Source organism: Nocardioides sp. NPDC127503 (assembly GCF_040302165.1).
Taxonomy (GTDB): domain Bacteria; phylum Actinomycetota; class Actinomycetes; order Propionibacteriales; family Nocardioidaceae; genus Nocardioides.
Window position 1 is genome coordinate 1 of record NZ_JBEORH010000010.1, and the last position, 55,624, is coordinate 55,624.

Here is a 55,624-nt window from a genome sequence, read left to right on the forward strand (position 1 = left end):
GGGGGGCGCCGGGACGTGCCTCCCCGGCCCCCAACACTTGACGATTCGATCTACGTAACTGACGTCTCGGCCGACCTAGGTGACGCCTCGGCCGACGCGAGCGCCTTCTCGGCGATGCTCAGGCGTGCAGGGTGACCGGCTTGAAGGAGGGCCGGGTCGCCTCGTACGTGGCGATGTCGTCGTCGTGGGACAGCGTGATGCCGATGTCGTCGAGGCCCTCGAGGAGGCGCCAGCGGGTGTAGTCGTCGATGTCGAAGGAGTCCTCGATGACGTCGACACCCTCGCCGGCACGGACGGTGCGCGACTCCAGGTCGACGGTGATCTGGGCGCCGGGGTTGTCGTCGAGGTAGTCCCACAGCTTCTGGACGACCTTCTCGTCGACCTTCGCCGCGAGCAGGCCGGCCTTGCCGGAGTTGCCGCGGAAGATGTCGCCGAAGCGGCTCGAGATGACGACGCGGAAGCCGTAGTCCATCAGCGCCCAGACGGCGTGCTCACGCGAGGAGCCGGTGCCGAAGTCGGGGCCGGCGACGAGGACGGAGGCCCCGGCGTACGCCTCGTTGTTGAGGACGAAGGTCGGGTCGTTGCGCCAGGCGGCGAAGAGGCCGTCCTCGAAGCCGGTGCGGGTGACGCGCTTGAGGTAGACCGCCGGGATGATCTGGTCGGTGTCGACGTTGCTGCGGCGCAGCGGTACGCCGGCGCCGGTGTGCGTGGTGAACTTGTCCATGGTTCTCAGGCCTCCACGAGAGTCAGGTCGGCGGGCGAGGAGAGGGTGCCGCGTACGGCGGTGGCGGCAGCCACCTCCGGCGAGACCAGGTGGGTGCGACCGCCCTTGCCCTGGCGACCCTCGAAGTTGCGGTTGGACGTGGAGGCCGAGCGCTCGCCGGGGGCGAGGGTGTCGGGGTTCATGCCCAGGCACATCGAGCAGCCCGCGCCGCGCCACTCGGCGCCGGCGTCGAGGAAGATCTTGTGCAGACCCTCCTCCTCCGCCTGGAGGCGCACCTTGGCCGAGCCCGGGACGACCAGGAAGCGGGTGCCGTCGGCAACCTTGTGGCCCTGGATGATGTCGGCGGCCGTACGCAGGTCCTCCATGCGCCCGTTGGTGCAGGAGCCGAGGAAGACGGTGTCGATGTGCACCTCGCGCATCGGGGTGCCGGCCTCGAGACCCATGTAGGTCAGGGCCTTCTCGGCCGCGATCTTCTCGTCGGCGTCCTCGAAGTCGTCGGGGTTCGGGACGGCGGCGCCCAGCGGGACGCCCTGGCCCGGGTTGGTGCCCCAGGTGACGAACGGGGTGACCTCGGCGGCGTCGAGGACGATCTCCTTGTCGAAGACGGCGTCCTCGTCGGTGACCAGGGACTTCCAGTGCGCGACGGCCTGGTCCCAGTCGGCGCCCTTCGGGGCCTCGGGCTTGTCCTTGATGTAGGCGAAGGTCGTCTCGTCGGGGGCGATCAGGCCGGCCTTGGCGCCCCACTCGATCGACATGTTGCAGATCGTCATCCGGGCCTCCATGGAGAGTTCGCGGATGGCCTCGCCGCGATACTCCACGATGTAGCCCTGGCCACCGCCGGTGCCGGTCTTGGAGATCAGGGTGAGGATCAGGTCCTTGGCGCTGACACCGTCGGGCAGGGCGCCGTTGACCGTGACAGCCATGGTCTTCGGCTTGTCCTGCATCAGGGTCTGCGTCGCGAGCACGTGCTCGACCTCGGAGGTGCCGATGCCGAAGGCGATCGCGCCGAACGCGCCGTGCGTGGAGGTGTGCGAGTCACCGCACACGATGGTCATGCCCGGCTGGGTGAGCCCCAACTGCGGCCCGACCACGTGCACGATCCCCTGCTCGGCGTCACCGAGCGGGTGGAGACGTACGCCGAACTCCTCGGCGTTCTTCCGCAGCGTCTCGACCTGAGTCCGGCTGACCGGGTCGGCGATCGGCTTGTCCCAGTCGAGGGTCGGTACGTTGTGGTCCTCGGTGGCGATGGTGAGGTCCGGGCGGCGCACCTTGCGGTTGGACAGACGCAGGCCCTCGAAGGCCTGCGGACTCGTCACCTCGTGGATGAGGTGAAGGTCGATGTAAAGGAGATCGGGCTCTCCCGCGGTCGACCGGACGACATGCTCGTCCCACACCTTCTCCGACAAGGTCCTGCCCATGACACGTTCTCCATCTGGCATCTTTGGTCTGTAGTGGCCGGTGGCGGTTCGAGCGTTGAATCGCAATGTCAGATCCGCCACTTCCAGTCTGCTTCTCCGAGCGTAACGTTGCATCTCAGGTTCTGAGAAGTTAGTCTTGCGATATGGACAGTTCCAGCGGTGTGGGTGTGCTCGACAAGGCCGCCCTTGTGCTCACAGCTCTCGAATCCGGCCCGGCGACCCTTGCGGGTCTGGTGGCCGGGACGGGTCTCGCCCGTCCGACCGCACACCGTCTGGCGGTCGCCCTCGAGCACCACCGACTGGTCGCCCGCGACATGCAGGGCCGCTTCGTACTCGGCCCACGCCTCGCCGAGCTCTCCGCCGCCGCCGGCGAGGACCGGCTGCTGGCCACCGCCGGGCCCGTCCTCGCGCGTCTGCGCGACATCACCGGTGAGTCGGCGCAGCTGTGGCGGCGCCAGGGCGACTTCCGTGTCTGTGTTGCTGCCGCCGAGCGCCCCTCCGGTCTGCGCGACACCATCCCCGTCGGCTCGCAGCTGACGATGCGTGCCGGGTCGGCCGCTCAAATACTGATTGCGTGGGAGGACCCCGAGCGCCTCCACCGCGGCCTGCAGAACGCCGCCTTCTCCGCCGCCGCCCTCTCCGGCATCCGCCGCCGCGGCTGGGCGCAGTCGATCGGCGAGCGCGAGGCCGGCGTCGCGTCGGTGTCCGCGCCCGTCCGCTCCCCCGGCGGCAAGGTCATCGCCGCCGTCTCCGTCTCCGGCCCCCTCGAGCGCCTCACTCGCCAGCCCGGCAAGATGCACGCGCCCGCCGTCCTCGCCGCCGCCGACCGGCTCTCGGAGTCGCTGCGGCGGGCGGCTGCGGAGTAGAGCGCCGGATGCTCACCGAGGTAACTCGGTGAGCACGCGCTTCCTTCGCGGAGTTCCACGAGGGAAGCGTCACCTGACCGAGGTAACTCGGTGAGCATTCAGCCGCAGATGTCCCGCACCGCATCACGTACGGCCCTGAAGTCCTCCGCACGCGTCTGATCCTCGGACGAGGCGACGATCACGGCCACGCGGTAGTCGTCGAAGAGCCGGGGTTCGGCGTCCTCGAGGTCTCCGGTGACCAGCACGACGACTCCGGCGGCGGTGCTCTCGGCGAACCGCACCGACCAGGTCGGCTGCTGGAGCCCGCCGACGCGTTCGATCGTGTCCTTCGCCTCGTCGCTCGACACGTCCTGGTCACACCTGGCCCGGCCGTTGACCAGCAGCGCGTTCTCGGCCTCGCTCCGGCTCTCCCCGGTCGCGGGCTCTGAAGGCTCTGCGGGTTCCGCGGACTCCGCGCCGCATCCAGCAAGAGCGGCGAGGAGCGCGGCGGCCACCAGCGACGTACGCCAGAAGTGAAGAGTCGGCCGCCGCAACTGCAGTCTCGGCATCAGAAGAGGACGCCGCTCTCCAGGCCCAGCAGCGTCGTCTTGCGGTCCAGGCCACCGGCGTAGCCGGTCAGGGAGCCGTCCGCGCCGACGACGCGGTGGCACGGGATGACGATCGGGATCGGGTTCCGGCCGTTGGCGAGCCCGACGGCGCGGGCGCCGTGGCCGGTCAGCGACAGCCGGCCGGCGATCTGGCCGTAGGAGGCGGTCGTGCCGTACTCGATCTGCTGCAGCTGCTCCCAGACACGCGTCTGGAACGCGGTGCCCAAGGGTGCCAGCGGGAGGTCGAAGCTCGTCCGGTCACCCTTGAAGTACTCAGCGAGCTGCCGGGCACACTCCAGCAACAGCGGATCCGAGTCGGACCGATCCCCGAGCACCCGGCCCTTGGCATAGTCGGCCGGCATGAAGTCGATCGCGGTGATCGCGCCATCGTGCGCGACCAGCCGGAGCTCGCCGACGGGCGAGTCGATGAGAGTCCACATCACAGTTTCTCCAAGGCAGTCAGTGAGGTCCACAGGTAGAGCAGGGCGTACGAGCGCCACGGCCGCCATGCGGCGACATCCGCCGCGGGCGCACCGAGCACTTCCAGCGCTCGTTTGATGCCGACATCGGTCGGCAGGAAGACATCGGGATGGCCGAGAGCACGCAGCGCGACGTAGTCGGCGGTCCAGGGACCGACCCCGGGCAGCCCGATCAGCTGCTCGTGCACGACGTCGCGGTCGGTGCCGCGGTCCAGCTGGAGCTCGCCTGAGGCGAGCGCCGCGGCCAGACCGGTGACCGCACGCCCACGCGAGCGCGGCATCGGCATGCCGGCCGGGTCGGCGGCGGCCAACGAGTCCGCGGACGGGAACAGATGGGTGAGGCCGTCGATGTCGGTCGCGATCGGGCGGCCGTGCTCGGCGACGATCCCCGCCAGTACGGTGCGTGCACCGGCCACCGAGACCTGCTGCCCCACGATCGTACGCAGCGCCAGCTCGCCCCCGTCGACGGTGCCGGGCACCCGCAGCCCCGGCAGCGCCCGGGCCAGCGGACCGATCACCTCGTCGTCGACGAAGACGTCGCCGACCGCACGCGGGTCGCAGTCGGCGTCGACCAGCCGGCGGGCGCGCTCGACGGCGGCGGTGGTGTCGCGTAGGTCGGCGAGCTTGAAGGTCGCGTGGACGAAACCGGTCTCGCCCTCGGGGATGTCGGCGAGCTCGAGACGCAGCGTGCCCGGCCCGTTGGGCAGGTCGAGCGTCCGGGCGAACCACCGCCGCCCGCCATCGACCCCGGCGACCTCGACACCCGGCACCAGGTGGTCGCGCAGGAAGGAGTGCAGCGCACGACCGGCGAACGGGGTGCGGACAGCGAGGCGTAGCGCGATCGTCCCGTCGGCCCGGCGCCGCGACCCGCGGCGTCCGCGGAGCTCGGTCGGCGAGGCCGCATAGACCTCGCGAACGGTGTCGTTGAACTGACGTACGCTCGAGAAGCCGGCCGCGAAGGCGATGTCCGCGAAGCCGAGCTCGGTGGTCTCGACCAGCGTCCGGGCGGTCTGCGCGCGACGCGCTCTGGCCAGCGCCAACGGACCGGCGCCGAGCTCGGTGGTCAGCAGCCGGGTCAGGTGGCGCGGCGAGTAGCCGACCCGGCGAGCCAGTCCCTCGACGCCTTCCCGGTCGACGACGCCGTCGGCGATCAGCCGCATCGCACGCCCGGCCAGGGTCGCGGCCACGTCCCACTCCGGGCTGCCCGGGGTGGCATCGGGGCGGCAGCGCTTGCAGGCCCGATAGCCGGCCGCCTGAGCCGCCGCTGCGGTGCGGTGGAAGGAGACGTTGACCAGCGCCGGGGTGCGGGCCGGGCACGAGGGCCGGCAGTAGATCCCGGTCGAGGCCACCGCCGTGTAGAAGATGCCGTCGAAGCGCCGGTCGCGCGATCGAACAGCGCGGTAGCACGATTCGAAGTCGAGTCCTGTCACGCTTGTCGTCCCATCCATGTCCACCATGTTGCCGCGTTCGGAAAGAAATTACGCGCGGTTTTCGGACAGTGCCTTCCTCATGGTTTCACAATGCCGTTACCTGAAGCAGCAACCTCTCGGCTCACTGGCGCGTACAACCTGTGTGGGCTGCACACGCAGTCGGTCTGCTCAGGCGGACCAGCGAGGGAGGGTGATGAGGACCGAAACGAGGTCGGGGACACGTACGGTCGTGCTCACCGTCGTGGTCACGATGCTGTTCCTGGCGGTCGGCACAGGGATCGGCACTTGGGCGTTCTACGGCCATCTCAACCGCAACCTCGGCTCCGGTGGCGACATCCACCACCTGGTCGACGAGCCGAAGAGCGAGGACGAAGGGCCCAAGCAGCCGCTCAACATCTTGATCCTGGGCACCGACGGACGTGACTGCAAAGGCTGCTCGATCGACGGCGAGGGTGGCTCCGGCGGCTCCGACAGCACGATCCTGCTGCACGTCTCCGCCGACCGGACCTCGGCCTACGGCGTCTCGATCCCCCGCGACGCGCTCGTCGACCGACCGGAGTGCACCGCCCCGGACGGCACCACGATCCCCGAGGCGAGCGGCGTGATGTGGAACGAGGCCTACTCCCTGGGCGGCCCGATCTGCACCGCCCGCCAGACCGAGCTGCTCACCGGAATCCCGATCGACCACTACCTCGCGCTCGACTTCGCCGGGTTCCGCGGGATGGTCGACGCCGTCGGCGGCGTCACGATCTGCATCCCGGAGGCGATCGACGACGAGGAGCACAACATCTTCCTGCCCGCCGGCACCCACAACCTGCGCGGCAAGCAGGCCCTCGACTACGTACGCAACCGCTCCTCCACCCCCAACGCCGACCTGGGCCGGATGCGGCGTCAGCAGTACTTCCTCACCGCCCTCGCCACCAAGGTCCTCTCCGCCGGCACCCTGACCCGCCCGCGCCGGCTGGCCGCGTTCGCGACCGAGCTCTCCAAGAGCATCACCACCGACATCGGCTCCGTCGCGGGGCTGGCCGACCTGGCCGGCGAGATGCGCAAACTGGATCCGTCGAGCATCGAGTTCGAGACCGTGCCCAACCGTGCTTTCCCCTCCGGCGACCCCAACTGGGGCCGTCTCGAGATCCTCCCGGAGTCCGACCAGCTGTGGGACCGGATGCTCGAGGACCGTCCGCTCCACGACTCGACAGCCTCCGCCACCCCTTCGCCGACGACCTCTGCCACACCGGCGAATCCCGAGGTCAGCGCCTCACCGGAGGAGGTCCCGGCAGACTCCGTGAGCCCCGAGCAGCAGGAGAAGGATGCCGCCGACAACGGCCTGTGCTCACCCGCCTGAATGTGATGTGATCCACTCTGGTCATGACCTACACCACGGTTCCCGTCGGGGTCGGTGCCCTCACCTTCGATCAGGTAGTCGCCGTCGCCCGTCACAACGCTCCCATCACCCTCACCGACGAGTCGCTGACCGCGATGGCCACGAGCCGCGAGCTCATCGAGTCGCTGGCTCATGACACCCGGCCCCACTACGGCATCTCGACCGGTTTCGGCGCCCTGGCCAACACCTCGATCCCGCCCGAGCACCGCGCCCAGCTGCAGGCCTCGCTGGTCCGTTCGCACGCGGCCTCCTCGGGTGCCGAGATCGAGAAGGAGGTCGTACGCGGCCTCATGCTGCTGCGTCTCTCGACCCTCGCCACGGGGCGGACCGGCGTGCGCCCCGAGGTCGCCCAGACCTACGCCGCGCTCCTGAACGCCCAGGTCACCCCGGTGATCGGCGAGTACGGCTCGCTCGGCTGCTCCGGCGACCTGGCTCCGCTGGCGCACTGTGCGCTCGCGGCGATGGGCGAAGGAGACGTACGCAACGCCGACGGCGACCTCGTCTCCGGCGCCGACGCGCTGGCAGCCGCCGGGATCACCCCGGTGCAGCTGCGCGAGAAGGAGGGGCTGGCGCTGATCAACGGCACCGACGGGATGCTGGCGATGCTCGTCCTGGCGCTCGCCGACCTCGACGACCTGGTGGCCACCGCCGACATCGCCGGAGCGCTCAGCATCGAGGGGCTCCAGGGCACCGACAGCGTCTTCGCCGAGGACCTCCAGGCCCTGCGCCCGCACGCCGGCCAGGCGACCTCGGCGGCCAACATCCGCGCCGTCCTTGCAGGCAGCGGCATCGTCGCCGACCACCGCGGCACCGGGTTCACCCGGGTGCAGGACGCCTACTCGCTGCGCTGCGCGCCTCAGGTCCACGGCGCGGTGCGCGACACCATGGCCCACGCCGCCCGGGTGGCCGAGACCGAGCTCGCCAGCGCGGTCGACAACCCGGTGGTCACGCTCGACGGCCGGGTCGAGTCCAACGGCAACTTCCACGGCGCGCCGATCGGCTACGTACTCGACTTCCTGGCGATCGCCACCGCCGACCTCGCCTCGATCTCCGAGCGCCGCACCGACCGCTTCCTCGACAAGTCCCGCAACCACGGGCTGCCGCCGTTCCTGGCTCACGACCCCGGGGTCGACTCCGGTCACATGATCGCGCAGTACACGCAGGCCGGGATCGTCTCCGACCTCAAGCGCCTCGCCGTCCCGGCGTCGGTCGACTCCATCCCCACCTCCGCGATGCAGGAGGACCACGTCTCGATGGGCTGGAACGCCGCCCGCAAGCTCCGTCGCGCGATCTCCGGGGCGCAGCAGGTCGTCGCCATCGAGATCCTCACCGCCGCCCGCGCGATCGACATGCGCGCACCCGAGCGTCCCGGCCCGGTGGGCGCCGCGCTGGTCGAGGAGATCCGCAATCTGGTCCCCGCCCCCGGCCCGGACCGCTTCCTGTCTCCGGACATCAAGTCGGTCGTCGGCCTCGTCGCCGACGGCACCCTTCTTTCGCGTGCGCGCTCGCTCGCTTCAGTGATGTGATGAGCGACATGAGCGAACCACGCACTGTCCGCGCACCACACGGCCCCGAGATCACCGCCAAGAACTGGCAGACCGAGGCCGCCAAGCGCATGCTGATGAACAACCTCGACCCGGAGGTGGCCGAGCGTCCCGACGACCTGGTCGTCTACGGCGGCACCGGCCGCGCCGCGCGCTCCTGGGAGGCGTACGACGCCATCGTCCGCACCCTCGACGAGCTCGAGGCCGACGAGACCCTGCTGGTGCAGTCCGGCAAGCCGGTCGGCGTCTTCCGCACCCACGAGTGGGCGCCCCGGGTCCTGATCGCCAACTCCAACCTCGTCGGCGACTGGGCGACGTGGCCCGAGTTCCGTCGGCTGGAGTCGCTCGGCCTGACCATGTACGGCCAGATGACCGCCGGCTCATGGATCTACATCGGCACCCAGGGCATCCTGCAGGGCACCTACGAGTGCTTCGCCGCCATCGCCCGCAAGCGGTTCGGTGGCACTCTGGCTGGCACCGTGACGCTGACCGGCGGCGCCGGCGGCATGGGTGGCGCCCAGCCGCTCGCGGTCACCCTCAACGAGGGCGTCGTGATCGTCGTCGACGTCGACGCGGCCCGCCTCCAGCGCCGTGTCGACCACGGCTACATGGACACCGTCGCGTCGTCGCTCGACGACGCGCTCGCCCAGGCCGAGGAGGCCAAGAAGTCGCGTACGCCGCGCTCCATCGGCCTCGTCGGCAACTGTGCCGCGGTCTTCCCGGAGATCCTGGCGCGCGAGGTCGAGATCGACATCGTCACCGACCAGACCTCGGCCCACGACCCGCTCTCCTACCTCCCGCTGGAATACACGGTCGAGGAGTGGGCCACGCGGGCCGCGGAGGACCCAGACGACTTCACCGAGAAGGCGCAGGCCTCGATGGCCAGGCACGTCGAGGCGATGGTCGGCTTCATGGCTCGTGATGCCGAGGTGTTCGACTACGGCAACTCGCTGCGCGAGGGCGCCCGTCTGGGCGGCTTCGCGAACGCGTTCGCCTTCCCCGGCTTCGTCCCCGCCTACATCCGACCGCTCTTCGAGGAGGGCCTCGGCCCGTTCCGCTGGGCGGCGCTCTCGGGTGACCCCGAGGACATCGCCAAGACCGACCGAGCAATCGTCGACCTCTTCCCCGAGAACGAGGGCCTCAAGCGCTGGATCACCCAGGCGGGCGAGAAGGTGCACTTCGAGGGCCTGCCGGCGCGGATCTGCTGGCTGGGCTACAAGGAGCGCCACCTCGCCGGGCTGAAGTTCAACGAGATGGTCGCCTCCGGGGAGCTCTCCGCGCCGGTCGTCATCGGTCGCGACCACCTCGACTCCGGCTCCGTAGCCTCGCCCTACCGCGAGACCGAGGCGATGAAAGACGGGTCCGACGCGATCGCCGACTGGCCGCTGCTCAACGCGCTGCTCAACACCGCCTCCGGCGCGAGCTGGGTGAGCATCCACCACGGCGGCGGCGTCGGCATCGGCCGCTCCATCCACGCCGGCCAGGTCTGCGTCGCCGACGGCACCCCGCTCGCCGCGGAGAAGATCGAGCGGGTGCTCACCAACGACCCCGGCACCGGCGTCATGCGCCACGTCGACGCCGGCTACGAGCACGCGCGCGATGTCGCTCGCGAGCGGGGACTCAACGTCCCGATGCTCGACGCCTGACAACGGAGCGATTGTGTTGGTCTCGACACGACCAGCGGTGACCCCGCTGGTCGAGCCGCCGGAGCCGCTAGGCGGAGGCGTGTCGAGACCAACACGGTTCCTCTTCTGAACGACCTGAACCAAGGACCTGAATGACACTCGACGTCGTCACCCTGCTCAACGAGATCGCCGGGATCGGCCGCGATCCCGTACGCGGCGGCTACTCCCGGCATGTCTACGAGCCCGCCGAGCTGGAGCTGCGGGAGTGGTTCCGGCGTACGTCCGCTGGGCTCGGCCTCGAGGTCGAGACCGACCGCAACGGCAACATCTGGGCTCACTGGGGCCCGAGCGGGGACGGGGCGATCGCGATCGGCTCCCACCTCGACTCGGTGCCGGGCGGGGGCGCCTACGACGGTCCGCTCGGCGTCGCCTCCTCCCTGGCCGCGATCTCGGCGCTGATGGAGGAGGGCTTCGTGCCTGCTCGGCCGGTGACGATCGCCGCGTTCGGCGAGGAGGAGGGCTCGCGGTTCGGTATCGCGTGCCTGGGCTCGAAGCTGATGACCGGTGCGCTTCCCGGCGCGACGGTGGCCGCGCTCACCGACGACGCCGGGGTGACGTACGCCGAGGCCTGCCGTGCCGACGGCATCGACCCGGCCGGGCTGGGCCGCGACGACGAGCGGCTGGCGAGCCTGGCGGCGTTCGTCGAGCTCCACGTGGAGCAGGGCATCGGGCTCGCCGATCTGGACGCACCGGTCGCGGTGGCCTCCTCGATCCTGGCCCATGGCCGCTGGAAGCTGGTCTTCTCCGGTGAGGGCAACCACGCCGGCGCGACCCGGATGCGCGACCGGCGCGACCCGGTCGCCGCGATGGCCGCCGCGGTCCTGGCCGCCCAGCGCATCGCGTCGGCCCACGACGGGGCCGACTCCGCCCGGGCCACGATCGGCCGCCTCACGCCCATCCCCGGCGGCACCAACGTCATCGCCTCCCGGGTGGATGCCTGGCTCGATGTACGCGGCGACACCGACCCGCAGACCCGAGCCCTCCTCGAGGAGATCCTGACGGCCTCGCACGCGGCCGCCGAGGAGCACGGCTGCACCCTGGAAGTGACCGAGGAGTCGTACGTCTCGGCGGTCCATTTCGATCCTGACCTGCAACAACGCCTGGTCGGCGCGCTGGGCGGAGTACCGGTGCTCGCCACCGGCGCCGGACACGACGCCGGCATCTTGGCCGCCGAGATCCCCACCGCGATGCTCTTCACCCGCAACCCCACCGGCGTCTCCCACTCCCCGCACGAGACCGCCACCGACGAGGACTGCCGCGCCGGGGCGAGGGCGCTGACCGAGGCCGTCCGGCTGCTGGCGAGCGAGCCCCGCGGATGACCCGGATCCATGCCGAGCGGGCGCTGGTCGAGGACCGCGAGCTGACCAACGTCGTGATCGAGGTCGCCGAGGGCCGGATCACCGCGATCACCTCAGGCGAGTGCCCGGAGTCCGCCGACCTCCGCCTCGGCACCGTGCTCGCCGGCTCCGGCAACGCCCACTCCCACGCGTTCCACCGCGCGCTGCGCGGCCGTACGCACGACCAGGGAGGTGACTTCTGGCGCTGGCGCGAGCAGATGTACGCCGTCGCCGACCGCCTCACCCCCGACTCCTACGAGCGCCTGGCCGAGGCCGTCTTCGCCGAGATGCTGGTGACCGGCTGGACCACCGTCGCCGAGTTCCACTACGTCCACCACCGTCCCGACGGGACGCCCTACGAGGACCCCAACGCGTTCGGCACCGCTCTCACCAGGGCCGCGAGCGCCGTCGGCATCCGGCTGACCCTCCTCGACACCCTCTACCTGTCCAGCGCCCCGGGCAAGCCGCTCCTCCCCGAGCAGAGCCGCTTCGGAGACGGCACCGCCGAGGCCTGGCTCGAGCGTTGGCAGCGGCTCCATCGGACGCACGCCGTCGGCGCGGCCATCCACTCGATCCGCGCCGTCTCCCCCGACGACATCGCGCTCGTCGCCGAGCGGCTGCCCGCCGAGGTGCCCCTCCACGTCCACGTCTCCGAGCAGCCCGCGGAGAACGAGCAGTCGCTCGCGGCGTACGGACGGACGCCCGTCCAGGTCCTCGCCGACGCCGGTGCCCTCTCGCCGCGCACCTGGCTGGTCCACGCCACGCATCTGACCGATGCCGACATCGCCCTCATCGCGGACAGCGGCGCCGGGGTGGTGATGTGCCCAACCACCGAGGCCGACCTCGGCGACGGCATCGGACCCGCCCGCGACCTGGCCGACGCAGGCGTACGCATCGCGCTCGGCTCCGACCAGAACGCCGTCATCGACCCCTGGCTCGAGGTGCGCGGCCTGGAGGCCGGCGAACGGCTCCGCAGCCGGCAGCGCGGACGCTTCTCCCCCGCCGATCTCGAGTCCGCCCGCACGAGCGCCGGCTACGCCGCCTCCGGCCTCCCGGGCGGCCTCCGGACCGGAGCCTGCGCCGATCTGGTGGAGCTCGAACCCGATTCCGTACGCACCGCCGGAGCCGCCCTCGACCAGCTCGCCCTGGTGGCGACCGCCAGCGACGTACGTCGCGTCGTGGTCGGCGGGCGCGTGGTGGCCGAGGACGGTCGCCTGGCCGACGGTCGCGACCCGGCCGCCATGTTCACGCAAGCGCTGAAGGAGCTCGGATGAGCCATTTGCTGACCAACATCGGCGAGTTGACCACGCACACCGAGGAGCACGGCACCCTCCATGACGCCGCCATGGTGATCGAGGACGGCCGCATCGCCTGGATCGGCCCAGCCGACCAGGCCCCGGCCGCCGACACTCGGGACGACCTCGGCGGTCGCGCGGTGCTCCCGGGCTGGGTCGACTCCCACACCCACCTGGTCTCGATGGGCGACCGCGCCGAGGAGTTCATCGACCGGATGGCCGGCCGGCCCTACGAGGCCGGCGGGATCATGCGTACCGTCGAAGCCACCCGAGCCGCCACCGACGACGACCTCCGCGCCCGGGCCCGATGGCTGCGCGAGGAGGCCTACCGCGGCGGCACCACGACGATCGAGGCCAAGACCGGCTACGGCCTCGACGTCGAGACCGAGCAGCGGCTGGCGCGGATCAGCGCCGAGCATGCCGAGGTGGTCACCTACCTCGGCGCTCACGTCGTCCCCGCGGGCGTCGACCGTCGCGCCTACATCGATCTGGTGACCGGCCCGATGCTGGCGGCCGTCGCGCCCTACGCGACCTACATCGACGTCTTCTGCGAGCAGGGCGCCTTCGACGTCGAGGAGTCCCGCGAGATTCTCGAAGCCGGCCGAGCCGCGGGCCTCGGCGTCAAACTCCACGGCAACCAGCTCGGCGAGTCCGGCGGCGTACGGCTGGCTGTCGAGATGGGCGCGACGAGCGTCGACCATTGCAACCACCTGAGCTCGACGGACGTCGACGCGCTCGCCGGGTCGGACACCGTCGCCACCCTCCTTCCGGCCTGCGACCTCTCCACCCGCGAGCCCTTTCCCCCGGCGCGCGAGCTGGTCGACGCCGGCGCCACGATTGCGATCGCCTCCAACTGCAACCCCGGCTCGTCGTTCACGACCTCGATGGGGTTCTGCGTGGCCACCGCCGTCCTCCAACAGCGCCTGACATTCGAGGAGGCGCTCTGGGCAGCGACGGTCGGCGGCGCCACCGCGCTCGGCCTCGATCACTCGGCCGGGCGGATCAGCGAAGGCGGCAGCGCCGATCTGCAGGCGCTCGATGCCCCCTCCGCCAAGCATCTGGCCTACCGCCCCGGGGTTCCCCTCACCCACAGGGTCTGGAGCAGGGGCAACCCGGTTTGACTCACCCGCGCCGCTTGCCGATCACGACCAGGTAGTGGCAGGGCTCGTCGGTCGGGTTGACGAAGACGCAGTCGGCAGGCGGCCCCAGCTGCAGGCAGTCACCCGCGTCGAGCTCGTGGACGAGGTCCCCCTCGATGAACCGCAGGTGTCCCGAGAGCACCCAGATCTGCTGCTCCTTGAAGTGGTATGCCGAGGCGGGCGAGGCCACCGACGCACCGGCCGGAAACTCCACCTCGACCAGCTCCAGGATCCCGCGCGCGGGCGGGGATACGGCGCGGCGTACGTAACCGGTCTCGGGGTCCGTCCACTCGGTCTGCTCCGAGCGCCGGGCCACGCGGACAGCGTCCCCCTCGGCCCGCGCGATCAGCTCCGACAGGGTCAGCTCCAGCGCCCCGGAGAGCCGGGTGAGCAGGACCGCGGTCGGCTGCGCCTCTCCCCGCTCGATCTTCGAGATCATCGCCCTGGACACCCCGGACGCGTCAGCAAGGCCCGCGACGGTCATCCCGAGTGACTCCCGCGCCGACCTGATGTTGGACGCCAGGGCTTCACCAAACTTGTCACTATCGTCAGCCACGTGACTACTATAGGAGACATGCCTCCCTCCTGGACCATCCGCCACGCAACGCCTGCGGATGCTGCCGCCTGCGCGGCCATCTACGAGCCGTACGTCCGCGACACCGTCATCTCCTTCGAGACCGAGGCGCCAACGGTCGAGGAGATGGCGCGCCGCATCGAGTCGTCCCTGGCCGAGCACGCCTGGCTCGTCCTCGAGACCGAGGGCGAGGCCGGCCCGGAGGTGCTCGGCTATGCGTACGCCACCCAGCACCGCACCCGCGCCGCCTACCGCTGGGCCTGCGACGTGTCGATCTACCTCGACCGGGACCGGCGCGGCAACGGCGCCGGCAAGGCCCTGTACGCAGCCCTGTTCCCATACCTGAAGGAGCGCGGCTTCCACCGCGCGCTCGCCGGCATCGCCATCCCGAACGACGCCAGCCTCGGGATCCATCGTTCCTTCGGCTTCACCGAGGTGGGGACGTACAGAAGGATCGGCTGGAAGTTCGACGCCTGGCACGACGTCACCTGGATGCAGCTCGACTTGGACCCGGAGAACCAAGAAGCCCCGAGTCAGTGACTCGGGGCTTCCCGTGCGTTGTACCCCCGACCGGATTTGAACCGGCGTTACCGCCGTGAGAGGGCGACGTCCTAGGCCGCTAGACGACGGGGGCTTGCACCTCCTGCGATGACCTTTCGGCCTCGCGGGCAGGAGAAACATTACCGGATGACCTGGCGATCCCCCACATCGGGACCCCCTCCGACAGCGGCCCCATTCGCACCTGCAGCGGAAATAGCGAAGAGCCCCGAGTCAGTGACTCGGGGCTCTCCCTGCGTTGTACCCCCGACCGGATTTGAACCGGCGTTACCGCCGTGAGAGGGCGACGTCCTAGGCCGCTAGACGACGGGGGCTTGCAGCGGGTGAAACCTTAGCGAACCGCTTTGGTGACTCCCAAATCCTCCGGAGAGGATCCGCTGGGCTACTAGGACTCGAACCTAGAATAACTGGACCAGAACCAGTCGTGTTGCCAATTACACCATAGCCCATCGTCTTGGTCGACTTAGCCTCAGAGGCCGCCAACAAGAGCGATCTGGCCCTCGGGATTTCTCCCTCGAACCGAGAGGAAACATTACCGGCGAGGCCCCCAGGCTACGAAATCGGCACGCCCGCTGGGCCAGATCCCGGGCTCCTCGTCGTGGTCGAGAGGCCCGCGGATCGCGCAGCCCAGACGGTCAGCGCCAGGAAGACGCCCGACTGGACCAGGGTGACCGGGATCCGCCACCACGACCCCTCGGTGGTGTTGAGCACCGTCGAGATGTCGCCGAAGGCCACGGCCATGCCGAGGCTGACGAAGTTGTTGAGGACATGCATTGCGATGCCCGCCTCGATACCGCCGGTGGCGATGACGCAGATGCCGGCGACGATGCCGAAGGCGAAGCGGTCCAGGAACAGCGGCAGGTCCTGGGACCCGTGGGCGAAGGCGAACAGCAGCGCGGTGATCGTCACCGAGACCGTACGCGCGCCCAGCATCCCGCCGAAGAGCGAACCGAAGGTCTGGAAGATGTAGCCGCGGAAGAGGTACTCCTCCCCCGCCGCCTGCAGCGGGGTGAGCAGCACGATGACGAGCACGAAGTCGCGCATCGTGCTGGTGTAGGGGTTGAGCGTGCTGGGGCCGAGGTCGTCGCCGGGGATCGGCAGCCGGGAGGCGATGATGACGGTGACCACCATCGTGATCGCCGCGATCCCGAGGCACTGCAGCAGCCACGGCCAGCGGATCCGCCGCTCGACCGAGGCCAGCCACCCGGGCCGCAGCCCGTGCAGCGCCCAGCACAGCAGCATCGCCGCCGGGATCGCCCCGGCCAGCGAGAGCAACAGGAACGCCAGCGACTCCGGGGTGACGTTCTCCACGTCGGAGACGTTGGCCATCCCGGTGGCAACGTTGTCTCCGGTGAGCAGGAAGAAGAGCTCGAACCCGGCCAGCACCACCGCCGGCGAGACGAAGAAGACACACAGTCCGATCAGGATGAGTCCGATCAGGGGTCGCCCCCAGCCACTGCGCCCACTGCGCTGCACCTGGTAGTACGCCAATCCCGAGGGCGGCTCCATGACCGTGCTCATCCTGCCCGTCCTGCCACGTTCAGCTCCTCCCGAGAACCGCCTTCAGGCGCCCCAGCGTACGCTCCCGACCGAGCAGCTCCATGGATTCGAACAGTGGCGGGCTGATCCGCTTGCCGGTCACCGCGACCCGGACCGGGCCGTACGCCTTGCGCGGCTTGAGCCCGAGACCGTCGATCAGGGCCGCGGTCAGCGCGTCCTGGATCTCGGCCGTCGACCAGGTGTGGAGCCCCGCAAGGGCGTCGCGCGAGGCCCGGACGACACCCAGGCCTTCCTCGTCGAGCAGCTTGGCGGCGTCCTCCTCGTCGAGCGCGAAGTCGGTCTCCGCGACGAAGAGGAACCGCAGCATGTCGGAGGCCTCGCCGAGCTTGTTGATCCGCTCGGCGACCAGCGGCATCGCGGCCTCGAGCATCTGCGCGTCGGCATCGTTGACCGGGTCGCTGATGATCCCGTCGGCCTTGAGGAAGGGAATCACCCGGTGGGTGATGTCCTCGACCGGCAGCAGCCGCATGTGGGAGGCGTTGATCGCCTCCGCCTTCTTGACGTCGAAGCGGGCGGGGTTCTTGACCACGTCGTGGATCTCGAAGGCCTCGACCATCTCCTCCATGGTGAAGATGTCGCGGTCGGCCGCGATCGCCCAGCCCAGCAGCGCCACGTAGTTGAGCAGCCCCTCGGGCAGGAACCCCTCCTCGCGGTACTTCAGCGCGTGCGCCTCCGGGTCGCGCTTGGAGAGCTTCTTGTTGCCCTGGCCCATGACGTAGGGCAGGTGACCGAACTCCGGAGCACGATCGGCCAGGCCGACCTCGACGAACGCGTCGAAGAGCGCGATCTGGCGCGGCGTACTGCTCAGCAGGTCCTCACCGCGGAAGACGTGGGTGATGTTCATGGTGGCGTCGTCGACCGGCGCCGTGAGCGTGTAGAGCGGGTCGCCGTTGGCACGCGCGAGCGCGTAGTCGGGGACATGCTTGGTCTCGAAGGTCACCTCGCCGCGGACGAGGTCGTTGAAGGTGATCGAGCCGTCGGGCATGCGGAAGCGCGGGACCGAGGAGCGGCCCTCCGCCTCGTACGCCTTGATCTGGTCCTCGCTCAGGTCGCGGCAGTGGTTGTCGTAGCCCTGGGCCGGGGCCTCGCCCTTGATCCCCTCGGCCTTGGCGGCCTTGTAGGCGGCCAGGCGCTCCTCGTAGCGGGCGGTGGTCTCCTCGCCGGTGCAGTAGCACTCATAGACGTGGGAGGAGGCGCGCAGCCGGCCGAGCGCGTCGGCGTAGATCTCCGAGCGCTCCGACTGGCGGTAGGGGCCATAGGGGCCGCCGACCTCGACGCCCTCGTCCCAGTCGAGGCCGAGCCAGCGCATCAGGTCGATGAGCCCGTCGTAGGACTCCTGGGTGTTGCGCGCCTTGTCGGTGTCCTCGATGCGGAAGACGAAGGTGCCGCCGTGGTGGCGGGCGAAGGCCCAGTTGAACAGGGCGGTACGGACCAGGCCGACGTGGGGCGAGCCGGTCGGCGAGGGCGCCATCCGGACTCGGTAGTCCTTCGGCTCGAGTTTGTTGTTCAACGCTGTGCCACCTTGTTGGTCAGAGCTCCGAGCCCCTCGACGAAGATCTCGATCTCGTCGCCGGGCTCCATGGGGCCGACACCCTCGGGGGTGCCGGTGAGGATCACATCGCCCGGCAGCAGCGTCATGACGCTGCTGATGTGGGCGATCAGCTTCGGGATGTCGTGGACGAGGTCCTTCGTGGAACCGTCCTGGACGACGTCCCCGTTGAGGAAGGTCTGGATGCGTACGCCGGCAGCGAGCTGCTCCGGCTCGACGTCGGTCTCGATCCAGGGACCGAGCGGGCAGAAGGTGTCGTAGCCCTTCGCCTGCGAGAAGTGGTTGAGCCGCCGCTGCACGTCACGCGCGGTGACGTCGTTGGCGACCGTCATCCCGTAGATGACGTCCTTCACCTTCTCCACCGGGACGTCGCGGCAGATCCGGCCGATCACGATCGCGAGCTCGCCCTCGAAGTGGAGGTCCTCGACGTTGCTCGGTCGCTGGATCGCGTCACCGGGGCCGCAGACCGCGGTGTTGGGCTTGATGAAGAAGAGCGGCTCCTGCGGGACCTCGTTGCCGAGCTCGGCCGCGTGCTTGGCGTAGTTGCGGGCGACCGCGACCACCTTGCTGCGCGGGATCACCGGCGCGAGCAGCTTGACGTCTTCGAACTTGTGGACCTGGTCGGTGATGTTGACACCCGAGAACAGCGGGTCGCCCTGGAGCGCGACGACGGTCGCGTCCTCGCTGAGCTGGCCGTAGCCGTCGAGGTCCCCCATGACGACGCCGAACTGGGGCTCGCCACCCTTGGTCGTGAATCTGGCGATGCGCACGTGCTGAGCCTATCCGGACCCGTCGCCACGATTCACTTCACTATGCGCCGCCTTCGTAGGCTTGTACGTCGTGGAGGTGCTGTCGCGTTCGGAGTGGACCGCTCGCGCGGCCGCTCACCGCTCGCGCCTAGCGCCCTATGTCGAGCCGCATCTCGCCCGCCGCGGCGCCCGGGTCAAGCACCCGGTCAACGACTTCCTCTTCACCTACTACTCCTACCGGCCAGCCCAGCTGCTGCGCTGGCACCCGGGGTTCGGGGTTCGACTGTCGGACGCTGCGGAGTACTCCTCGTTGCGCGGCTACACCTCCGGAACCGTCTCCTCCGAGTTCCTCGCCGACAAGCGCCTGCTCGTCGAGACCCTCCTGAAGCTGCTGCGGGCCACCGCCTCCCGAGAGGCCAACTTCGGCTGCTTCGGCCTCCACGAATGGGCGATGGTCTACCGGCTGACCCCGGAACAGGTACGCCACGCCGACTGGCCACTGCGCCTCGGAACCACCGGCACCGACCGCGTGGTCGAGTCCCACCGCATCGCGTGCAGCCACTTCGACGCGTACCGCTTCTTCACCCCGCCCGCAGCGCCGCTCAACACCCTCTCGCCGCGATCCGACGACCGCGTGGCCTTCGAACAGCCGGGCTGCCTGCACGGCAACATGGACCTCTACAAGCACGCCTTCCGACTCTCGCCGCTGGTCTCCTCCGACCTGGTCGCCGACTGCTTCGAGCTCGCCTGGGACATCCGCACAATGGACATGAAGGCCGCTCCCTACGATCTGGCCGAGCTCGACCTCGACCCGATCCGCATCGAGACCGCCGCCGGAAAGCAGGAGTACGCCGCCGCCCAACGCGCCTTCGCCGAGCGGGCCGCCCCGCTTCGCGAGCGGCTCATCAGCGAGTGCGAGCGGCTCCTCGAGGCGTAACGGACGTCACACGCGGTGCGGGGCTGCTCCCGCCGTGACCTCGAAGGACGGGTTACGTTAAGCCCACAATGGCCATCCTCCCCCACCCCCGAAAAGCTGCCGCCTCGATCGCCACCACGGTCGGCGCCGCCGCGGGGAACGTCGCGCACTCGCTGCTCTACGGCGGGCTCGCCGACATTCGGCCGATGCCGCGTACGTTGATCGACGACGGCAACCGACGCGAGCTCTACCACTACCGGCCCGTGGCGGGGACGACTCCGGAGGGCGACCCGGTGCTGCTGGTGACGCCGCTGGCTGCGCCGGCGATCTGCTACGACCTGCGGCGCGGCTGCTCGGTCGTCGAGCACCTGGTGGAGACCAACCGGCCGACCTATCTGGTCGAGTACGGCGAGGTGAACTTCGCCGACCGCAGCCTCGGCATCGAGCACTGGATCGCGCACGTCGTGCCGGAGGCGATCCGGTCGGTCTCCGAGCACGCGGGCGGGCGGCCGGTGCACGTGGTCGGCTGGTCGTTGGGCGGGATCTTTACGATGCTCGCCGCCGCCGACGCCCCCGACCTCCCGATCGCCTCGCTGGCGGTGCTCGGTTCGCCCTGCGACGTACGTCAGGTGCCGTTGATCGCGCCGCTGCGGCCGCTGCTCAACCTGCCGCCGGGCAACCTGGTCACCACGGCCTACCAGGCCTTCGGTGGTGCTCCGAAGCCGCTGGTCAGGTGGGCTTTTCAGATCTCCTCGGTCGACAAGATGTTCACCAAGCCGGTCGCGAAGCTGTCCAACCTGGCCGACCGTGAGTTCCTCGCCCAGCTCGAGGCGGTCGACCGGTTCACCGACAACATCATCGCCTACCCGGGGCGTACGTTCGGGCAGCTCTACCACCACTTCTTCCGCACCAACGCGCTGTTCAGCGGGCAGATCGACATCAGCGACGATCACTCCGTCTACCTGCGCGACGTCAAGCAGCCCACGCTCGTTGTCGCCGGCGCCAACGACGGCATCGGTCCCGTCGCCTCGGTCCGGCCGTTGGTCGATCTGCTCACCGGCGCCGAGGAGCTCCGCTTCGAGATCGTCCCCGGCGGCCATCTCGGCCTGCTCACCGGCCGCGCCGCCCGGGACAGCACCTGGCCCCTCCTCGACGAGTGGTTCACCCAGCACGACTGAGCCGGACCGTCGCAGTGTCGGTGGCTGGTGGCAGGGTGTGCGCCATGTCGAACCCACCCGCCGAGGCGACCGACGAGCACTTCCGCAACGAGGACTGGTACGCCGCCGACCTCACCGGGGCTCGGTTCGTCGACTGTGTCTTCACCGATGTCGACCTGACCGAGGCGACGACGTCGGCGGCGATCTTCGAGAACTGCACGTTCCACGGCGGCCGGTTCAACGCCTCGACCCATGTCGGCTCGGCGTTCGTCGGCTGTGACTTCCGGCGTACGAACTTCTTCGACTCGACGTTCGAGGGCTGCAAGCTCAGCGGGAGCGAGTTCTCGGGGTGCACCCTGCGGCCGCTGAAGGTGACCGGCGGCATCTGGCGCGGTGTCTCGCTGCGCGGCGCGAACCTCGCCCGGCTCGACCTGTCCGGGCTGGATCTACGCGATGCCGACCTCTCGCTGGCCGACCTCACCGACGTGGTGCTGCGAGACACTCAGCTCGACGGAGCGACGCTCCAGGAGACGACGCTGCACGGTGCCGATCTCCGCGGCGCCGGCCTCGACCGCGTCGACCTCACCGCCGCGTCGCTGCGCGGCACGAAGCTGGACCTCGCGGGCGCCGTGATGCTCGCTGAGCAGCACGGTGCGGAGGTCGACGCAGTCTGACCCCTCAGCGGTCGGCTGAGGCCTCTCGGACGGCCTTGGCCATCGAGATGCCGGCGGCGATCAGGCCGAGGCCGGTGACGAAGTCGTCGGTGTCGCGTACGTCGTCTTCGATGGCGCCCGCGGCAGCGGCCTGGAGATGGGTCTGCTCGTCGACGGCGTGGCCGTAGACGAAGTGGAGCAGGGTGCGGGCGGCGACGGGGGCGAGATCGCCAAGGCCGCCGTCGTTCAGCGCCGCGACGAGGTCGTCGTGGGGCTGGGTCGCGCCCAGCCCGAAGGCCCAGACCGTGGCGACGACCTCGGCGCCATCGCGGTAGGCCAGCAGCGAGTCGCGCAGATCGGTGCAGATGCCGGTGACACGTACGTCCCAGGCTCCCGACGGCTCGTGCCGCCCACGGAGCAGGATCTCGTCGGCCACCGCGGCCAGCAGGGACTGCTTGTTGGCGAAGTGGTGGTAGAGCGCGCTGGGGCGTACGCCGAGCTCGGTGCCGAGGCGGCGCATCGTCAGATCGGCGAGACCGTAGTCGTCGAGGACCTCCAGCGCGCGGGCGACGACGTCCTCACGGCGGTATCGCATGTTGCTCCCAGGGGCCGGGTAGTGGGACGAAGTGGACGAAGACGTACGTCGACCTTAACCTGAACACCGTTCACCTGACCAAGGTTCAGGTCTGAGTACGCAGGAGCGAGTATGACCGAGTCCCCCACGAGCGCGACGTCGACCCCGGAGGCCGACGAGTCGAAGCCCGCCCGTTTCACGACCACCGACATCGCGCTGATCGCGGCGTTCACCGGGCTGATCTGCGCCTCCACCCTGGTCGGCGACATCCCGACCGGCACCGCCGTGCCGATCACCCTGCAGACCTTCGCGGTCGCGCTCTCGGGGGCGCTGCTCGGTCCCGTACGCGGGTTCCTGGCCGTCGCCCTCTACCTGCTGCTGGGCGGCATCGGGCTGCCGGTCTACGCCGACCACACCTCCGGCTTCGCGAAGTTCGCCGGGATCTCCGGCGGCTACCTGATCTCGTTCCCGCTGATGGCGGCGCTGGTCGGCTTCCTGGTCAAGTACGTCGCCGGGCCCGCCCGCACTCGGGCCGTCGTCGTGTTCCTGTGCTCGATCGCCGGCTCGATCCTGATCGTCCACCCCCTCGGCATCGCGGGGATGATGATCTACTCCGGCGAGCCGCTGAGCACCGTGTGGAAGTGGGACCTGCCGTTCTGGTTCGGCGACCTGGTCAAGACCGGGCTCGTGGCGATCGTCGCTGCCGAGGTGCACCGAGCCTTCCCGAACCTGCTGCGCCGATGATCGAGCTCGACGCCGCCGCGGTCGCTCTCCCCGAGGACGAGGGCGGCCGGGTGCTGCTCTCCCCCACCTCGCTGACGCTCACCGAGCGCCGGGTCGCGATCATCGGCGGCAACGGCTCCGGGAAGTCGACGCTCGCCCGGCTGCTGAACGGCCTGGTGTCCCCGACCTCGGGCCGCGTCCTGGTCGACGGCCTCGACGTCGCCCGCAAGGGCAAGGAGGTACGCCGCCGCGTCGGCTTCTGCTTCACCGACCCGGCCGCGCAGCTGGTCATGCCGACCTGCGTCGAAGACGTCGAGCTGTCGCTTCGGCGACTGGTGCGCTCGCCGTCGTCGCGGCGGACTCGGGCTCTCGAGGTTCTGGGGCGGTTCGGGCTGGAGGGGCTGGCCACGCAGTCGGTCCACACGTTGTCGGGTGGGCAGCGGCAGCTGCTCGCCCTGGCCGGGGTGCTCGCCGCTGAGCCGTCGATCGTCGTCGCCGACGAACCGACCACGTTGCTCGACCTGGCCAACACCCGCCTGGTCGCCGACGCGCTCTTCAGGCTCACACAGCAGCTCGTCCTGGTCACCCACGACCTCGACCTCGCCGCGCGGTGCGACCGCGCGCTGGTCGTTGCGGACGGGGCGGTCACCTTCGACGGACCGGCCCCAGAGGCCGTCGCTCACTACACCCAGTCGGTCAGCGCGTGAGCTATCTCCTCGGCGCCTACCTGCCCGGCGACAGCCTCCTGCATCGCGCCCCCGCCGGCGCGAAGCTGCTCGGGCTGCTGGTGTTCAGCACCCTGCTCGTGGTGCTCCACGGGCTGGTCGCCACCGGTGTGCTCTTTGCGATCGCGGTGGCGGTCACGCTCATCGCCCGACTGCCGATGCGGCAGGTGGGGCGGGCGGCCCGCGGCGTACTCCTCATCGCGCTCGTCCTCTCCGCCCTCCAGGGCTACGCCCACGGATGGCCGCGGGCGGTCGAGGCCGGCGTCGACCTGCTCTCCCTCGCGCTCGGCGGCCTCATCCTCACCGCCACCACCGAGGTCAACGCGATGCTCGACCTGTTCACCCGGCTCATCACCCCGCTGAAGCCGATCGGCGTCAACCCGGACGGGGTCGCGCTCGTGATCGGCCTGGCCATCACCAGCATCCCGGCGAGCATCGCCCTGCTCCTCGAGACCCGCGACGCGGCTCGCGCTCGCGGGATCCGGCACCCGAGGGCGTACCTCTCCCCCTTCGTCATCCGCGTCGTCGCCCGCGCCCACGAGACCGGCGACGCCCTCAAGGCCCGCGGCCTCGGCGACTGACCCAGCCGAAGCGTCACCCCGGTCGGCCGAGAAGTCACCGCCGTCGGCCGAGTTGGCATGCGAGTGCCAACTCGGCCGACCCAAGCGACGCCTCGGCCGACGCGGGTGACGCCTCGGCGATCACCAGCCGGGCGGGAGGCGGTGATCCCAGAGGGCGGCGTCTTCGATCTGAGCAGAGAGGGAGAGCAGGAGGGGCTCCTCGGCGGGGCGGGCGGCGAGCATGACGCCGACCGGGAGACCGGAGGGGGTCCAGTGGAGGGGCAGCGAGATGGCGGGCATGCCGGTGACGTTCCAGGCGGAGGTCCACGGAGTGAACTCCTTCTGTGCCTGGAAGTCGGCGGCGGGGTCGGCGTCGTCACGGATCGCGCCGACCAGAGGCGGCGGGGTGGCCAGGGTCGGGGTGAGGACGGCGTCGTAGGGCGCCAGCGCCTCGAGTGCCATGGCGGCGTACCGGCGCAGCTCGGCGATCGCCAGCCCGAACTCCGGACCGCTGAACGCCTCTCCCCGCTCGGTGAGCCAGCGGGTCAGGGGCCGGATCTGGGATCGCTGGTCGGGGGTGAGGTTCACGACCGCCATTGCGGTCCCGACGGCCCAGACCGTCTCGAAGACCGCGACCGCCTCGACCGGCAGCGGCCGCGGGATGTCGACGATCTCGTGGCCCAGCGACTCCAGCAGCGACGAGGCGTTCTCCCAGGCGGCGACGCACTCGGGGTCGACCGAGGCGGCCGGGGCGATCAGCGGCTCGATTAACCGGGCGATGCGCAGCCGTCCCGGCGGCCGCTCGCATGCATCCAGGAACGGAAGCGGCTCCTCAGGAGCCCAGAAGGGATCACCCGTACGCCGCCCCGCGAGCACGTCGAGAAAGGCCGCCGCGTCCCGCACAGACCGCGCGATCGGACCAGCGGTGGCGAGCCCCGCCGCGTCGCCGTACATCGGCGACGGAGAGATCCGCCCGCGGGTCGGCTTCAGCCCGACCAGCCCGCAGCACGAGGCCGGGATCCGGATCGAGCCGCCGCCGTCAGAGCCCTGCGCGACCGGCACCAGGCCGGCGGCGACCGCCGCGGCGGCGCCTCCGGAGGAGCCGCCGGCGATCCGCGTACGGTCCCAGGGGGTGACGGCGGGCGGCGCCACGTCGGGCTCGGTGTAGCAGGGCGAGCCGAACTCGGGGGTGTTGGTCTTCCCGAGCGAGATCATCCCGGCCGCCTCGATCGACAGCGTGACGTTGTCGGAGATGTCGGGTACGAAGTCGGCGAAGGCCGCCGACCCGAAGGTCGTACGCACGCCGCGGGTGAGGTTGAGGTCCTTGATCGCGGTCGGCACGCCCCACAGCGGCGAGGCACCGACCGGTTTGACCGCGAGCTCCCGAGCGCAGGTCGAGATCCGCTCCTCGGCCACGGTGACGAAGGCGCCGACGTCGTCGAGCCTCGCGATCCTGTCGAGGTAGTGCTCGGCGAGCTCTCCCGGGGAGACCTCGCATCGATGGAGCAGCTCTCCCTGTTCCAGGGCGGTCAGATCATGAAGCTCGGCCACCCCTGCAGACTAGTGTCTCAAGCGCCACTCGTCCTCGAGCATCGCGTAGTGCACCAGTGTCGTCCACTCCCCCTTGAACCACTCGGCCTCGCGCTCGACCGCTTCCTTCCGCATCCCGAGCCGCTCGATCACGCGCGCCGAGGCGGTGTTGCGCTCGTCGACCCTGGCGGTCACCCGGTGCAGGCCGAGCCCGTCGAATGCCAGCCCCAGCAGCGCCCGCGCGGTCTCGGTGGCGAAGCCGCGGCCGCTGAACTCTGGGTTGAAGGCGTAGCCGATCTCGCCGGACCGCTGCTCCTTGCTGTGCCAGAAGAGCACGACGTCGCCGATCAGCCGGCCCTCGTACTCGACCGCGAGGCAGAGCACCTCACCCTCCCGGCGCAGGACGGAGAGACGCCTCTCGGGTGCGTACGCCTTCCGCAGCTGCTCGCGGTCGCGCGGCATCGGCGGGATGTAGCGGCAGACCTCCTCGAGGGAGAGGTAGGCGTGCAGGTCGTCGAGGTCGCGCTCGACGTCGATCGGGCGCAGCGCCAACCGTTCGGTGGTGACCGGATAGTCCGGCGCCAGAACGGGCTCGCCGAGCTCCTGGAAGACGCTCAGATGCAGACCCGCCGGCCCGTCGAGACGCGCGTTGAGAGACTCCCACGGGGTGCGGGTGGGTGGCGCGACGAGCGTGGCACCGCCATCGACGAGCCGGGACGCGACGCCGGCGGAGTCCTCGACCTCGAACGCCACCCGTACGTGGCCGGCCGCCGGCTGCCCGACCTCGACCTCGTCGATGTAGGCGTGCTGGGCGGAGTTGGCGAGCTCGAGCGTGGCCAGGCCGGCGTCGAGGATGGTCACATGAGCCTCGCCGGGGCCGGAGAAGGCGGCCTGCTCCGGTAGGCCGAGGGTGTCGCGGTAGAAGGCCACCGCCTGCTCGTAGTCCTTCGCCTCGACCACCAGTCGGAGTTGCTTCACGGGTCCACTCATGAGCGCAACGTACGGCCCAATCGCCCGTCACGCACGCGATAAATCACGAAGGGCAGGTCTCTCCCCCGCAGAGACCTGCCCTCGTGGTGCTGACTGGTTGGGGCTCAGACAGCAGCGGGCTCGAAGCCCGCGAGCTTCTCGACGGCCTCGCGGAAGCGGGCCTGGGCCTCGGCGTCGGTGAAGACGTCGATCTCGTGGACCGGCTGGGAGACGATGGCGTCCTCGACGACGATGGCGCCGCCGATGCCGGCCGAGCGCGCGGCGTCGGCGTGGGACCACTTGGCACCGTAGGGGGTCGGGGCGACGCCGACGACCGAGAGGATCTTGCCCTTGAGCACGCCGGCGGCGTACGGGCGCGAGAGCCAGTCGATCGCGTTGTTGATCACGGCGGGCATGGTGCCGTTGTACTCCGGGGTCACGATGAGCACGCGGTCCGCCTCGTCGATCACCTTGCGGAGCTGGCTCACGACCTCGCCCGGGTCGGCCTCGAGGTCCTCGTTGAAGAACGGCACGTCCGCCAGTCCGTCGACGATCTCCAGGACGACACCTTCAGGCGCCTCGGCGACGAGCTTCTCGGCGAGCTTGCGGTTGATGGAGTCGGCGCGCAGGCTGCCAACGAGTACGGCGATACGGGTGTCGGACACGGGTTCTCCTCATAGGACGCGGATGGTTCAATGTTGAAGTGTTCAACGCCCGCGTCCCGGGGATTCATTCCGTGACAGCAGCCTCCGAAGGTGTGGTCTCGCCCACATGCCGGCGCAGACCGAAGGTGAGCCCGTCGACCAGGGCCTCCCACGACGCCTCGATCACGTTCGAGCCGACCCCGACCGTCGTCCACGACGTCGAGCCGTCGGAGGTCTCGATCAGCACCCGCGTCCTCGCGTCGGTGCCGTGCCCCTGGTCGAAGAGCCGCACCTTGAAGTCGATCAGGTCGAAGTCGGCGACCACCGGGAAGGCACGTGTGATCGCGGCCCGCAGCGCCTGGTCGAGCGCGTTGACCGGGCCGTTGCCCTCGCCGGTCTCGACGTGACGTACGCCGTCTGCGTGGATCTTCACGATCGCCTCGGTGGTCGACGCCGTCTCCGGGCCGCCACCGCGGGCCTCGGAGATGACCCGCCAGGACTCGACGTCGAAGAAGGACGGCCGCGAGCCCTCGACCTCCTCGATCAGGAGCAGCTCGAAGGAGGCGTCGGCGGCCTCGAAGGTGTAGCCACGCTGCTCGGCCTCCTTGACCCGCTCGGTCACCCGGGTCACCAGGTCGCGGTCGTCGGAGAGGTCGTAGCCGAGCTCGCGCCCCTTCAGCTCGATCGAGGCCCGCCCGGCCATGTCGGAGACCAGCAGCCGCATGTCGTTGCCGACGCCGGCCGGGTCCATGTGCTGGTAGAGGTTGGGGTCGACCTTGATCGCAGAGGCGTGCAGCCCGGCCTTGTGGGTGAACGCGGAGGCACCCACGTACGGCTGCCGGCCCGCGGGCGGCACGTTGGTCACCTCGGCGACCGCGTGAGCGACACGGGTCGCCTCGCCCAGCAGCCCGGTCGGCAGCACCTCGCGACCCAGCTTCAGCTGCAGGTTGGCGACCACGGAGACGAGGTCGGCGTTGCCCGTACGTTCCCCGTAGCCGTTGATGCAGCCCTGGACGTGCATCGCGCCGGCGTCCACGGCGGCCAGCGAGTTGGCCACCGCGCACCCGGTGTCGTTGTGACAGTGGATCCCGACCGCCCCCTGGGTGACGCTGCGGACGTCGTGGACGACGTCGGCCACCCAGCCGGGCAGCATCCCACCATTGGTGTCGCACAGCGCGACCACGTCGGCACCCGCCTCGTAGGCGGTCTTCAGAACCTCCAGCGCGTAGTCGCGGTTGGCCCGGTAGCCGTCGAAGAAGTGCTCGGCGTCGAGAAAGACCTGCTGGCCCTCCTCGCGCAGGTGGGAGACCGTGTCGCGGATCATCGCGAGGTTCTCCTCGAGCGTGGTGCGCAGCGCTAGCTCGACGTGGCGGTCGTGGGACTTGGCGACGAGGGTGACGACGCTGGCTCCGGAATCGCGGAGCGCGGCCACCTGGGGGTCGTCAGCCGCTCTGACGCCTGCCCGGCGGGTCGACCCGAACGCCGCCAGCCGCGCGTGCTTGAGGTCGAGCTCGGAGACGGCCCGCTTGAAGAACTCGGTGTCCTTCGGGTTCGCACCCGGCCAGCCGCCCTCGATGAACCCGACGCCCAGGCCGTCGAGGTGCCGGGCGATCGCGAGCTTGTCGGCGACGCTGAGATTGAGGCCCTCCTGCTGCGCACCGTCGCGCAGGGTGGTGTCGTAGACGTGGAATTCCATGGCTCTGTGTCCTCGGGCTGGGCAACAAAAAACCCTCTCGGGAACGAGAGGGTGGCGCGTCGGGCAAGGCTCGACGCGCTAGCGAATGATGATGACGTACGTCGTCATAGCCCTGATACTGCCACGAAATCTCATCCCCGGGGACGAGCGTCTCACCAGCCGAGGAGCTCGACCCACCACGGCTCGTCGCCGCCGGAGAACTGCGAGCCCTCGTCGGCGAGGGTCTGGATCGGGAAGAGCGCCAGGGTGATGACCACGGCGATCCCGAGGATCCACGGCACCCAGCGCGCCGAGATCCGGTGGACCGCCTTGGTCACCGGGTCACGCAGCCGGTCGCGTCCGGAGCCGGTCCACAGCGCGATGACGAACGCCAGGCCGGCGAATCCCAGCGCCGCCTCGAGGGAAAGCTGCAGGGCGAAGCCGATCAGCACCGCCGCCACCACGAACCCGTAGCCCCACACCCCGACGACGAAGGTCTTCGGGAGCGATCGGACCAGCCGCCAGGGCGCACCGATAAGGAGCCGGGGCGCGTCATGCCACTTGCGGCCGCGATACCACCGCCAGCGGCGCAGATCGCCGGCCGCCAGCGTGCCGGCGCGGATCAGCCACGCCGCGCCGAGCACGGTCCAGAAGCCGACGCTGGGGAACGCGGCGATCAGGCCGACGGCGAAGGCGAGCAGACCGAGCCAGATGGCCCCACGGCGCAACTTCTCCAGGCCGCTGTCCTGGCGCGGCTTGAGCTGAGGCGCAGGGATGAACGGCGCGGCCGGGGTGGTGGCCTTCTCGCGCTCGGCCCGGTCGCTCAGCGAGAGCTGCTCGACCGGCTTGTGCACGAACGGCCGGCGCGGCGTACGCAGCCACTCGCGCACCTCGTCCAGCGTCGGGCGGTCGGCGGGGTCGGGTGAGAGCGCCTGGCCGAGCAGCCCGCGCAGCGGCTGCGGGACCCCCTCCAGGTCGTGCTCACCGCGCCGGGCGCGGTCCATCAGCTTCATCGAGTTGCCCTCGCCGAAGGGCGGACGGCCGGTCGCTGCGTACGCCACCACGGAGGCCCACGAGTGCACGTCCGAGGCCGGAGTCGCCGGGTCGCCGACGGCGATCTCGGGCGGCAGGTATCCAGGCGTGCCGATCAGCAGGCCGGTCACGGTGATCTTCGGGTCGTCCGCGACGCGGGCCAGCCCGAAGTCGATCAGGATCGGCGTACGCCCTTCCATGATGATGTTGGCGGGCTTGACGTCGCGGTGGAGCACGCCGACGGCATGGCAGTCGGCGATGCCCTCGGCCAGGTCGCTGGCGAACTGCTCGACCTCGTCGCGCGAGAGCACGCCGTCGTTGATGATCTTGTCGTGCAGCGTCGGCCCCGGCACGTAGCGGGTCGCCAGCCACGGCACCTCACCCCACGGGTCGGCGCCGACCACGCCGGCCACCCACCTGCTCCGCACCCGCTGCAGCGAGGAGACCTCGCGCGCGAGCCGATGGCGGCCCTCCTCGTCGCCCACGAACTGGGTACGCAGCACCTTCAGCGCCACCCGCTCACCGCTCGTGCGGTGGCTGGCCAGGTGGACCCGTCCCATCCCGCCCTGCCCCAGCAGGGAGAGCAGGTCGTAGTCGCCAACGGTGTCCCGTTGGGTCGCCGGGAGACGGCGAGGGGCTGTCGTCACGAGACAAACCTTATCCGCCGCAGCCGACACACCGCCGAGGCGTCAGGTACGTCGGCCGAGACGTCACCGTGGTGCCATCTCGGCCGACGCGGCCGACGTCTCCGCGCTTCGCGCGGTTACTCCCTCGCTCGGCGCGAGCGGACGAGCAAGCTCGCCGCTCGACCTCACTCCGGTCGTCTCGGCTAGACGATCTTGCGCATCCAGCCGAAGGTGTCCTCGGCCCGGCCGAACTGGATGTCGACGAGCTGCTTGCGGAGGGTCTTCCAGACCTCGCCGTCACCGGCGGAGGCGATCGAGCCACCGTTGTAGACGAGCTCACCGACCGGGGTGACGACCGCGGCGGTGCCACAGGCGAAGACCTCGGTGATCTCGCCGGACTCGACGCCGGCCTTCCACTCGTCGATGGCGAACTTGCGCTCCTCGACGGTGTAGCCGAGCTTGCCGGCGAGCTCGATGATGGATGCGCGGGTGATGCCCTCGAGGATCGTGCCGGTCTCGGGGGTGACGATCCGGCCGTCGGCGTGGACGAAGTAGAGGTTCATGCCGCCGAGCTCCTCGACGTACTTGCCCTCCTGCGCGTCCAGGAACACCACCTGGTCGCAGCCGTTGGCCGAGGCCTCGGCCTGGGCGACCAGCGAGGAGGCGTAGTTGCCACCGGTCTTGGCCGCGCCCATGCCGCCGCGGCCGGCGCGGGTGTAGTCCTCGGTGAGCCAGATCCGCACCGGCTTCACGCCGCCCTTGAAGTAGGAGCCGGCGGGCGAGGCGATGACCATGTAGGTCACGTGCTGGGCCGGGCGCACGCCGAGGAACGACTCCGAGGCGAACATGAAGGGCCGCAGGTAGAGGCTCTTCTCATCGCTCTCCGAGGCCTCGGGCACCCAGCGCTGGTCGACCTTGACCAGGTCGAAGACGGTCTGCACGAAGTCCTCGATCTCGAGGACGGGCAGCGCGAGCCGCTCGCTGGAGCGGGCCATCCGGGCGGCGTTGGCCTCGGGCCGGAACGACCAGATAGAGCCGTCGGCGTGCCGGTAGGCCTTCATCCCCTCGAAGATCTCCTGGGCGTAGTGCAGCACGGCTGCCGACGGGTCCAGGCTGAGCGGTGCGTACGCCTCGATGCGACCGTTGTGCCAGCCCTGTTCGGGCGTCCACTCGACGGTGAGCATGTGATCGGTGAAATGGTTGCCGAAGCCTGGGTTCGCCAGGACCTCCGCGAGCTGCTTGTCGGTGGCCGGTTGGGTCGACAATGTGGTGCTGATCTCCATGACCATGAGATTAGTCCTGTTCTTCGGCTGAGACGTAAGTGATGGGGGCAGACGAAGGGCCGGGCGCAGATTCTCCTGCGCCCGGCCCTTCGTGGGTTGAGCGTCTAGCTGGTTACGCGGGCGGCGATCGCGTCGCCGACCTCGGAGGTCGTACGTGGCTCGGAACCGCGCTCGGAGAGGTCGGCGAGCACGGCGGCGTCGATGGTCGCGGCAGCCTCGGGGTGGCCGAGGTGCTCGAGCAGAAGGGCCCCGGACAGGATGGCCGCGGTGGGGTCCGCCTTCTGTTGGCCGGCGATGTCGGGGGCGGAGCCGTGGACGGGCTCGAACATCGAGGGGAATTCCCGGGAGGAGTTGATGTTGCCGGAGGCGGCCAGGCCGATGCCGCCGGTGATGGCAGCGGCGAGGTCGGTGATGATGTCGCCGAAGATGTTGTCGGTGACGATCACGTCGAAGCGGGCCGGGTCGGTCGCGAGGAAGATCATCACCGCGTCGATGTGGAGGTAGTCCACGGTGACGTCGGGGAACTCCTCGGCGACCTGCTGGGTGATCCGCCACCACAGCGAGCCGGCGTTGACGAGCACGTTGGTCTTGTGGACCAGGGTCAGCTTCTTGCGCGGGCGGGCCTGGGCACGAGCGAAGGCGTCGCGTACGACCCGCTCCACGCCGTAGGCGGTGTTGATCGAGGTCTCGGTGGCGACCTCGTGCGGGGTTCCGACCCGCATCGCGCCACCGTTGCCGACATAGAGCCCCTCGGTGCCCTCGCGCACCACGACGAAGTCGATCTCGCCCTTGTCGAGGACGGCCGGCGACAGCGGGGAGATCGCCCCCGGGAAGAGTCGCGACGGGCGCAGGTTGACGTAGTGGTCGAGCTCGAAGCGCAGCTTGAGCAGCAGCCCGCGCTCCAGGATGCCGGGAGGCAGGTTCGGGTCGTTCGGCTTGCCGCCGATCGCGCCGAGCAGGATGGCGTCCTGCTCCTTGATCTCGGCGAGAACGGACTCGGGAAGCACCTCACCAGTGGCGAGATAGCGCTCGGCGCCGAGGTCGTAGCGGGTCTGCTCGAACTTCACCGGAGAGGCGATCTCGAGCACCTTCAGCGCCTCGGCGGTCACCTCCGGTCCGATGCCGTCGCCGGGGATCACTGCGAGGTTGGTCGTAGACATACGGCGAGACTAGTTGTCGTCGGGCAGCTGGCCGCCGTTGTCCCGCAGGTCGAGCGCCTGCTGCACCGCGGCGATGGTGTTCTCGACGCTGTGCGGGTTGTCGGGGTCGTGGCTCGCCGGGCCCCACTCGCGGCTCCACTTGTTGTGGTCGGCAGGGCTCTCGGGGTACATCGCGTACATGGGCTTCTTTCCTTCACACTTCGGGTGATCAGAGGGTGTGGGAGAGAAGCCGGGGTCTTTAGAAGACGGAAGCCACCGCGACGAGGTGGCTTCTCCTGCGGTCGTTACCGCCGGGCCCCGTCGCGGCACTCGAGTACGAGAAAAATGCTCCGCATGGTGATCTGACGTTAACCCGGAAGACGCCTTGAATGAGCAGATCTGGACGAATGGTCCGCCATCCGAGACACCCGTGCGCGCGCTCACACGCGTTATCGGGAAGACTGGCCCTGTGAGTGCACCCCCAGAGCTTCCGGACATCGTGACCCGCGCCTTCGACGTCTCCCGTCGCGCGGGCTATGTGTCGTTCTGCCGCAACGAGACCGGGCGGCTGCTGGCGACTCTGGCGGCCACTCGGAGCGGCACGATGGCCGAGTTCGGCACCGGGTGCGGCGTCGGCACCGCCTGGCTGCGAAGCGGCGTACGCGGCGAGGCCGCCCACATCGTCTCCGCCGAGCTCGACGAGCACCTCGCCAAGGAGGCCGCCGAGATCTTCGCCGACGACGGGCAGGTCGAGGTCATCGCCGCCGACTGGGGCATCCTGCGCGACCGCGGCCCGTTCGCGCTGCTCTTCCTCGACGCCGAGACCCCTGGCGGGGTCTCCCCCGACCAGCTCTCCGACCTGGTCGAGGAGGGCGGCATCGTCGTCATCGACGACCTCATCCCCACCGACCTGTGGCCGCCGATCGTCTACGGCCGGGTCGACAGCCTGCGCGAGTCCTGGCTCACCGACGAGCGCTTCACCACCGTCGAGGTCATGGTCGCCGCCGACACCAGCGTCCTGCTCGCCACCAAGCGCTAGGCCGTTCTGGCCCGGCGGCTCAGATCGCGCAGCCGTCGGGACCGCAGGCGTCGCCCTCGCCGACGAGCGTGAGCGCCGGCTTGGTCTCGGCGTGCACCTTCTCCAGGAGCTGGCTGAACAGGTCGGTCGGCTGGGCGCCGGAGACGCCGTACTTCCCCTCGACGACGTAGAACGGCACCCCGGTCGCGCCGTAGGCGCGGGCCTGGTCGATGTCGGCCTGCACGTCGCCGGCGAACTCGTCGCTCGCGAGCACCTCGTCCACCCGGCCGGCGTCGAGACCGACGCTCACCGCGGCCTGCTTCAGGACGGCGTGGTCGCCCATCGACTCACCGCGGGTGAAGTACGCAGCGAGCAGCGCCTCCTTGAGCACGGCCTGCTTGCCCTCGGCCTTGGCCAGGTGGAGCAGCCGGTGAGCGTCGATGGTGCGCGCGTGCGGGGTGTCCTCGTGACGGAACTCGAGACCGGCCGCGGCGGCGGGCACGTTGGCCTGCTTCATCATCTCGCGGGCCTGGTCGACGGAGGCGCCGAACTTCTTCGCCAGGGCCTCGACCGTGGTCTCGACCGGCACCTGCGGCGCGCTCGGGTCGAGCTCGAAGGAGTGGTAGACGATCTCTACGTCGTCGCTGTGCTCGAAACGCTCGAGCGCTTCCTCGAGGTGGCGCTTGCCGATGTAGCACCAGGGACAGACGACATCGGACCAGACATCAATACGCATGCCCAGAGAACGTTTCGTCCGGTACGAAACATTCCGCAGCGGACTCATCTCCCCTGAGACGGTCTCAGGGGAGATCAGGGGAAGGTCCAGGCACCCGCCAGGGATCTGCCCGACGCGCCCGGGGGTGGCCTGGCACCAGGCTCGGAGCATGATCCAGATCGATGCCCTCTCCAAGAGGTACGGCAGGTTCACGGCCGTCGACAACGTGACCTTCACCGCCGAGCCCGGCCGGGTGACCGGCTTCCTCGGCCCCAACGGCGCCGGTAAGTCCACGACCATGCGCATCCTGGTCGGACTCACCGATCCGTCCTCCGGCAGCGCCCACCTGCTGGGCCGCCACTTCTCCCAGCTGCCCAACCCCGGTCGCGAGGTCGGGGTGCTGCTGGACGCCTCCGCCCAGCACGGCGGCCGCACCGGCCGCGAGATCCTCACCCTGGCCGCCCGCACCATGGGGCTGCCGAAGTCGAGCGTCGCCGAGACCCTCGACCGGGTCAGCCTGACCGAGGAGGAGGCCGGGCGACGCGTACGCAACTACTCCCTCGGCATGCGGCAGCGGCTCGGCATCGCGACGGCCCTGATCGGCGACCCCGAGGTCCTGATCCTCGACGAGCCCGCCAACGGCCTCGACCCGGCCGGCATCCGCTGGATGCGCGATCTGCTGCGCGGCTTCGCCGACGACGGCGGCACCGTGCTGCTTTCCTCGCACCTGCTGCACGAGATCGAGGTGATCGCCGACGACATCCTGGTCATCGGCAACGGCCGGATCGTCGCGCAGGGCACCAAGCAGGAGCTGCTCGCCAGCGGCGAGACGTACGCCCGTTCCAGTGATCCCACCTCACTCGGCCGGGCGCTCCAGCGGGCCGGCCACACCGCCGAGATCACCACCGAGGGCGCCGTCCGGAGCGACGCCGACCTCACCACCGTCGGCCAGATCGCCTTCGACACCGGGCTCGTGCTGACCGAGCTCCGCGCCGCCGACGGTGCCGGCCTGGAGGAGATGTTCCTCCAGCTCACCGCCGAGACCCAGCGCGACCACCTCGAGTCCCCCGAAGGGCTGCACTCATCGAAAGGAATGGCAGCATGACCACCACGACCCTCGCCCCTGAGCCGGCCACCCCGGCCGGGCGCAACCCCGAGGCGGTACGCCGCCGCGAGCGGGCCGTGCCCGCCCCGATCCCCTTCGGCCGGATCGCCGGCATCGAGCTGCGCAAGATGTTCGACACCCGCTCGGGGTTCTGGCTGATGGCCAGCCTGGTCGTGCTCTCCCTGGCGGCGAGCGCGGCGACGATCATCTTCGTCGACGCCGACAACCTCGACTATGAGGGCTTCGCCAGCGCCTGGGGCATCCCGATGTCGGTGATCCTACCGATGATCGCGGTGCTCGCCGTCACCAGCGAGTGGAGCGCTCGCAGCGCCCTGACCACCTTCACCCTGGTGCCCGGCCGCGGTCGCGTGATCGCCGCGAAGGCCGTGGTCACCGCCCTGGTCGGGGTCGCCGCCATCGCTGTCGCGGCGCTCGTCGGCGCCCTGGGCTACCTCGGCGTGGCAACCGTCATGGACCTCGACCCGGTCTGGAACCTCTCCCTCGCCGAGCTCGCCCGGGTCACCCTGGCCAGCGAGATCGGGATGTTCATGGGCTTCATGCTCGGGATGCTCTTCCGCAGCTCCCCCGCGGCCATCGTGGCCTACTTCGTCTACGCCCTGGTGCTCCCGACCGTCTCCTCGGCGCTCGCCTCCACCAACACCTGGTGGGCCGAGAACGCCACCTGGTTCGACCTCAACTGGGCGACGATGAACCTCTACACCGAGATGACCGACAAGACGTGGGCGCAGCTGGGCGTCGCCAGCGTGATCTGGCTGGTGGTCCCGATGCTCGTCGGCCTCCGCCTCGTACTCAGGTCCGAGGTCAAGTAACCCGCCGAGTCGGCGCAAACGACCACAAAGCCAGCCGAGTCGGCGCGTTAGAACGCGCCGACTCGGCTTGGGTTTTGACGAACAGCGAGGTCAGCGGGCGGCTGAGCCTTCGGTGTAGTCGTCGTCGGACTGGCTCCACGAGAAGTGGGCGCGCAGGGCCTTGCCGGTGGCCTCGATCGGGTGACCGGCCTCCTCCTCGCGCAGCTTCTGGAACTCGGCCGCACCGTTGTCCTGGTCGGCGATGAAGCGGGCGGCGAAGGAGCCGTCCTGGATCTCGGCGAGCACCTGCTGCATGGTCTCCTTGACCTGCGGGCCGATGACGCGCGGGCCGGAGACGTAGTCGCCGTACTCAGCGGTGTCGGAGATCGACCAGCGCTGCTTGGCGATGCCGCCCTCCCACATCAGGTCCACGATGAGCTTGAGCTCGTGGAGCACCTCGAAGTAGGCGATCTCGGGCTGGTAGCCGGCCTCGGTCAGCGTCTCGAACCCGGCCTGGACCAGGTGGGACACGCCGCCGCAGAGCACGGCCTGCTCGCCGAAGAGGTCGGTCTCGGTCTCCTCGGTGAAGGTCGTCTTGATGACACCGGCGCGGGTGCCGCCGATGCCCTTGGCGTACGACTTCGCGAGGTCCCAAGCGGAGCCGGAGGCGTCCTGCTCCACGGCGATGATGTCCGGGATGCCGCGGCCGGCGACGTACTCACGACGGACGGTGTGGCCCGGGGCCTTCGGGGCGACCAGGATCACGTCGACGCCCTCGGGCGCCTTGATGTAGCCGAAGCGCACGTTGAAGCCGTGGCCGAAGACGAGGGTCTTGCCAGCGGTCACGTGGGGCGCGAGCTCGTCGTTGTAGAGCCCACGCTGGTGCTGGTCGGGGGCGAGGATGACGATCACGTCCGCCTCGGCGGCGGCGTCGGCGGGGCTGAGGACCTTGAGGCCCTCCTCCTCGGCCTTGGGGGTCGACTTCGAACCGGGCTGCAGGCCGATGCGCACGTCCACACCGGAGTCACGCAGGTTGAGCGCGTGGGCGTGGCCCTGGCTGCCGTAGCCGATGACGGCAACCTTCTTCGCCTGGATCAGCGCGAGGTCGGCGTCGTCGTCGTAGAAAATCTCAGCCACGAGGGCTTCTCCTTTAGTTGTGTTTGATAGGGGTTCAGACCGCGGAAGGCGGAGCGGGCACAGCCACGGATCGCAGGCTGCGCTCGGAGATCGACCGGGAGCCGCGGCCCATGCCGACCATGCCGGACTGGGAGAGCTCACGGATGCCGAAGGGCTCGATGACCCGGAGGAAGTCGTTGAGCTTGCCGGTGTTGCCGGCCAGCTGGACGATGACGGTGTCGGTGGACACGTCGACGACCTTGGCCCGGAAGAGCTGGATGGTGTCGAGCACCTGGCTGCGGGTCTCCGTGGTGGCGGTGATCTTGACCAGCATGAGGGCGCGCTGGACGCGCGTCTCAGGCTCGAGCTCGACGATCTTGATCACCTCGACCAGCTTGTTGAGCTGCTTGGTGACCTGCTCGAGGGGGGTGTTCTCGAGATTGACCACGACCGTCATGCGGGAGAGCTCGTCGTGCTCGGTCGGCCCCACCGCGAGAGACTCGATGTTGAAGCCGCGACGCGAGAAGAGCGCTGCCACGCGGGCCAGGACACCGGGCTTGTTCTCGACCAGGACGCTCAGCGTGTGCTTGCCGCCGGTCTTCACGGGCTGGATGCTCATCAGAGGTCGTCCTCGTCGAACTCGGGCGCGAGGTCGCGCGCGTACTGGATCTCGTCGTTGGAGGAGCCGGCGGCGACCATCGGCCACACCATGGCGTCCTTGTTGACCCGGAAGTCGACGACGACGGGCATGTCGTTGATCTCCATGGCCTTCTCGATGGTGGCGTCGACGTCGTCGGCGGAGTCGCAGGCCAGACCGACGCAGCCCATGGCCTCAGCCAGCTTGGGGAAGTCAGGAATGCGCTTGGGCTGGCCGTGAGACTGCAGGTTGGTGTTGGAGTAGCGCTCGCCGTAGAAGAGCGTCTGCCACTGGCGCACCATGCCGAGGTTGTCGTTGTTGATGATCGCGACCTTGATCGGGATGCCCTCGATCGCGCAGGTGGCCAGCTCCTGGTTGGTCATCTGGAAGCAGCCGTCGCCGTCGATCGACCACACCGTGGAGTCCGGGCAACCGACCTTCGCGCCCATCGCGGCCGGAACGGAGTAGCCCATCGTGCCGAGGCCACCGGAGTTGATCCAGGTGTTGGGGTGCTCGTAGCCGATGAACTGCGCGGCCCACATCTGGTGCTGGCCGACACCGGCGGTGAAGATCGTCTCCTCGCCGGAGATCTTGCCTAGCCGCTCGATGACGTACTGCGGCGAGAGGCCGTCCGCGGGGAGGTCGTAGCCGAGCGGGTACGCCTTCTTGATCCCCGCCATGAACGCGACCCAGCCCTCGTAGTCGCCCTCCTTGCCGGCTTCCTTCTCGGCGGTGAGTACCGCGATCAGGTCGGTGAGGACCTCACGCACGTCGCCCACGATCGGGACGTCGGCGTAGCGGTTCTTGCCGATCTCGGCCGGGTCGATGTCGGCGTGGATCACCTTGGCGTTGGGGGCGAAGGAGTCCAGGTTGCCGGTGACGCGGTCGTCGAAGCGGGCACCGAGGCTGATGATCAGGTCCGACTTCTGCAGGCCGGCGACGGCGGGGACGGTGCCGTGCATACCCGGCATGCCGAGGTGCTGCGGGTGGGAGTCGGGGAAGGCGCCGCGCGCCATCAGGGTGGTCACCACCGGGATCCCGGTGAGCGTGGCCAGCTGCAGGAGCTCGCGGTGGGCGCCGGAGCGGATCGTGCCGCCACCGACGTACAGGACCGGCTTCTTGGCCTCCAGCATCAGGCGCGCCGCCTCGCGGATCTGCTTCGCGTGCGGCCTGGTCACCGGGCGGTAGCCCGGCAGGTGGAGCTCGGTCGGCCACCGGTAGGTGGTGGTGGCCTGCAACGCCGACTTGGTGACGTCGACGAGGACCGGACCGGGCCTCCCGGAGGAGGCGAGGTGGAAGGCCTCAGCGACCCGCAGCGGGATCTCCGCGGGATCGGTGATGAGGAAGCTGTGCTTGGTGACCGGCATCGTGATGCCGCGGATGTCGGCCTCCTGGAAGGCGTCGGTGCCGATCATCGCCGCGCCGACCTGGCCGGTGATGGCCACCATCGGCACGGAGTCCATGTTGGCGTCCGCGAGCGGGGTGACCAGGTTGGTCGCGCCCGGGCCGCTGGTGGCCATGCAGACCCCGACCTTGCCCGTCGCGGCGGCGTAGCCCTGGGCCGCGTGGCCGGCGCCCTGCTCATGACGTACGAGGATGTGGCGGATCTTCGAGTCCATCAGCGGGTCGTACGCCGGAAGGATCGCTCCTCCCGGAATGCCGAAGATGTTCTCGGCCCCCGCTGCTTCCAGCGACTTGATCAGGCTCTGCGCGCCTGTCATCTGCTCGCTCATGTCCGCCGTCCTACTCATCAGAGCTGTCTACTCATGGGATCTCGTGGTCTGTCGCTAGTGCAACAAAAAACCCTCCGGCCCGGCGGGCAACGGAGGGAGACGCGTCGTCTGGGGCCAGTGGCTCCTAGGCGACGCGCCTGATAAGTACGAGAATGCTGTTCAGCATGCCCACACGTTAACCCCATGTGTCGCGCCGTGTCACCTCACCCTATCGCGCGTCCCATGATCTGAGATCACCGTCCCAGTATCTGTCAGTCGTTCGGCTGGGGTGGATCTCAGGGTTCTCACCGAGGCGACCGGCCCGCGGCGATCGATACGCTGGCCGGACAAGTGGATCTCGGGTCTGACTGCCCTGTGGAGGCAACGATGTCGACCGACGAGAAGCACAGATCCGGGTGGCTGCCGCCGCGCTGGTTCATCCGCGCCGCGTGGTGGCTCCACCGCCGGCTGTACGCCGCTGGCGGAGCCCGCTTCCTGCGCCGCCCACGCGACGGCCGGGCCGGCATGCTCCGGCTGACCACGGTCGGGCGCCGCACCGGACAGGAGCGTTCGGTCATCGTGTCCTACGTCCCCGACGGGACCGGCTACGCCACGCTCGCCATGAACGGCTGGGCCGAGCCCGCACCGGCGTGGTGGCTCAACCTGCAGGCTCACCCCGAGGCGCGCGTGGAGACGGTCGAGGGCGGCGTACACCAGGTGCGTACGCGCGAGGCGGTCGGCGCCGAGCGCGACCGGCTCTGGGTGCTGCTCACAGCCGTGGACGACGGCTGGGGCGACCTCAACGACTACGCCGCCCGGCGAAGCCACCCGACGCCGGTCGTGGTCCTGGAGCCCACCGAGCCCGCCTAGCGGACCCGGCTCAGGCCATCCCCAGCCGCTCGCGCAGGAAGGTCCAGGCGAAGGCCGAGAGATGGGCCGACTGGGCGTTGTTGGCGGCGCCGCCGTGGCCACCCTCGATGTTCTCGTAGTAGGTGACGTCCTTGCCTGTCGCGGCCAGGAGCGCGGCCATCTTGCGGGCGTGGCCGGGGTGGACGCGGTCGTCCTTGGTGGAGGTGGTGAGCAGGACGGGCGGGTAGGTCTTGGCCGCGTCGAGCAGGTGGTAGGGCGAGAAGGTCCGGATGTACTCCCACTCCTCCGGCACGTCCGGGTCGCCGTACTCGGCCATCCAGCTCGCGCCGGCGAGGAGATGCGAGTAGCGCTTCATGTCCAGCAGCGGCACCTGGATCACGACCGCGCCGAAGAGCTCGGGATAGAGGGTGAGCATGTTGCCGGTCAGCAGCCCGCCGTTGGAGCCGCCCTGGATCCCGAGGTGGCTCGCATCCGTCGCGCCGGTCTCGACGAGGTGACGGGCGACGGCGGCGAAGTCCTCGTACGCCTTGTGCCGGTTCTCCTTCAGCGCCGCCTGGTGCCAGGCCGGGCCGTACTCCCCTCCCCCGCGGATGTTGGCGACGACGTAGACGCCGCCCTCGCTGAGCCAGGACCGCCCGACGCCGGCGGAGTAGCCCGGCGTCATCGGGATCTCGAAGCCGCCGTACCCGTAGAGCAGTGTGGGGGCCGGGCCGTCGCTGCCGGCTAGGGCGGCCTCGGAGCCGACGATGAAGTAGGGGATCCGAGTGCCGTCGTCCGAAGTCGCGAAGCGCTGCTCGGCGCGGAGACCCTCGGTGTCGAACCAGGCCGGCGCCGACTTGAGCGGCTCGATCGTCTCCGCACCGATCTCGGTCAGCCCGTACGTCGCCGGGGTCAGGTAGCCGCTGGTGACGACCCAGACCTCGTCGGACTCGACCGCGTCGACGGCACGGGTGCCGACCGCGGCCACCGGGTCCGTCGCGGGGAAGTCGGAGCGCGTCCACTCGCCGGAGGTGGACGGGGTCAGCACATGGAGCCTGTTTTTGACGTCCTCGAACACGTTGAGGACGAGGTGGTTTCGCGTCCAGGTCGCCCCGGCGAGCGAGGTCTTGGGAGTGGGCTCGAAGAGCACGGTGAGGTCGCGCTCACCGGCCAGGAACCGCTCCGCGTCGGTCGCGAGCAGCGAGCCGGCGGCGTACGTCGTTCCGGCAACGGTCCACTCCTCACGGAGCTCGATGACCAGCCACTCGCGGTGGAAGCCGGCCTCGGCGGAATCGGGGATGTCGAGCTTGGTGAGGGTCTGCTCGGGGGTGCCGGGGTCGGTGGCGACGTACGTCTCGGACTTGTAGAATGCGATCGAGCGGCTGACCAGGTCGCGTTCGAAGCCTGGGGTGTGGATGTGGCGGGCGGAGATGTACATGTCCTCGTCGGTGCCCTCGTAGACCACCACCGCGTCCTCGAACGCGGTGCCGCGGCGCCACAGCTTCACGATGCGCGGGTAGCCGCTCGGCGTGAGCGACCCCGGACCGAAGTCGGTGAAGACGTAGACCGCGTCGGGGCCGCACCAGGAGAGCGCGCCCTTGGCACCGCCCTGCTCGACGGCACGGGTGAAGCCACCGTCCTCAGGGCGTACGAAGGCCTTCTCGACCAGGTCGAACTCCCGGGTCACGTCGGCGTCCGAGCCACCCGGGGAGAGGTCGACGAGCACCTTGCGCCACGGCTCGCCGGGCTCGGGCCGGAGCATCGAGGCGCCGTGCCAGACCCAGCTCTCGCCCTCCTCCTCGGCGAGCGCGTCGAGGTCGAGCAGGATCTCCCACTCTGGATCGTCGGTGCGGTAGGACTCCGGCGTGGTGCGTCGCCAGATGCCGCGCTCGTGGTCGGCGTCGCGCCAGAAGTTGTAGAGATGCTCACCAAGGCGCGAGACCTCGGGCACCCGGTCGTCAGAGTCGAGCACCTCGAGGATCTGCGCCTCGATCTTGGCGAAGACCGGATCGGCGCCGACGCTCGCGTGAGCCTCCTCGTTGCGGGCCCGAACCCATGCCAGCGCCTCGACCCCTTCGACCTCCTCCAACCAGCCGAACGGGTCCTCCCCGGCGGGGTCGAGCGGGGTCACGATCGTCAGCTCAGAGGTCATGCGGGAAGGCTACTTCGCGGTGCGCAAGTTGCAGCCGACAGGCACAATTGCGGCATGAGTGACGCGGAGGGGTCGTCGAAGGGGTTGCCGCGGCGAGCGGCGACACGGACGGCGAAGCTGGCCGCGCTGCCGATGGGGTACGCCGGGCGCAAGGCGCTCGGGCTCGGGAAGCGGATCGGGGGCAAGCCCGCTGAGGCGGTGCTGGCCGATGTCCACCAGCGCACGGCCGACCAGCTGTTCCGCACCCTGGGCGAGCTCAAGGGTGGCGCGATGAAGTTCGGGCAGATGCTCTCGGTGATGGAGGCCGCGCTGCCGGAGTCGCAGGCGGCCCACTACCGCGCCCAGCTCACCCGGCTCCAGGACTCCGCTCCCCCGATGCCGACCGGGATCGTACGCGGCCTGCTGGCCCGCGACCTCGGCACTGAATGGTCCGAGCAGCTGGTCGAGCTCTCCGACAAGCCGGCCGCCTCGGCCTCGATCGGGCAGGTCCACCGGGGCCGGTGGGCCGACGGCCGCGAGGTCGCGGTGAAGGTGCAGTACCCGGGCGCCGACGAGGCCCTGCGCGCCGACCTGCGCCAAATCGGCCGGGTCGCGGCGATCGGCAACGCGGTCGTGCCCGGGATGGACGTCAAGGCACTGGTCGCCGAGCTGCAGGAGCGGGTCGTCGAGGAGCTCGACTACCCGAAGGAGGCCGAGGCCCAGCACGTCTTCGCCGAGGCGTACGCGTCCCATCCCCTCATCGACGTCCCCGATGTCGTCGCCGTGGGACCCTCGGTCCTCGTCACCGAGTGGGTGGAGTCGGAGGGCTCGATCGCGAAGGTGATCGCCGAGGGCACTCCCGAGGAGCGCGACCACTACGGCGAGCTGCTCGCCCGGTTCTGGTTCTCCGCGCCCGGGCTGACCGGGATGCTGCACGCCGACCCGCACCCCGGCAACTTCCGGGTCCTGCCGGACGGTCGCATGGCCGTGCTCGACTTCGGGCTCGCCGCGCGGCTCCCGGAGCGGGGCTTCCCCGCGCCGATGGGGCGACTGATCCGGATCGCCGCGACCGGCGACGCGGACGCGCTGGTCGCGGGCCTGCGCGACGTGGGCTTCATCCGCGAAGGCATCAAGGTCGAGCCGCAGCACGTGCTCGACTACCTGGCGCCGTTCGTGACGCCGGCGCTGGAGGAGCGCTTCCGGTTCACCCGGGAGTGGATGCGCGAGGAGTTCAAGCGGATCAACGATCCCAAGGATCCCGCCTACACGGTCGGCCTCAAGCTCAACCTGCCGCCGTCCTACCTGCTCATCCACCGGGTCTGGCTCGGTGGTCTCGGCGTCCTGGCGCAGCTCAACGCGGAGGCGCCGTTCCGATCGATCCTCGAGGAGCACCTGCCCGGGTTCGCCGGCTGAGGGCCCTCCCCGTCAGGGCAGCACCGTCTGTCCCACCGGGCCGGGGTTGTAGGCGATCTCCCAGCGTACGCCGTCGGGATCGGCGAAGTAGCCGGTGTAGCCGCCCCACACCCGCTCCTCGGCGGCCGAGGCATCCCGCCCGAGCGACCGGGCGAGCTCCAGGACGCCGTCGACCTCCTCGCGGGTGGCGACGTTGTGGGCGAGGGTGAACGGCGCGACGCCGTCGGCGACGGCGATCTTGCCGACCTCCTCCTCGAACTCGCCCCGGTCCCACAGCGAGAGGATGACGTGCTCACCGACACGGATCATGAGCACGCCGTCCGCTTCCATCTCGGGGGTCCAGCCGAGGCCGTCGACATAGAAGGCCCGGCTCTCCGCCACGTCGGCGACGGCCACGGTGATGAAGCTGATGCGCTGGTCCATGGCAGCAACACTGCCACGGACCAGCGCGGGGCGTCAGACCTCCTTCGCCGAGCCCGGCTTCTCGCGCAGGACGTCACGGCGAGCCCGGTACTCGTTGTCGTCGATCTCGCCCGCGGCGTACCTCTCGGCCAGCCTGGCCTCGCCCGCGCGCCGCGGGCCTTCGGCCACGCGCTTACGGTTGAAGAGGACGACCGCGGTGATGATCGCCGCGATCACCAGGAACCACAGGATCGGGAAGATCGGCCAGAACGCCGGCGGTCCTCCTCCGTCGTGCCATGGTCCGTTCTCGCGCCACGGGCCCCAGTTGTCGCCGGTCACGGCGAGGGTGGCCACCGTCTCGTTGATGCTCATTGCTCGTGTCCAATCTGTTGGGCTTCTCGATGCCTCCAGACTGCTGCGCTCCGGCCACCGGCACATCGGCTCAGGAGCGGAGAACGGGTACGCAATCCCGCGTAGAGTAAAGAGGTCTAGTAAGGTACGCCTTACCTAATTACAGAAAGCGGGACGAGATGTTCATCGCACGGAAGGCGGCAGTGCCCGTCGCACTGATCGCGGTCGCGGCAGGCCTGGCAGCGTGTGGATCTGGCGCCGAAGACTCCTCGAAGGGCGCTGCGGGCGAGGGCTGGAAGCCCGTCACCGTGCAGCACGCGTTCGGCGAGACCGTCATCGAGGAGAAGCCCGAGCGGGTGGCCACCGTCGACTTCGCCAACCAGGAGGTCCCGCTCGCGCTCGGTATCGTGCCGGTGGGCATGTCGAAGATGACCTGGGGCGACGACGACGGCGACGGCGTCCAGCAGTGGACCGAGGACAAGCTGAAGGAGCTCGGCGCAGAGACGCCTGTGCTGTTCGACGAGACCGACGGCTACGACTTCGAGGCCGTCGCCGGCACGGATCCCGACGTCATCCTCGCCGGCTACTCGGGCCTGACCAAGGACGACTACAAGACCCTCAGCGAGATCGCCCCGGTGGTCGCCTACCCGGACGACCCGTGGGCGACCGAGTGGCGCGACTCCATCGTCCAGAACGCCAAGGGCCTCGGCATGGAGTCCGAGGGCAAGGATCTGGTCGAGGACCTCGAGAAGACCATCGCCGATGCCGCGGCGACGCGGCCCGAGCTCGAGGGCACGACCGGCATGTTCATGACCCACGTCGACCCGGCCGACCTGAGCGAGGTCAACTTCTACAGCGCCGCCGACACCCGGTCGAAGTACCTCACCGACATCGGCATGGAGATCGCCCCGAGCATCGTCAAGGCCACGGGCGACAGCGCCGACTACTCCGGCTCGATCAGCGCCGAGCGGGCCGAGGAGCTCGCCGACGTCGACGTCATCATCACCTACGGCGGCCAGGAGCTCATCGACGCGCTCGAGGGTGACCCCGTGCTCTCCCAGCTCCCGGCCGTGAAGAACAAGGCGATCGTCACCCTCGACGGAGCCGAGGCCATGGGCACCGCGGCCAACCCGACCGCGCTGTCGGTGGCCGCCCTGGCGGAGGACTACGTCGGCCTGCTGGCCGACGCAGCTGCGTACACCACCAAGTGAGATGACGACATCTCTGACCGACCGTCAGGACTCCGCGCCCGCCGACCCCGCAGCCCAGCTGCGGGGCACCCGGCGGACGCGGAGCCTGGCGCTGCTCGTGCTCGCCGTCGCCGTGCTGGCGGCCTCGGCCACCTCCATCATCATGGGCTCGCGGGATGTGTCCTGGGCCGACATCTGGGCCGGGATCTCCGGCCAGGCTGAGGGATTCGCGCAGGCCGCGGTGGCCAAGCGAGTGCCACGTACGGTGCTGGCTGCCGTCGCGGGAGCGGCGCTGGCGGTATCGGGTCTGGTGCTGCAGGGCATCACTCGCAACCCCCTGGCCGACCCCGGCATCCTGGGGGTCAACACCGGCGCCTCGCTGGCCGTCGTCAGCGGCATCGCCTGGTTCGGCCTGGTCTCCCCGATCAGCTACATCTGGGTCGCCATCCTCGGCGCAGCCCTCGCATCAGCGTTCGTGTGGACGGTCGGGTCACTGGGCCGCGGTGGCGCCACCCCGCTCAAGCTCACCCTCGCCGGCGCCGCCACCGCGGCCGCGCTGTCGTCGTTCGTCACCGCGGTCGTCCTGCCGCGACCCGACATCTCGGAGAACGTGGTGTCGTGGCAGGTCGGCGGCGTCGGCGGAGCCACCGACGACAAGCTGTGGCTGGTCGCGCCGTTCCTCCTCGTCGGCGCCCTGCTGTGCCTGTGGTGCGTACGCGGCCTCAACATGCTCGGCCTCGGCGACGACCTCGCCTCCGGTCTGGGCGAGCACGTGAACCGGACCCGGCTGCTGGCCGCCGCCGGCGCCGTCACGCTCGCCGGAGCCACCACCGCGATCACCGGCCCGATCGCGTTCGTCGGGCTGGTCGTGCCGCACCTCGGCCGGCTCCTGATCGGGACCGACCACCGCTGGTTGCTGCCCTTCAGCGTGATGGGCGGCGCAGTGCTGCTGCTGGTCGCGGACGTCCTCGGACGCGTCATCGCCCCTCCGACCGAGGTCGACGTCGGGATCATCACCGCCCTCGTCGGAGCGCCGGTCCTCATCGCGGTCGTACGCCAGTCCAAGGTGCGTGAGCTGTGAGCCTGTCTCCGTACGTCATCGGGTCCGAGGCCGCTGCTGACGCGGACCTGCGAAAGGTCGTTGCGGCACGCCGGAGCCGTGAACGCAGGCGTCGCCAGCTGATCGCCCTCCTGGCCTCGCTCGTGGCTGCCGCCTACCTCGGCAGCCTGATGCTGGGGTCGACCACCTACGGACTCGCCGAGGTGGCCGGTGTCGTGTTCGGAGACGACGCCGGCGGTGCCGAGTTCATCGTCGGGCGGCTGCGGTTGCCCCGAGCCACTCTCGCGCTGCTGGTGGGGATCGCCTTCGGCCTGGCCGGCGTCACCTTCCAGACCCTGCTGCGCAATCCGCTCGCGAGCCCCGACGTCATCGGCGTCACCGAGGGCGCGAGCGCGGCTGCGGCCGTCGCCATCGTGAGCTTCTCGCTCGGCGGCCTCGTCGTCTCGTGGGTCGCGGTCGCGGCGGGGGTTGGCGTCGCGCTCACCATCTACCTGCTGGCCTATCGGCGCGGCACCGCTGCGGGCACACGCTTGATCCTCATCGGCATCGGCGTGGCCGCGATGATGCAGAGCGTCATCGCCTGGCAGCTCGAGCGCGCCACCAACTTCCAGCTCGCCGAGGCACTGCGCTGGCTCACCGGCAGCCTGAACGGAGCACTGTGGCGCGACGTCCTCGTGGTCCTCACGGCGGTCGCCGTGCTGGGCAGCGCCGTGCTCCTCCAGACCCGAGCCCTCGCCGCCGCACAGCTCGGTGACGACGCGGCCTCCGCGCTCGGCGTACGCATCGAACGTACGCGGCTGCTCACGATCGTCGCCGCGGTCGGACTCGTGTGCGTCGCGACGGCTGCGTCGGGACCGATCGCGTTCCTCGCTCTCCTGTCCGGGCCCATCGCCGCCCGGGTGGTCGGCTCCCGGGGCTCCCTCCTGGTTCCGGCGGCCCTGGTCGGTGCGCTGCTCACCCTCGTCGCCGACTTCGCCGGCCAGTACGCCTTCGGGACCCGGCTGCCGGTCGGCGTCGTCACCGGCATCCTCGGCGCCCCGTATCTCCTCTACCTCATCGTCCGTGTCAACCGAGTCGGAGGCACTCTGTGACCACCAACCAGCCCGCTGACCAGCCCAACGGCCCGCCGCGCCTGGAGATCGAGAAGCTGACTCTCGGCTACGGCGACCGCGAGGTCGTGCACGATCTGGATCTCGTCATCGCCCCGGGCGAGGTGACCGCCATTGTCGGTCCGAACGCGTGCGGCAAGTCGACGCTGCTCCGCTCGATGACGCGGCTGTTGCCGCCTCGGACCGGCCGCGTGCTCCTGGACGGCAAGGAGGTCCACGCGACGCCGGCCAAGCAGCTCGCCCGGCGGATGGGCCTGCTGCCGCAGTCGCCGATCGCCCCGGAGGGGATCACCGTCGGCGAGCTGGTGGGCCGCGGACGCCACCCGCACCAGCGAGTTCTGGCGCGATGGTCGGAGGCCGACGACCGCGCGGTGACCGCTGCGCTTCGTGCCACGGACACCGTCGATCTGATGGGTCGCACCGTCGATGAGCTGTCCGGTGGGCAGCGGCAACGGGTCTGGATCGCGATGGCACTCGCGCAGGAGACCGAGGTGCTGCTCCTCGACGAGCCCACCACCTTCCTCGACATCAGCCACCAGGTCGAGGTGCTCGACCTGCTGACCGACCTCAACCGCGATGCCGGCACCACGATCGTGATGGTGCTGCACGATCTCAACCTCGCGGCACGCTACGCCGACCATCTCATCGCGCTGCACGACGGCCGCCTGCACTCCGCGGGCCGGCCCCATGAGGTCCTGGTGCCCGAGCTCGTACGGGACGTCTTCGGGATGCGCAGCACGATCATCCAGGACCCGGTCTCGGCCAAGCCGCTCATGCTGCCGATGGGGCGCCACCACATCGTGGCCTTGGACGCGCCGTAGCTAGGCGGGCTCGAGCGCCTCGTCGCGGTCTCGCAGCGGCTCTCCGGACGCCGCGGGCCCCCGCCCGGCGACCGCGTACGCCGCGCAGGCGACGACCGCAGCGGTGACCATCACGATCGCAGCGGGCACGGCGGTCCCTTCGCCACCGAGGCTGACCAGCGGCGAGACCAGCGCGGCGAGCCCGAACTGGAGGGCTCCGAGGATGGCCGAGGCACTGCCCGCGGCCCGCGGCACGGACTCGAGCGCGAGCGCGGTGGCGTTGCCGAAGACCAGCCCGAGTGGCGCGACCGCGACGAACACCGCGACGGCGAGCAGGCCTACCGGGAGGCCGGTGAGCGCGATGACCAGGAACAGCACGGTGCCGGCGAGCGAGAGGGCGAGCCCGAGCCCCACCATGCGGCGTACGTCGACGCGACCGGCCAGGTTGGCCGAGGTCCCGCTGACGACCATCAGGGCGAGGGCGTTGAGGCCGAAGAGTAGTCCGTACGCCACCTCACTGAGGCCCATCATCTCCTGGTAGAGGAACGGCGAGGACGAGATGTAGGCCATCATCACCGCGAACCCGAACGCGAAGGCCAGCGTGTAACCGAGGTAGGTGCGCGAGCCGAGCTCCGCGATCACGGATCCCTGCGTCGTCCGGGCGGCACGGAGCTCGGCCCTCCTCGCGGGCGGGAGCGACTCGCGTACGACCCCCACGACCGCGACGAGCATCAGCACAGCGATCGCGAGCACGACCGCGAGCACTCCTCGCCAACCGAGCGGCCCGGCGATGAAGCCGCCCGCCAGCGGCGCGACGACGGGGGCGACACCGCCGACGACCATCATCAGGCTCATCGCGCGCGCCGCGGCCGGCCCGTCGGCTCGGTCGGAGACGATCGCGCGACCGAGCACCATCCCGGCAGCCCCGGACAGGCCCTGCAGCAACCGGGCCACGACGAGCAGCTCGACGGTCGGGGCGAAGACGGTGGCGACGCTGGCGAGCACGAAGACCGTGGCCCCGACGAGGAGAGGTACGCGGCGCCCGATCCGGTCCGAGAGCGGACCGAACCCGAGCTGACCCACCGCGATGCCGACGAGGAAGGCCGTGAGGGTCAGCTGGATGCTGGTCGCGTCGGCGCCGAGGTCGGTCACCATCGCCGGGAACGCCGGCAGGTAGAGGTCGGTCGCGAACGGCGCGACTGCGGACAGGAGCGCGAGGACGAGCAGCAGCGCGGGCCCGATCGCGGACGCGGGCGGCCCGGCGGGCTCGGAGGTGGAGGAGGTCATGCGGTCGATATTAGTTATGTTTTCATAATTATGAAAGAGCAACCACTAGACTGTGACCATGCTTACCCGCGCCGCCACCGACGAGCTCGCCGATCTCGCGGAGATCATCACGACGCTCGCCCGGGACATCGAACGGCACCATGCCCGCGACCCCGAGATCACCGAGCTGTCGACCGGCGAATGCGCCGTGATGCGCTACGTCGACCGCCACCCCGGCGCCACCCCCAGCGAGATCGCCGAGGACGTCGGCATGCAGCGCCCGAACCTCAGCGCCACACTGCGCAAGCTCGAGGAGAAGGGACTCGTCGTCCGGTCGACCGGAGCCGGCGACAAGCGGGGCAAGGTCGTCGACCCGACCCCTCGAGCGGCCGAGAACCTACGCCGGCTGCGCGCGGTCTGGAGCGACGCCGTCTCCCCCGCCGCCGCCGAGCCCGGCATCGCCGAGCTGACCAGCCGGCTCAGCGCCATCCGCGAGCTGGTCGCCGCCAGTCGCGCCGGTCAGTCCTGACGGATTCCCAAGCCACCGGTCAGCGAGCCGAGCGAGACCCGCTGGCCACCGTCCGCGTCGAAGTTCTCCGGTGCGAGCCAGCGCTCGTGCGCCTCTCGTACGGCCGGCCACTCCTCGGCGGTGACCGAGAACCAGTCGGTGTCGCGGTTGCGGCCCTTCACCACCATGTGGTTGCGGAACCGGCCCTCGTAGCTGAACCCGAGCCGCACCGCTGCTCGCCGTGACGGTTCGTTGAGGCTGTCGAGCTTCCACTCGAAGCGCCGGTAGCCGAGCGTGTCGAAGGCGTGACTCATGAGCAGGTGGATCGCCTCGGTCGCCGCCCTGGTGCGGGCCAGCGCGGGCCCGAAGAGCACTCCGCCGACCTCGATGCTCCCGTTCGCCGGGTTGATCGCGTGGTAGCCCGCGACCCCGCTCGCCCTGCCCTCCCGCTCCCCCTCCTTCGGGACGAACGTGAACGGCACGACGTCGGGCGCGTCGACGAGCCCAGCCAGGTGCATCCACAGGTCCTGCAGCGAGGTCGGCATCGCGATCGGCCGGTAGGTCCACAGGCCGGCGTCCTCGGGGCCGCAGACCGCGGCGTAGAGGTCCGAGTACTGCGTCGACGAGAGCGGCGCGACCCGGACGTAGCTGCCCTCGAGAGTCACCGGCTCGGGCCACGGCCGCGCCTCCCAGGCTTCGACGACAGTGCCCACGGGATAGGAGAAATCGGTCACGGCGGTCATTCTCGCGGACCGCCGCAACCGACTTCTCAGGAGGCTGACGCGTCCACCGTGGCGAGTGAGCGCCGGGCGCTGCCGAGGGCAAGCATTCCGGCCAGGCAGCCCAGGAGCAGCAACCCGGCGAGGACCATCACCGACTCCACCGCGAACCTGTCCGCGAGCGGCCCGAAGACGATCATCGAGACCGGCATCGACACCGACATGACGATCCCGTAGAACCCGAACACCCGGCCGCGCATCGAGTCCTCGACCTGCTCCTGCAAGACCGTCGCGGCGGGCACCAGCAGCGTCTGGAAGAGGATGCAGATCACCAGGCCGGCGACCGAGAACATCCAGAAGTCGCTCGAGACGCCCAGCCCGATGACGAGCACCCCGACACCGACCGAGGCGGCCACCATCAGCCGCACCCGGCGCTTCACCTTGGGTCCGAAGGTGGCCATCAGCGCGCCGCCGACGACCATCCCGACGCTCCAGAACAGCTCGTTGACGCTCAGCATCCAGACCTCATCGCCGAAGCTGCGCGTGATCATCAGCGGCGTGAGGTGCGCCGGGGCGCCGGCCATGAACATGACGACGGCCACGAGGCCCATCACCCAGCGCACGGAGGGGTTCCCCCTGACGTACCGCACCCCGGCGAGGAGATCGCCGAAGTAGCTCACGGGCTCCGTCGAGCGGACCATCTTCGCCACCGGCACCAGCAGCAGGAGGAGTACGCCGGTCACGGCCGTCACGACATCGATGAAGAAGACCGCGACGATGCCGGTGCTCGCGTAGACCGCGGCGGCCACCGCGGGCGCGAACAGCATCATCCCCGACTGGATCGTCTGCTGGGCCCCGTTGACCCGCATCAGGTGCTCGGCCGGGACGATCTGCGGGAGCATGGCGTTGACCGCCGGCCCCTGGATCCCGGCCAGCGCCGAGCGGACCGCCATCGCGACGAAGATCATCCACAGGTCGCCGACGCCGCTCAGCATCAGCAGCGCGAGCACCAAGGTCGCCACCGCGATCGCCGAGTCGGCCCCGATGATCAACAGCTTGCGCGAGTGCCGGTCGGCCCAGACGCCGCCGAAGACCGACACGACCGCCTGCGGCAGCATCCCCGCCGCGACGCTCAGGGTCAGCACCGCGGCCGACCCGGTCTCGACGGTGAGGTGCCACATCACCGCGTACCCGACGATCATCGACCCCAACGACGACACCGTCTGGCCGCCTAGGAAGACCAGCAGATTCCGCTTCCATCGATCCGACTGATGAGCCGACATAGCAACCACTCCCGCATCAGGTGGGCCGCCGTGTCGGCCCCTCACCCATGCCACGAACGGCCACGGTCTGTTTCGACAGTCGCGGAGACGGCTATTCGGATGCCGGGTCGAAGTCGAACGCCGGGAGCCCGTCGAGACTGGAGAGGTTCTTCCGGCGCCGATACTCGGCCGACCCCTCGACTCCCTTGCGCTCGAAGTACGCCGGGAGCAGGTCGCGCTCACCGACGTACGACATCAGCGGAACGGCGAAGCCACAGGAGTCGGAGACCCGCTCGATGTCCACGACGACGACCGCGCGGGCACCGGGCAGGTCCGTGAAGCGTGCGGCCAGGTCGGCGTACTCCTCGTCGTAGCGGGTCACGACCCGGCCACGCCCGTGGAAGCGGACGATGTTCGGCGCCCCGTCAAAGGCGCAGAACATCACCGTGATCCGGCCGTTCTCACGCAGGTGCGCGATCGTCTCGCTGCCGCTCCCGGTGCCGTCGACCCACGCGAAGGTGAGCTCGTCGAGCATCCCGAAGGTGCCCGGGATGCCCCGCGGCGACAGGTTGACGTGGCCCTCCTCGGAGAGCGCTGCGGTGGCTACGAAGAAGACGACCTGGCGATCGACGAACTCCCGCAGCCGCCCCTCGACGCGGGCATGAACCTTTCCCACGCCCGTCTACTCCGGCACGAGGCGGTAGGCGCCGTCGGAGGCGGAGGTGGCCATGGAGGCGTACGCCCGCAGCGCCGCGGAGACCTTCCGGTCCCGGTTGGCAGGGGTGTAGGGCTTGTCCCGCTTCTCCTGAGCCGCGCGACGCTGGTCGAGGACGAGGTCGTCGACGTCGAGGGAGATCGAGCGGTTCGGGATGTCGATGGAGATCGGGTCGCCGTCCTCGATCAGGGCGATCAGGCCGCCGCCGGCCGCCTCCGGGGAGACGTGGCCGATCGAGAGGCCGCTGGTGCCGCCGGAGAAGCGGCCGTCGGTGATGAGCGCGCACTTCTGGCCCAGACCGCGGCCCTTGAGGAACGAGGTCGGGTAGAGCATCTCCTGCATGCCCGGCCCACCCTTCGGGCCCTCGTAGCGGATCACCACGACGTGGCCGGCCTCGACCTTCTTGGCGAGGATGCCGTCGACCGCGGCATCCTGGGACTCGAAGACGATCGCGGTGCCGGTGAAGGTCAGGCAGTCGTCGGGAACACCCGCGGTCTTCACGACGCAGCCGTCGGGGGCGATGTTGCCCGACAGGATCGCCAGCCCGCCGTCTTCAGAGTAGGCGTGCTCGAAGTCGCGGATGCAGCCCTCGGCGGCGTCGGTGTCCAGGCTCGCCCAGAGGTTCTCGGTGGAGAACGCCTCGGTCGTACGCACCCCACCGGGCGCGGCGAGGAAGAGGTCGAGCGCCTCCTGGCTGGGGTTCTCGGCGCGGATGTCCCAGGTGCCCAGCCACTCCTCCATGGTGTCGGAGTGGATGGTGCGGACGTCCTCGTTGAGCGCGCCACCACGACGCAGCTCACCGAGCAGGGCGGGGATGCCGCCGGCGCGATGGACGTCCTCCATGTGGTACTTCGGGCTGTTGGGGGCGACCTTGCTCAGGCACGGCACCCGACGCGAGATCGCGTCGATGTCGTGCACGTTGAAGTCGAGCTCGGCCTCACGCGCGGCCGCGAGCAGGTGCAGCACGGTGTTGGTCGAGCCGCCCATGGCGACGTCGAGGGCGACCGCGTTCTCGAAGGCGCTGCGGCTGGCGATGTTCCGCGGCAGAACGGACTCGTCGCCCTCCTCGTAGTAGCGGCGGCACAGCTCGACGACCGTACGTCCCGCCTCCTCGAAGAGCGCGCGGCGCTTGGCGTGGGTGGCCAGGGTCGACCCGTTGCCGGGCAGGCTGAGGCCGATGGCCTCGGTGAGGCAGTTCATCGAGTTGGCGGTGAACATGCCGCTACAGGAACCGCACGTCGGACAGGCGGAGCGCTCCACCGTGTCGAGCAGCTCGTCGCTGACCGCCTCGTTGACCGAGAGCACCATCGCGTCGACCAGGTCGAGCTTGTCGTGGACCAGGCCCTCGACGGCGACCGTCTTGCCGGCCTCCATCGGACCGCCCGAGACGAAGACCACCGGGATGTTGAGCCGCAGGCTGGCCAGCAGCATGCCGGGGGTGATCTTGTCGCAGTTGGAGATGCACACGATCGCGTCGGCGCGGTGCGCCTCGACCATGTATTCGACCGCGTCCGCGATCAGCTCACGGCTCGGCAGCGAGTAGAGCATCCCGGCGTGGCCCATCGCGATGCCGTCATCGACGGCGATGGTGTTGAACTCCTTGGCTACTCCGCCGGACTCCTGAATCTTCTCGGCGACGATCTTGCCGAG

54 protein-coding genes and 3 tRNA genes (1 of these 57 cut by a window edge) are annotated in these 55,624 nt (G+C 69.9%); 24 read left to right on the top strand and 33 right to left on the bottom strand.

What is annotated here, in order from left to right; all coding sequences use genetic code 11:
* Positions 1-118: 118 nt before the first annotated feature.
* A complete protein-coding gene (gene leuD / locus ABTW65_RS21330; RefSeq protein WP_350663774.1) occupies positions 119-724 on the bottom strand; it encodes a 3-isopropylmalate dehydratase small subunit in 606 nt (201 codons plus the stop codon).
* 5 nt (positions 725-729) lie between these two features.
* The gene (gene leuC / locus ABTW65_RS21335; protein ID WP_350663776.1) at positions 730-2,142 is read right to left on the bottom strand and encodes a 3-isopropylmalate dehydratase large subunit; all 1,413 of its coding nucleotides are present in this window, start codon (positions 2,140-2,142) and stop codon (positions 730-732) included.
* Positions 2,143-2,285: 143 nt separating this feature from the next.
* Between leuC and ABTW65_RS21340 the strand changes: the two genes are divergently transcribed.
* A complete protein-coding gene (locus ABTW65_RS21340) occupies positions 2,286-3,008 on the top strand; it encodes an IclR family transcriptional regulator (RefSeq protein ID WP_008358359.1) in 723 nt (240 codons plus the stop codon).
* 98 nt (positions 3,009-3,106) lie between these two features.
* Here the strand turns inward: ABTW65_RS21340 and ABTW65_RS21345 are convergent, their stop codons facing one another.
* Genes ABTW65_RS21345 through ABTW65_RS21355 form a run of 3 tightly spaced genes read right to left on the bottom strand, consistent with a single transcriptional unit; the run spans position 3,107 to position 5,522 of the window.
* Positions 3,107-3,556, bottom strand: coding sequence for a hypothetical protein (locus tag ABTW65_RS21345; protein ID WP_350663779.1), 450 nt, complete (start codon positions 3,554-3,556; stop codon positions 3,107-3,109).
* The gene (locus ABTW65_RS21350) at positions 3,556-4,035 is read right to left on the bottom strand and encodes a methylated-DNA--[protein]-cysteine S-methyltransferase (RefSeq protein WP_350663781.1); all 480 of its coding nucleotides are present in this window, start codon (positions 4,033-4,035) and stop codon (positions 3,556-3,558) included. Before ABTW65_RS21350 ends, ABTW65_RS21345 begins: the two co-directional genes overlap by 1 nt.
* Complete coding sequence (locus ABTW65_RS21355) at positions 4,035-5,522, bottom strand: Ada metal-binding domain-containing protein (protein ID WP_350663783.1); 1,488 nt, start codon at positions 5,520-5,522, stop codon at positions 4,035-4,037. The genes ABTW65_RS21350 and ABTW65_RS21355 overlap by 1 nt, the downstream gene beginning before the upstream one ends.
* A gap of 175 nt (positions 5,523-5,697) precedes the next feature.
* Here ABTW65_RS21355 and ABTW65_RS21360 point away from each other — a divergent pair, with 175 nt between their 5' ends.
* The 6 genes from ABTW65_RS21360 to hutI all read left to right on the top strand — a co-directional run bounded on the left by ABTW65_RS21360 (position 5,698) and on the right by hutI (position 13,873).
* Positions 5,698-6,852: an LCP family protein gene (locus ABTW65_RS21360; protein WP_350663785.1), complete on the top strand. Its 1,155-nt coding sequence runs from the start codon at positions 5,698-5,700 to the stop codon at positions 6,850-6,852.
* Between the two features lie 17 nt (positions 6,853-6,869).
* A complete protein-coding gene (gene hutH, locus ABTW65_RS21365) occupies positions 6,870-8,417 on the top strand; it encodes a histidine ammonia-lyase (RefSeq protein WP_502890647.1) in 1,548 nt (515 codons plus the stop codon).
* A gap of 8 nt (positions 8,418-8,425) precedes the next feature.
* On the top strand, positions 8,426-10,081 hold the full coding sequence (hutU, locus tag ABTW65_RS21370) for a urocanate hydratase (protein ID WP_350663789.1): 1,656 nt from the start codon (positions 8,426-8,428) through the stop codon (positions 10,079-10,081).
* A 131-nt stretch (positions 10,082-10,212) separates the two neighbouring features.
* Positions 10,213-11,439, top strand: coding sequence for an allantoate amidohydrolase (locus tag ABTW65_RS21375; protein WP_350663791.1), 1,227 nt, complete (start codon positions 10,213-10,215; stop codon positions 11,437-11,439).
* The gene (locus tag ABTW65_RS21380; RefSeq protein ID WP_350663794.1) at positions 11,436-12,731 is read left to right on the top strand and encodes a formimidoylglutamate deiminase; all 1,296 of its coding nucleotides are present in this window, start codon (positions 11,436-11,438) and stop codon (positions 12,729-12,731) included. The genes ABTW65_RS21375 and ABTW65_RS21380 overlap by 4 nt, the downstream gene beginning before the upstream one ends.
* Positions 12,728-13,873, top strand: a complete 1,146-nt coding sequence (gene hutI, locus ABTW65_RS21385) for an imidazolonepropionase (protein WP_350663796.1) — start codon at positions 12,728-12,730, stop codon at positions 13,871-13,873. Before ABTW65_RS21380 ends, hutI begins: the two co-directional genes overlap by 4 nt.
* A gap of 1 nt (position 13,874) precedes the next feature.
* On the opposite strand, the gene ABTW65_RS21390 is transcribed toward hutI, so the two are convergent.
* Positions 13,875-14,447 carry a helix-turn-helix domain-containing protein gene (locus tag ABTW65_RS21390; RefSeq protein WP_350663798.1) on the bottom strand — a complete coding sequence of 191 codons (573 nt, stop codon included), beginning with the start codon at positions 14,445-14,447 and terminating at the stop codon, positions 13,875-13,877.
* Positions 14,448-14,465: 18 nt separating this feature from the next.
* Between ABTW65_RS21390 and ABTW65_RS21395 the strand changes: the two genes are divergently transcribed.
* Complete coding sequence (locus ABTW65_RS21395) at positions 14,466-15,005, top strand: arsinothricin resistance N-acetyltransferase ArsN1 family B (protein ID WP_350663800.1); 540 nt, start codon at positions 14,466-14,468, stop codon at positions 15,003-15,005.
* Between the two features lie 21 nt (positions 15,006-15,026).
* Here ABTW65_RS21395 and ABTW65_RS21400 read toward each other — a convergent pair.
* The 6 genes from ABTW65_RS21400 to ABTW65_RS21425 all read right to left on the bottom strand — a co-directional run bounded on the left by ABTW65_RS21400 (position 15,027) and on the right by ABTW65_RS21425 (position 18,902).
* Positions 15,027-15,099: transfer RNA gene (locus ABTW65_RS21400), tRNA-Glu, on the bottom strand.
* A gap of 165 nt (positions 15,100-15,264) precedes the next feature.
* Positions 15,265-15,337 (bottom strand) — tRNA-Glu (locus tag ABTW65_RS21405).
* Between the two features lie 63 nt (positions 15,338-15,400).
* Positions 15,401-15,472: transfer RNA gene (locus ABTW65_RS21410), tRNA-Gln, on the bottom strand.
* A gap of 103 nt (positions 15,473-15,575) precedes the next feature.
* Positions 15,576-16,544 (bottom strand): CPBP family intramembrane glutamic endopeptidase, encoded by a 969-nt coding sequence (locus ABTW65_RS21415; protein WP_350663803.1) that lies wholly within the window; start codon positions 16,542-16,544, stop codon positions 15,576-15,578.
* Positions 16,545-16,563: 19 nt separating this feature from the next.
* Entirely contained in the window at positions 16,564-18,093 is a 1,530-nt protein-coding gene (gene gltX / locus ABTW65_RS21420; protein ID WP_350663805.1) for a glutamate--tRNA ligase, read from the bottom strand.
* Positions 18,090-18,902, bottom strand: a complete 813-nt coding sequence (locus ABTW65_RS21425) for a fumarylacetoacetate hydrolase family protein (RefSeq protein ID WP_350663807.1) — start codon at positions 18,900-18,902, stop codon at positions 18,090-18,092. Before ABTW65_RS21425 ends, gltX begins: the two co-directional genes overlap by 4 nt.
* Positions 18,903-18,972: 70 nt before the next feature.
* Here ABTW65_RS21425 and ABTW65_RS21430 point away from each other — a divergent pair, with 70 nt between their 5' ends.
* The 3 genes from ABTW65_RS21430 to ABTW65_RS21440 all read left to right on the top strand — a co-directional run bounded on the left by ABTW65_RS21430 (position 18,973) and on the right by ABTW65_RS21440 (position 21,628).
* Complete coding sequence (locus ABTW65_RS21430) at positions 18,973-19,818, top strand: 3-methyladenine DNA glycosylase (protein ID WP_350663809.1); 846 nt, start codon at positions 18,973-18,975, stop codon at positions 19,816-19,818.
* Positions 19,819-19,886: 68 nt separating this feature from the next.
* Positions 19,887-20,975, top strand: coding sequence for an alpha/beta fold hydrolase (locus ABTW65_RS21435; protein WP_350663811.1), 1,089 nt, complete (start codon positions 19,887-19,889; stop codon positions 20,973-20,975).
* A gap of 44 nt (positions 20,976-21,019) precedes the next feature.
* Positions 21,020-21,628 (top strand): pentapeptide repeat-containing protein, encoded by a 609-nt coding sequence (locus tag ABTW65_RS21440; RefSeq protein ID WP_350663814.1) that lies wholly within the window; start codon positions 21,020-21,022, stop codon positions 21,626-21,628.
* Between the two features lie 4 nt (positions 21,629-21,632).
* On the opposite strand, the gene ABTW65_RS21445 is transcribed toward ABTW65_RS21440, so the two are convergent.
* Positions 21,633-22,202, bottom strand: coding sequence for a TetR/AcrR family transcriptional regulator C-terminal domain-containing protein (locus ABTW65_RS21445; RefSeq protein ID WP_350663816.1), 570 nt, complete (start codon positions 22,200-22,202; stop codon positions 21,633-21,635).
* A gap of 111 nt (positions 22,203-22,313) precedes the next feature.
* Here ABTW65_RS21445 and ABTW65_RS21450 point away from each other — a divergent pair, with 111 nt between their 5' ends.
* Genes ABTW65_RS21450 through ABTW65_RS21460 form a run of 3 tightly spaced genes read left to right on the top strand, consistent with a single transcriptional unit; the run spans position 22,314 to position 24,210 of the window.
* Positions 22,314-22,925: a biotin transporter BioY gene (locus ABTW65_RS21450; RefSeq protein ID WP_350663818.1), complete on the top strand. Its 612-nt coding sequence runs from the start codon at positions 22,314-22,316 to the stop codon at positions 22,923-22,925.
* Positions 22,922-23,611, top strand: coding sequence for an energy-coupling factor ABC transporter ATP-binding protein (locus tag ABTW65_RS21455; protein ID WP_350663820.1), 690 nt, complete (start codon positions 22,922-22,924; stop codon positions 23,609-23,611). Before ABTW65_RS21450 ends, ABTW65_RS21455 begins: the two co-directional genes overlap by 4 nt.
* Positions 23,608-24,210, top strand: a complete 603-nt coding sequence (locus tag ABTW65_RS21460) for an energy-coupling factor transporter transmembrane component T family protein (RefSeq protein WP_350663822.1) — start codon at positions 23,608-23,610, stop codon at positions 24,208-24,210. The genes ABTW65_RS21455 and ABTW65_RS21460 overlap by 4 nt, the downstream gene beginning before the upstream one ends.
* 120 nt (positions 24,211-24,330) lie before the next feature.
* Here the strand turns inward: ABTW65_RS21460 and ABTW65_RS21465 are convergent, their stop codons facing one another.
* From ABTW65_RS21465 to ABTW65_RS21500, 8 genes are all read right to left on the bottom strand, one after another.
* Positions 24,331-25,740, bottom strand: a complete 1,410-nt coding sequence (locus ABTW65_RS21465) for an amidase (protein WP_350663824.1) — start codon at positions 25,738-25,740, stop codon at positions 24,331-24,333.
* A gap of 9 nt (positions 25,741-25,749) precedes the next feature.
* Entirely contained in the window at positions 25,750-26,709 is a 960-nt protein-coding gene (locus ABTW65_RS21470; RefSeq protein WP_350663827.1) for a GNAT family N-acetyltransferase, read from the bottom strand.
* A 104-nt stretch (positions 26,710-26,813) separates the two neighbouring features.
* Positions 26,814-27,353, bottom strand: coding sequence for an NADPH-dependent FMN reductase (locus ABTW65_RS21475; protein WP_350663829.1), 540 nt, complete (start codon positions 27,351-27,353; stop codon positions 26,814-26,816).
* A 64-nt stretch (positions 27,354-27,417) separates the two neighbouring features.
* On the bottom strand, positions 27,418-29,028 hold the full coding sequence (gene cimA / locus ABTW65_RS21480; protein ID WP_350663831.1) for a citramalate synthase: 1,611 nt from the start codon (positions 29,026-29,028) through the stop codon (positions 27,418-27,420).
* Between the two features lie 152 nt (positions 29,029-29,180).
* Complete coding sequence (locus ABTW65_RS21485) at positions 29,181-30,686, bottom strand: serine/threonine-protein kinase (protein WP_350663834.1); 1,506 nt, start codon at positions 30,684-30,686, stop codon at positions 29,181-29,183.
* Between the two features lie 182 nt (positions 30,687-30,868).
* Positions 30,869-31,948: a branched-chain amino acid aminotransferase gene (locus ABTW65_RS21490; RefSeq protein ID WP_350663836.1), complete on the bottom strand. Its 1,080-nt coding sequence runs from the start codon at positions 31,946-31,948 to the stop codon at positions 30,869-30,871.
* A gap of 104 nt (positions 31,949-32,052) precedes the next feature.
* On the bottom strand, positions 32,053-33,108 hold the full coding sequence (locus tag ABTW65_RS21495; RefSeq protein ID WP_350663838.1) for a 3-isopropylmalate dehydrogenase: 1,056 nt from the start codon (positions 33,106-33,108) through the stop codon (positions 32,053-32,055).
* Positions 33,109-33,117: 9 nt separating this feature from the next.
* Positions 33,118-33,288 (bottom strand): hypothetical protein, encoded by a 171-nt coding sequence (locus ABTW65_RS21500; RefSeq protein ID WP_350663840.1) that lies wholly within the window; start codon positions 33,286-33,288, stop codon positions 33,118-33,120.
* Between the two features lie 268 nt (positions 33,289-33,556).
* Between ABTW65_RS21500 and ABTW65_RS21505 the strand changes: the two genes are divergently transcribed.
* Positions 33,557-34,126 (top strand): O-methyltransferase, encoded by a 570-nt coding sequence (locus ABTW65_RS21505; protein ID WP_350663842.1) that lies wholly within the window; start codon positions 33,557-33,559, stop codon positions 34,124-34,126.
* A gap of 19 nt (positions 34,127-34,145) precedes the next feature.
* Here the strand turns inward: ABTW65_RS21505 and ABTW65_RS21510 are convergent, their stop codons facing one another.
* Positions 34,146-34,841, bottom strand: coding sequence for a DsbA family oxidoreductase (locus ABTW65_RS21510; RefSeq protein ID WP_350663844.1), 696 nt, complete (start codon positions 34,839-34,841; stop codon positions 34,146-34,148).
* Between the two features lie 148 nt (positions 34,842-34,989).
* On the opposite strand from ABTW65_RS21510, the gene ABTW65_RS21515 reads away from it, so the two are divergent.
* Together ABTW65_RS21515 and ABTW65_RS21520 are read left to right on the top strand one after the other, a co-directional pair.
* Positions 34,990-35,925, top strand: a complete 936-nt coding sequence (locus ABTW65_RS21515; RefSeq protein WP_350663847.1) for an ABC transporter ATP-binding protein — start codon at positions 34,990-34,992, stop codon at positions 35,923-35,925.
* Positions 35,922-36,755, top strand: a complete 834-nt coding sequence (locus ABTW65_RS21520) for an ABC-2 transporter permease (protein WP_350663849.1) — start codon at positions 35,922-35,924, stop codon at positions 36,753-36,755. Before ABTW65_RS21515 ends, ABTW65_RS21520 begins: the two co-directional genes overlap by 4 nt.
* A gap of 90 nt (positions 36,756-36,845) precedes the next feature.
* Here the strand turns inward: ABTW65_RS21520 and ilvC are convergent, their stop codons facing one another.
* The 3 genes from ilvC to ABTW65_RS21535 are packed head-to-tail and all read right to left on the bottom strand — an operon-like array spanning position 36,846 to position 40,220.
* Entirely contained in the window at positions 36,846-37,871 is a 1,026-nt protein-coding gene (ilvC, locus tag ABTW65_RS21525) for a ketol-acid reductoisomerase (RefSeq protein WP_350663851.1), read from the bottom strand.
* Between the two features lie 34 nt (positions 37,872-37,905).
* Positions 37,906-38,469, bottom strand: coding sequence for an acetolactate synthase small subunit (gene ilvN / locus ABTW65_RS21530; RefSeq protein ID WP_141792540.1), 564 nt, complete (start codon positions 38,467-38,469; stop codon positions 37,906-37,908).
* Complete coding sequence (locus ABTW65_RS21535) at positions 38,469-40,220, bottom strand: acetolactate synthase large subunit (RefSeq protein ID WP_350663853.1); 1,752 nt, start codon at positions 40,218-40,220, stop codon at positions 38,469-38,471. The genes ilvN and ABTW65_RS21535 overlap by 1 nt, the downstream gene beginning before the upstream one ends.
* A gap of 366 nt (positions 40,221-40,586) precedes the next feature.
* On the opposite strand from ABTW65_RS21535, the gene ABTW65_RS21540 reads away from it, so the two are divergent.
* Positions 40,587-41,069 (top strand): nitroreductase/quinone reductase family protein, encoded by a 483-nt coding sequence (locus tag ABTW65_RS21540; RefSeq protein WP_350663855.1) that lies wholly within the window; start codon positions 40,587-40,589, stop codon positions 41,067-41,069.
* A 10-nt stretch (positions 41,070-41,079) separates the two neighbouring features.
* Here ABTW65_RS21540 and ABTW65_RS21545 read toward each other — a convergent pair whose 3' ends face one another.
* The gene (locus ABTW65_RS21545; RefSeq protein WP_350663857.1) at positions 41,080-43,200 is read right to left on the bottom strand and encodes a prolyl oligopeptidase family serine peptidase; all 2,121 of its coding nucleotides are present in this window, start codon (positions 43,198-43,200) and stop codon (positions 41,080-41,082) included.
* A 54-nt stretch (positions 43,201-43,254) separates the two neighbouring features.
* Here ABTW65_RS21545 and ABTW65_RS21550 point away from each other — a divergent pair, with 54 nt between their 5' ends.
* Positions 43,255-44,592 (top strand): ABC1 kinase family protein, encoded by a 1,338-nt coding sequence (locus ABTW65_RS21550; protein WP_350663859.1) that lies wholly within the window; start codon positions 43,255-43,257, stop codon positions 44,590-44,592.
* Between the two features lie 12 nt (positions 44,593-44,604).
* On the opposite strand, the gene ABTW65_RS21555 is transcribed toward ABTW65_RS21550, so the two are convergent.
* Together ABTW65_RS21555 and ABTW65_RS21560 are read right to left on the bottom strand one after the other, a co-directional pair.
* Positions 44,605-45,015 (bottom strand): VOC family protein, encoded by a 411-nt coding sequence (locus ABTW65_RS21555; protein ID WP_350663861.1) that lies wholly within the window; start codon positions 45,013-45,015, stop codon positions 44,605-44,607.
* A gap of 33 nt (positions 45,016-45,048) precedes the next feature.
* Positions 45,049-45,366: an SHOCT domain-containing protein gene (locus tag ABTW65_RS21560; protein ID WP_350663862.1), complete on the bottom strand. Its 318-nt coding sequence runs from the start codon at positions 45,364-45,366 to the stop codon at positions 45,049-45,051.
* A 158-nt stretch (positions 45,367-45,524) separates the two neighbouring features.
* Between ABTW65_RS21560 and ABTW65_RS21565 the strand changes: the two genes are divergently transcribed.
* From ABTW65_RS21565 to ABTW65_RS21580, 4 genes are read left to right on the top strand one after another with little or no spacing between them, the layout of a single operon-like run.
* Positions 45,525-46,556 (top strand): iron-siderophore ABC transporter substrate-binding protein, encoded by a 1,032-nt coding sequence (locus ABTW65_RS21565; RefSeq protein ID WP_350663864.1) that lies wholly within the window; start codon positions 45,525-45,527, stop codon positions 46,554-46,556.
* Position 46,557: 1 nt separating this feature from the next.
* Positions 46,558-47,616: a FecCD family ABC transporter permease gene (locus ABTW65_RS21570; protein ID WP_350663866.1), complete on the top strand. Its 1,059-nt coding sequence runs from the start codon at positions 46,558-46,560 to the stop codon at positions 47,614-47,616.
* The gene (locus tag ABTW65_RS21575; protein WP_350663869.1) at positions 47,613-48,686 is read left to right on the top strand and encodes a FecCD family ABC transporter permease; all 1,074 of its coding nucleotides are present in this window, start codon (positions 47,613-47,615) and stop codon (positions 48,684-48,686) included. Before ABTW65_RS21570 ends, ABTW65_RS21575 begins: the two co-directional genes overlap by 4 nt.
* Complete coding sequence (locus ABTW65_RS21580; protein ID WP_350663871.1) at positions 48,683-49,525, top strand: ABC transporter ATP-binding protein; 843 nt, start codon at positions 48,683-48,685, stop codon at positions 49,523-49,525. The genes ABTW65_RS21575 and ABTW65_RS21580 overlap by 4 nt, the downstream gene beginning before the upstream one ends.
* Here ABTW65_RS21580 and ABTW65_RS21585 read toward each other — a convergent pair whose 3' ends face one another.
* The gene (locus ABTW65_RS21585; protein ID WP_350663873.1) at positions 49,526-50,791 is read right to left on the bottom strand and encodes a multidrug effflux MFS transporter; all 1,266 of its coding nucleotides are present in this window, start codon (positions 50,789-50,791) and stop codon (positions 49,526-49,528) included.
* 58 nt (positions 50,792-50,849) lie between these two features.
* On the opposite strand from ABTW65_RS21585, the gene ABTW65_RS21590 reads away from it, so the two are divergent.
* On the top strand, positions 50,850-51,299 hold the full coding sequence (locus ABTW65_RS21590; RefSeq protein ID WP_350663875.1) for a MarR family winged helix-turn-helix transcriptional regulator: 450 nt from the start codon (positions 50,850-50,852) through the stop codon (positions 51,297-51,299).
* Here the strand turns inward: ABTW65_RS21590 and ABTW65_RS21595 are convergent.
* The 4 genes from ABTW65_RS21595 to ilvD form a co-directional block, all read right to left on the bottom strand.
* Entirely contained in the window at positions 51,290-52,012 is a 723-nt protein-coding gene (locus ABTW65_RS21595; RefSeq protein ID WP_350663878.1) for a GNAT family N-acetyltransferase, read from the bottom strand. The genes ABTW65_RS21590 and ABTW65_RS21595 overlap by 10 nt on opposite strands.
* Before the next feature lie 35 nt (positions 52,013-52,047).
* The gene (locus tag ABTW65_RS21600) at positions 52,048-53,217 is read right to left on the bottom strand and encodes an MFS transporter (RefSeq protein ID WP_350663880.1); all 1,170 of its coding nucleotides are present in this window, start codon (positions 53,215-53,217) and stop codon (positions 52,048-52,050) included.
* 154 nt (positions 53,218-53,371) lie between these two features.
* Positions 53,372-53,935, bottom strand: coding sequence for a pyridoxamine 5'-phosphate oxidase family protein (locus ABTW65_RS21605; RefSeq protein ID WP_350663882.1), 564 nt, complete (start codon positions 53,933-53,935; stop codon positions 53,372-53,374).
* 6 nt (positions 53,936-53,941) lie between these two features.
* Positions 53,942-55,624, bottom strand: the 3' portion of a protein-coding gene (gene ilvD / locus ABTW65_RS21610; RefSeq protein WP_350663885.1) for a dihydroxy-acid dehydratase. It continues 165 nt past the right edge of the window; the window shows 1,683 of its 1,848 coding nt (coding positions 166-1,848); the start codon falls outside the window, past its right edge — the gene reads right to left on this strand; its stop codon occupies positions 53,942-53,944.

Excerpts from the sequence above, each read along its gene's own strand:
- leuD (WP_350663774.1), bottom strand. The coding sequence starts at position 724 with ATGGACAAGTTCACCACGCACACCGGCGCCGGCGTACCGCTGCGCCGC.
- leuC (WP_350663776.1), bottom strand. The coding sequence starts at position 2,142 with ATGGGCAGGACCTTGTCGGAGAAGGTGTGGGACGAGCATGTCGTCCGG.
- ABTW65_RS21340 (WP_008358359.1), top strand. The coding sequence starts at position 2,286 with ATGGACAGTTCCAGCGGTGTGGGTGTGCTCGACAAGGCCGCCCTTGTG.
- ABTW65_RS21345 (WP_350663779.1), bottom strand. The coding sequence starts at position 3,556 with ATGCCGAGACTGCAGTTGCGGCGGCCGACTCTTCACTTCTGGCGTACG.
- ABTW65_RS21350 (WP_350663781.1), bottom strand. The coding sequence starts at position 4,035 with ATGTGGACTCTCATCGACTCGCCCGTCGGCGAGCTCCGGCTGGTCGCG.
- ABTW65_RS21355 (WP_350663783.1), bottom strand. The coding sequence starts at position 5,522 with ATGGATGGGACGACAAGCGTGACAGGACTCGACTTCGAATCGTGCTAC.
- ABTW65_RS21360 (WP_350663785.1), top strand. The coding sequence starts at position 5,698 with ATGAGGACCGAAACGAGGTCGGGGACACGTACGGTCGTGCTCACCGTC.
- hutU (WP_350663789.1), top strand. The coding sequence starts at position 8,426 with ATGAGCGAACCACGCACTGTCCGCGCACCACACGGCCCCGAGATCACC.
- ABTW65_RS21375 (WP_350663791.1), top strand. The coding sequence starts at position 10,213 with ATGACACTCGACGTCGTCACCCTGCTCAACGAGATCGCCGGGATCGGC.
- ABTW65_RS21380 (WP_350663794.1), top strand. The coding sequence starts at position 11,436 with ATGACCCGGATCCATGCCGAGCGGGCGCTGGTCGAGGACCGCGAGCTG.
- hutI (WP_350663796.1), top strand. The coding sequence starts at position 12,728 with ATGAGCCATTTGCTGACCAACATCGGCGAGTTGACCACGCACACCGAG.
- ABTW65_RS21395 (WP_350663800.1), top strand. The coding sequence starts at position 14,466 with ATGCCTCCCTCCTGGACCATCCGCCACGCAACGCCTGCGGATGCTGCC.
- ABTW65_RS21415 (WP_350663803.1), bottom strand. The coding sequence starts at position 16,544 with ATGAGCACGGTCATGGAGCCGCCCTCGGGATTGGCGTACTACCAGGTG.
- ABTW65_RS21435 (WP_350663811.1), top strand. The coding sequence starts at position 19,887 with ATGGCCATCCTCCCCCACCCCCGAAAAGCTGCCGCCTCGATCGCCACC.
- ABTW65_RS21440 (WP_350663814.1), top strand. The coding sequence starts at position 21,020 with ATGTCGAACCCACCCGCCGAGGCGACCGACGAGCACTTCCGCAACGAG.
- ABTW65_RS21445 (WP_350663816.1), bottom strand. The coding sequence starts at position 22,202 with ATGCGATACCGCCGTGAGGACGTCGTCGCCCGCGCGCTGGAGGTCCTC.
- ABTW65_RS21450 (WP_350663818.1), top strand. The coding sequence starts at position 22,314 with ATGACCGAGTCCCCCACGAGCGCGACGTCGACCCCGGAGGCCGACGAG.
- ABTW65_RS21455 (WP_350663820.1), top strand. The coding sequence starts at position 22,922 with ATGATCGAGCTCGACGCCGCCGCGGTCGCTCTCCCCGAGGACGAGGGC.
- ABTW65_RS21470 (WP_350663827.1), bottom strand. The coding sequence starts at position 26,709 with ATGAGTGGACCCGTGAAGCAACTCCGACTGGTGGTCGAGGCGAAGGAC.
- cimA (WP_350663831.1), bottom strand. The coding sequence starts at position 29,028 with ATGGAATTCCACGTCTACGACACCACCCTGCGCGACGGTGCGCAGCAG.
- ABTW65_RS21490 (WP_350663836.1), bottom strand. The coding sequence starts at position 31,948 with ATGGAGATCAGCACCACATTGTCGACCCAACCGGCCACCGACAAGCAG.
- ABTW65_RS21495 (WP_350663838.1), bottom strand. The coding sequence starts at position 33,108 with ATGTCTACGACCAACCTCGCAGTGATCCCCGGCGACGGCATCGGACCG.
- ABTW65_RS21500 (WP_350663840.1), bottom strand. The coding sequence starts at position 33,288 with ATGTACGCGATGTACCCCGAGAGCCCTGCCGACCACAACAAGTGGAGC.
- ABTW65_RS21510 (WP_350663844.1), bottom strand. The coding sequence starts at position 34,841 with ATGCGTATTGATGTCTGGTCCGATGTCGTCTGTCCCTGGTGCTACATC.
- ABTW65_RS21515 (WP_350663847.1), top strand. The coding sequence starts at position 34,990 with ATGATCCAGATCGATGCCCTCTCCAAGAGGTACGGCAGGTTCACGGCC.
- ABTW65_RS21520 (WP_350663849.1), top strand. The coding sequence starts at position 35,922 with ATGACCACCACGACCCTCGCCCCTGAGCCGGCCACCCCGGCCGGGCGC.
- ilvN (WP_141792540.1), bottom strand. The coding sequence starts at position 38,469 with ATGAGCATCCAGCCCGTGAAGACCGGCGGCAAGCACACGCTGAGCGTC.
- ABTW65_RS21535 (WP_350663853.1), bottom strand. The coding sequence starts at position 40,220 with ATGAGCGAGCAGATGACAGGCGCGCAGAGCCTGATCAAGTCGCTGGAA.
- ABTW65_RS21540 (WP_350663855.1), top strand. The coding sequence starts at position 40,587 with ATGTCGACCGACGAGAAGCACAGATCCGGGTGGCTGCCGCCGCGCTGG.
- ABTW65_RS21545 (WP_350663857.1), bottom strand. The coding sequence starts at position 43,200 with ATGACCTCTGAGCTGACGATCGTGACCCCGCTCGACCCCGCCGGGGAG.
- ABTW65_RS21550 (WP_350663859.1), top strand. The coding sequence starts at position 43,255 with ATGAGTGACGCGGAGGGGTCGTCGAAGGGGTTGCCGCGGCGAGCGGCG.
- ABTW65_RS21555 (WP_350663861.1), bottom strand. The coding sequence starts at position 45,015 with ATGGACCAGCGCATCAGCTTCATCACCGTGGCCGTCGCCGACGTGGCG.
- ABTW65_RS21560 (WP_350663862.1), bottom strand. The coding sequence starts at position 45,366 with ATGAGCATCAACGAGACGGTGGCCACCCTCGCCGTGACCGGCGACAAC.
- ABTW65_RS21565 (WP_350663864.1), top strand. The coding sequence starts at position 45,525 with ATGTTCATCGCACGGAAGGCGGCAGTGCCCGTCGCACTGATCGCGGTC.
- ABTW65_RS21570 (WP_350663866.1), top strand. The coding sequence starts at position 46,558 with ATGACGACATCTCTGACCGACCGTCAGGACTCCGCGCCCGCCGACCCC.
- ABTW65_RS21585 (WP_350663873.1), bottom strand. The coding sequence starts at position 50,791 with ATGACCTCCTCCACCTCCGAGCCCGCCGGGCCGCCCGCGTCCGCGATC.
- ABTW65_RS21590 (WP_350663875.1), top strand. The coding sequence starts at position 50,850 with ATGCTTACCCGCGCCGCCACCGACGAGCTCGCCGATCTCGCGGAGATC.